Raw genomic sequence first — 55,355 nt, 5'->3', positions numbered from 1 at the left:
GCCCGATCGTGCACTCACGTGATCAGATGACGTGAGATATCACGTCGCCGCGCGGCGGATCCGCGAGGGCTCGCTCTGCGACCGGCGGCTGTGCGTTCGGGAGATGTGCGTTCGGGAGGCGTGCGTTCGGTGGCCGGGCGGCGCGCGATCGCGATGCTGCGGCGCGGTGACCGGCCCCCGACCATCGCAACAAGAAATTCACCGATCGAACGGCGATCGTCTTGACAAAACCCGGCTTCGGCGCGACGATTTGCTCGTCAGCTTCGAGATGGTTCTGGTCGATCCACTGATCCGAGGAGCCGGTCGAAGCCGATGATGAGCCAGGCGGCTGACGCGCTGTTACCCAGCTCGTGAGCACCGGCGCAGAGAGCGGGAGGTGAAATGCCACCGGGCTCGCAAAGCCGCGTTGAACACTGATGGTCTTCGTTGGGATCTCGGTGGAGCGGCTACCCCCACAACGGATCAGGTCGGAAGCGGTCCCCTCGGGCTGCATCAGTGAGGCAAAGCCCACCTAGACCGCTTCCGACTATCGCCTACCCTCGTCGAACATCTCGGATGCCGATCGAACGCTCCTGCCCCGCAGCGAGCGTTTTTTTGTCGTGATCAGATCGTCCGCACCCGCATGCGTTTCGCCCAGGTTCACCCGAACGCCGCGTCTTCGCACGCGGCCGGATGCGCCGGCGACGTGATCAGATCGGCCGGCGACGTGATCAGACCGTCGACGAGCGCGTCGGGTGCGGCTCTCTCTCTCTCGTCCTCGCACACTCTCTCGTCCTCCGCGCCGGCGAGACCCTCGCGGAAATGCTCCGTCCTTTCGGGAGTGGCGCGCCGATCCCGGGCTCGTCCGGGATCCCTGCCTCTGACTCCGTGAGCCACCGACACCGGGAGCATGGTTCCTGGGCTCGCGAACCTGCCGGTCGCGCGTCCGAGGCGGCGAGCCGTGCAGAGCCTCGCCATCGATGCGCGGCACGAGGGGCGCACGACGGGCGTCGCGGCCACCACCTCGTCCGACCGCCCCTGGATCCCGGGTCACGGCGCGGCGCGCCGCGCCCGGGACACGCGGCCTCCGGGCTGTATCGGCCAGGTCGGAACCTCGAGCACGGATCCGGGCCGCTGCGTGCGGTTGCGCCGCCCGGGCGGCCGCCATTGTGGCGCGTTCTTCACGCGGCTCGCGCTGCGGCACGGTCGTCCGACTGTCGCCGCCGTGCTCGACAGGAGGGCGCGTTCCATCCTATTCGTGTCGTGCATCGATCACGCCGCGGGCACGCCTCGTGCATCACGATACGCGATCCCGGACGCGATACCGGACACGATTCGAACCGCCCGCGGGCGCCACCGGCCACAGAGGGTCCGAGCCGCCATGAAATCGATTCTCGTCCCCACCGAGCCCAACGATGCGATGTGGTCGACCCTGTCGACAGCGCTGACGGCCGCCAAGACCTTCGGCAGCCGGCTCGAGGGCTTCGCGGTGCGGGTCTCGGTGCCGACCGTCGTCGCCATGGACGTCGCCCCCTCGGCCTCGCTCGCCTTCTTCGAGGAGGAGAACGCCGAGGCCGCCCGCCAGTCGCGCGACCTGTTCGCCAAGTTCATGGCCGACCACGCCGTGCCGGCGGCGGCGCCGGCCGGCCAGCCGCGGGCGCCGCAGACGGCGCCGAGCTGGGCCTGGCTCGACGATGCGCCGGAGGGCGACAATTTCGTCGGCCATTACGGCCGCATCTTCGACCTGATCGTGATGGGCCGGCCGAGCACCGACCCGCAGGGTCCGCACATGAGCACGTTCGAGGCCGGGCTGTTCGAGAGCGGGCGGCCGATCCTGCTGGCGCCGCCCAAGCCGTCGGCGACGGTCGGCCGCCACGTGCTGATCGCCTGGAACTGCTCGACCGAGCAGGCCCGCGCCACCGCCTTCGCGATGCCGTTCCTGGGCCGCGCCGACCAGGTGACCATCCTCACCGTCGAAGGTGCCGTGGTGCCGGGGCCGTCGGCCGAGCAGCTCGCCGCCAATCTCGCGCTGCACGGCATCAAGGCGTCGCTCGCCTCGATCAAGGGCGGCGACAACCGCACCGCCGGGCCGATCATCCTCGACCACGCCCAGCGGGCCGGCTGCGACCTCATCGTCAAGGGCGCCTACACTCAGAGCCGCCTGCGCCAGATGATCTTCGGCGGCACCACCCGGCATATCCTCACCTATGCCGACATCCCGGTGCTGACCGCCCACTGAGCGCGGCGTCCGAACCAGACGCGCCGACGGGCTCACCGCCAGCGGCGATGCAGCCACAGCCACTGCTCGGGATGCTCGCGCACCCATGCCTCGATCAGGTCGGTGACCTGCTGCATGGCGCCCTCGACGTCGATCTTGCCCTCGCCGTCGCGCGGCAGATCGAGCGGGCCGACCAGCTCGAAACCGAAGCGCTCGTCCGGTAGCCGGATGGCGCGCGCGCCGTAGACCGGGCAGTCGAACAGCCGGGCGAAGCGCGCCAGCATCGGGTTCACCTTGCAGGTCCGGTCGAAGAAGGTGACGTCGATGCCGCGCGCATAGTGCTGGTCGACCAGCATGCCGGTGAAGCGGCCCTGGCGCAGCGACTCGCGGATGCGCAGCGGCGTGTCGGGGCCGGCCGCGATCACGGTCATGCCACCGGCCTCGCGGGCCCGGACCATCTCGGCGACGAAGGGACCGATGCGCGGCGCCCGGAACACCACCGAGATCGCCCGGTCGATCGTCCGGGCCCCGAGCGGGACGATCTCCCAGTTGGCGAGATGGCCGGTGAAGAACAGCACCGGCCCGGTGGTCTCGCGCAATCGCATCAAGGCGGCATGCGAGGCGGCGTCGAGCTCGATCCGCCCGCCCGGCCGCGGGTCGCGCCAGTCGTAGTCCCACAGCCGGTGCAGATGGGCGTACTCGACGAACAGGCGGCCGAAATTGTCCCACATGCCGGCGAGCGTCTTTTCACGCTCGGCTTCGGTCATCTGCGGAAACACCATGGCGAGCTGCTCGTCGGCGACCCGGTGGCCCTTCAGGCGCGGGCCGATCCTGCGCATCAGCCAGCCGGCGGCGGCCGCCGTGCGGCGAAGATCGAGGCGACCGACGAGCCGCAGGACAGCGACCCCGAGCCGGCCGACGCCGGTGTCGACGCGGGCGAGCAGGCTCTTGTGCTCGCGCATCGGCAGGCCGGGGCGCGCCGCGGCGAGCCGCTCGGAGAGCGCGGCGACGAAAGGCAGATAGTCGGCCGAGCGATCCTCGACGGACAGGAGGCCGGTGCGGTGGGCGGCCGAGAGCTTCACGGCGCCGCTGCGCCGATAGAGCACGCAGGCCCAGTAGGACGCGGCCGAGCCCGGAATGCGCTCCTGGTAGATCTTGGTGGCGACGACGTCGGCGAAGGCGAGCCGCCCCGGCCGGCCACGATCGTCCCAGGCGAGCCCCTCGGGCTCCAGGCGAAACGTCTTCTCGGACGTGAAGGGATGCGCGCGGTAGGCGTAGGTCCGGTCGGTCATGCGGATCGGGGAATGGGACGCCGCCTCTTCTACGGCGCCCGCCCCGCCTCCGCCAGCGCGTCGGCGAGCAGCCGCCGGCAGGCCTCGAGCTCGCCCAGCACGGCGCCGAGCCTTTCGCGGTCGGCGGCCGAGAGGCCGGGGGGCGGCAGCGCCGCGGCGCGGACGACCGCCGGGGTGTCCGACACCTCCTCGGGCTCCGGCGTGATCGGGCGAAGCGTCTCGCGCAGGCTCGCCGCCGCGCCGGGTGGCGGAACGGGTGGCGCGACGTGCGGGGCGGCCGACGGCTGGGCGAACGGTGGCGCAAATGCCGAGGCGGGCGGCACCGGCGCCCCTTCGCCGCGCGCCAGCGGCACGTGATTGGTGCGTTGCAGGGGCCGGCTCGCCGGACCCGGCGGCGGGCCGAAGGACGGCTCGCGCCGGCCGTAGGGATCGGTGTCGAGATCCGGCTCCGGCGTCTCGGTGTCGTCGCGCGACGCCGCCGATTCGGCCGACTCGTCCGCCTCGGCCGGGTCGAGCGCCACGGCCACGGCGTCCTCGTGCTCGCTGCCCTCGGCGTCCGTCCCGTCCAGCTCCGGCACGCGCTCGGGCTGCGGCGCGCCCTCCTGCCAGACGGTCTGGACGAAGCGCCCGCCCTGCTCGCGCAGGATGCGCTGGACACCGCGGATCGTGTAGCCCTCGCCGTAGAGCAGATGGCGAATGCCGCGCAGGAGATCGACGTCGTCGGGACGATAATAGCGCCGCCCGCCGCCCCGCTTCATCGGGCGGACCTGCGGGAAGCGGCTCTCCCAGAACCGCAGCACGTGCTGCGGCAGCGCGAGCTCCTCGGCGACCTCGCTGATGGTGCGGAACGCTTCCGGCGCCTTGTTCACGCCAGCCCCCCCACCCCGGCCGCGGTCACGGCTCCGCCGCGCCGTCGGCGTTGATGCGCTGCTTGAGGATCGCGGACGGCTTGAACACCATCACGCGACGCGGCGAGATCGGCACTTCCTTGCCGGTCTTCGGGTTGCGTCCGATCCGCTGCCCCTTCTTGCGCACCACGAAGGAGCCGAAGGAGGAGAGCTTCACGGTCTCGCCCCGCTCCAGGCAGTCGGTGATCTCCTTGAGAACCAGTTCGACCAGAGCGGCCGATTCGGTGCGAGAAAGTCCCAACCTTTGATAAACGGCCTCGCAGAGGTCCGCCCGCGTTACAGTCTTTGCGCTCATCGTGGCCCCAGCGCCTACCCATAGACTTTTATATGTTACTGAATTTACAACGATATGAGCTTCGGCCGCCGGGGTCAACACGCCCGTGCGGCGGCGCATGAGATTTGAATGGGATTTTGTTCGGGCCGCATCGAAAGGCGCATCGAGAACCGGCGTCGGACCCGCGGCGACGATCGCGGCCGCAGCCGTGTCGCACCTGCCGGACCGGTCGCCCGGCCGCCCCGCCGCCTACCAGCGGATCAGTGCGGCGCCCCAGGTGAAGCCGCCGCCCATCGCCTCGATCATCACGAGGTCGCCTTGCTTGATGCGGCCGTCGTGGACGGCGGTGTCGAGCGCCAGCGGGATCGACGCCGCCGAGGTGTTGCCGTGCTGCGCGACGGTCGAGATCACCTTCTCGCTCGGCACGCCGAGCTTGTGGGCGCAGCCGTCGATGATGCGCTGGTTGGCCTGGTGCGGCACGAACCAGTCGACCTCCTGGGCGGTCGTTCCGGTGGCGGCGAGGACGTCCGTGATGGCGCCCGTCATCATGCCGACGGCGTGCCGGAACACCTCCTTGCCTTCCATCCGCAGGAAGCCGGCCGTGCCGGTCGTGGAGGGACCGCCGTCGACGTAGAGCTTGTCCTTGTGGCGGCCGTCGGAGCGCAGCTTGGCGCCCAGCACGCCGCGGTCGGCCTTGCCGCCGGCCAGCTCCTGCGCCTCCAGGACGACGGCACCGGCGCCGTCGCCGAAGATCACGCAGGTGGTGCGATCCTTCCAGTCGAGGATGCGCGAGAAGGTCTCCGAGCCGATCACCAGGGCGCGCTTGAAGTCGCCGGCGCGCAGCATCGAATCGGCCGTGGCGACGGCGAAGACGAACCCCGAGCAGACCGCCTGCATGTCGAAGGCGGCGCCGCCCGTGATGCCGAGCCGCGCCTGCACGGCGACGGCGCTGGCCGGGAACGTGTTGTCGGGCGTCGCGGTGGCGAGCACGATCAGGTCGATGTCCTGCGGATCCATCCCGGCGGCCGCGAGCGCCCGCTCGGCCGCCTTCACGGCGAGGTCGGAGGTGTGCTCGCCGGCGGCGGCGATGTGGCGCTGGCGGATGCCGGTGCGCTGGACGATCCAGTCGTCGCTGGTGTCGACCATGCCGGCGAGATCGTGATTGGTGAGCATCCGGGCCGGAAGATAACTGCCGCAGCCGCGGACGACCGAACGGATGACTGTCACGACGCTACCTCTCCGGCGACCGCGGCGGGCGCCGTCTGCCCGAGGGTTCGGCCGATCTTCGCGAGGAGCTCGTAGCGGGCCATGTCGTAGCCGAGATCGACGGCCGCCGCGAACCCTTCCGCGTCGGTGCCGCCGTGGCTCTTGATCACCACGCCGTTGAGTCCGAGGAAGACACCGCCGTTGACCTTGCGCGGGTCCATCTTGTCCTTGAGGGTCTTGAAGGCCTGCCGCGCGAACAGGTAGCCGATCCTGGCGGCCAGCGTGCGGCTCATCGCGCTTCGCAGATACGCGGCGAGCTGTTTAGCCGTCCCTTCGGCGGTCTTCAAGGCGATGTTGCCGGTGAAGCCTTCGGTCACCACCACGTCCACCGTGCCGGCGCCGATGTCGTCGCCCTCGACGAAGCCCTTGAAGTCGATCTGTCCGTAGGCGCCGTTGCGCAGGAGCTGGGCGGCGGCGCGGATCTCCTCCAGGCCCTTGACCTCCTCGACGCCCACGTTGAGGAGACCGACACTCGGCCGCTCGAGGTCGAACACCACGCTCGCCATCGCGCCGCCCATCACGGCGAGCTGGGCGAGATGCGCCGCGTCCGCCCCGATCGAGGCGCCGACGTCGAGCACGATCGATTCGCCGCGCAGCGTCGGCCACAGGCAGGCGAGCGCCGGCCGCGACACGCCCGGCATCATGCGCAGGTGGAACTTGGCCATCGCCATCAGGGCGCCGGTGTTGCCGGCCGACACCACGACGTCGGCGTCGCCCTTCTTCACGGCGTCGATGGCGAGCCACATGGACGAGCGCCAGCGGCCGTGGCGCAACGCTTGGCTCGGCTTCTCGTCCATCTTGATCGCGACGTCGGTGTGGATCAGCCGCGAGGCGGCCTTCAGGGCCGGCCGCGCGTCGAGCAGCGGACCGACCACCGCGTCGTCGCCGTAGAGGATGAAGCTGGTGTCGGGATGCCGGGTCAGGGCGATGTCGGCGCCGGCGATCGCCACCGCGGCCCCGTGGTCCCCTCCCATGGCGTCCAGCGCGATGCGAACCTTCTCGGACATGAATCGACGTTGCCGGCGGTGCGCAACCGCACCGGTGACCGGCCGACACGGACCAGTCGCTGGGTTGAAGAGGCGGCGACAATACCGCGTTCGCTTCGCCTGACAATGGCTGAAATCACCGATACGGAGTTGCCGTTCGGCTCATCCACCGCCATCGCTGCCGCCGCCCGCCCCGCCCCTCTCCTTGAGGGCGGCGAGCGCCGCGAAGGGTCCGGGATCACGCGGCCCGGTCTCGACGGTGTCGAAGGTCGCGCCCGGCTTGCGCGGATAGGGATCGATGCCGAGCAGGACGAACTCGGTGGCGATCGCCCCGAGGTCGACGGTGCCGTCGACCAGGCGCTCGGGCGGATCCTCGGCCTCCGGATCGCGCGGTGGCCCGGGCTCCTCCTCCGGCGCGTCCGGGGTGAACAGGAGATCGACCTCCTCCTCGATCGCGCTCTCCATCGGCTCCAGGGTGACGACGCAGATCTGCCCCGCCGTCGCCGAGACGGAGCCGCCGACATGCAGGCCGGGCCCGCGCCGGGTCACCTCGAAGCGCGCCTCGAGCCGCGGCAGGCCGGTGAGCCCGCCGCGCCGGGCGATCGCCTCGCGCACCGCCGGGTCGGCCGTCAGCGACACGACGAGACCGTGCTCCGGCACGTCGTCGAGGCGCACCGGCGCGCTCCAGGGACGATCGGGATTCGGCATGGCGACACTCCTTCACGCGACGAGGCCGGTCCGTGCGAGCGGTCCGGGATGGTTCGGGGCGGCGCAGGCGGCGGTGACCGCGCCCGGCGCGCGGCCTCGTCTTACGCCGGGGCGGCGGCCCCGTCACCCGGCTGCACGGCGCGCGCCCGGCCCGGTCCCCGCCACGTCCGTCGCCCCGTGACAGATATGGGCAGGATGCGGCCGGCGCGCCACGATCGCGCCATAGAGGGCGACAATGGTGCGGCCGAACACTGGGGACAGGGCGGCCAGGGATCTCGGGGCGGTCCCGGCCGGCGTCGGCGGGCGGGTCGCGACCAGACGGGTCGTGACCGGGCGGGCCGGCCGGCCGCCGCCGATCGGGGGTACGACGTGCGTCAGACGAACTGCGACAGTCCGGAGTGCAAGGGTCGCCGGACCCGGCGCGCGGCCATCGCGAGCGCCGCCGTGCTGGCGCTCGGGCTGCTGCTCGGCGGCTGCATCACCCAGACCTATCAGCGCGGCTACATCGTGCCGGAGGGCGCGCTGGAGCAGATTCCGCTCGGCGCCTCGCAGGAGCAGGTGCTGATCGTGCTCGGCACGCCCTCGACCGTCGCCACCGTCTCGGGCGAGGTCTTCTACTACATCTCGCAGCGCGCCGAGCAGACCTCCTTCCTGCCCCAGAACGAGGTCGACCGCCGCGTCGTCGCCGTCTATTTCGACAAGAGCCGCAAGGTCGAGCGCCTCGCCAATTACGGCATCAAGGACGGCCGCGTGTTCGACTTCGTCAGCCGCACCACGCCGACCGCCGGCCAGGAGCTCAATTACCTGAGCTACGCCCTCAAGGCGATGAAGTGGTGGTGAGCCGGGGCTGACGGCGGCGTCGGATCACACGGACGGCGGGCGGGCGAGCGACGCCTGCCCACCCGCGACCCGCCTGATCGGCGCGATCACCCTGCTCTCCGGCGCCACCACCTTGCGGCCCAGCGGCCCGTCCGACCTCACACGGCCGGCCGAACCACGTCCTCGTGCGCCAGCTCCCAGCGATCGGGCGAGCGCCAGAGGCGCGAGCGCAGCAGCTCGCGCTCGAAGATGAACTCCTTGGGCAGGCGGTCGAAGAACTTGTCGAACTGCTCCTCGTGGGCGTGCGCCTCCTTGGCGCCCTCCTCGCGGCCGACCGCCATCAGCGCGTAGAAGGTGTCGGCCGGGTAGTCGAGACCCGTCCATTCCAGATCCTCGTGCCGCGGCATCCAGCCGATCGGGCTCTCGACCGCGTAGCCGCGGCCGTGCAGGCGGTCGACGATCCACTTCAGGACGCGCATGTTCTCGCCGAAGCCGGGCCACAGGAACTTGCCGTTCTCGTCCTTGCGGAACCAGTTGACCCGGAAGATGCGCGGCGGGTTCGGCACCTTGCGGCCGACATTGAGCCAGTGGCCGAAATAGTCGGCCATGTTGTATCCGCAGAACGGCAGCATCGCCATCGGATCGCGCCGCATCGCCGCCTGGCCGATCGCCGCGGCGGTGCCCTCCGAGCCCATGGTGGCGGCCAGATAGACGCCGTGGCTCCAGTTGAACGCCTGGAACACCAGCGGCATCTCCTTGCTCATCCGGCCGCCGAAGACGAAGCCGCTGATCGGCACGCCGGCCGGATCCTCCCAGGCCGGATCGATCGACGGGCACTGGCCGGCCGGCGCCGTGAAGCGCGCGTTCGGATGCGCGGCGGGGCGGCCGCAGCCCGGCGTCCAGTCCTCTCCCTTCCAGTCGATCAGATGGGCCGGGGGCTCGTCGGTCATACCCTCCCACCAGACGTCGCCGTCGTCGGTCAGCGCGCAATTGGTGAAGATCGTGTTCTTCTCGATCGTCTTCATCGCGTTCGGGTTGGACTTGGTGTTGGTGCCCGGCGCGACGCCGAAGAAGCCCGATTCCGGATTGATGGCCCGCAGCGTGCCGTCCGGGCCCTTCTTGATCCAGGCGATGTCGTCACCCACCGTCAGAACCTTCCAGCCGTCGAAGGCCGCCGGCGGCACCAGCATGGCGAGGTTGGTCTTGCCGCAGGCGCTCGGGAACGCGGCGCCCAGATAGGTCTTCTCGCCGCTCGGCGCCTCGATGCCCATGATCAGCATGTGCTCGGCGAGCCAGCCCTCGTCACGCGCCATCACCGAGGCGATGCGCAGCGCCAGACACTTCTTCCCGAGCAGCGCGTTGCCGCCGTAACCCGAGCCGTAGGACCAGATCTCGTAGCTCTCCGGGAAGTGCACGATGTACTTGCGATTGATGTCGCCGTCGCACGGCCACGGCACGTCCCGCTGGCCGGGGGCGAGCGGCGCGCCGACCGAGTGCATGCACGGGATGAAGGTGCCGTCGGAGCCGAGCGCGTCGAGCACCGGCCGGCCCACGCGCGTCATGATCCGCATGTTGACCACCACATAGGGACTGTCGGTGATCTCGACGCCGATCTTGGCGATCGGCGAGCCGATCGGCCCCATGCTGAACGGGATGACGTACATCGTGCGGCCGGCCATGCAGCCGTCGAACAGCCCGCGCAGGGTCGCCCGCATCTCGGCCGGCGGCCTCCAGTTGTTGGTCGGCCCGGCGTCGTCACGATTGATCGAGCAGATGAAGGTGCGGTCCTCGACCCGGCCGACGTCGGACGGGTGCGACCGGGCCAGGAACGAGTTCGGACGCTTGGCGGGGTCGAGACGGATGAAGGTGCCGGCCGCGACCATCAGGTCGCACAACCGGTCGTATTCCTCCTGCGTGCCGTCGACCCAGACGACCTGATCGGGCGTGCACAAGGCCGCCATCTCGTCGACCCAGGTGCGCAGCTTGGAATTGGCTGTCGGGCTGGTCACGACGGCATCCATCAGTATCTCCCTGCGTGCTCCCGGCAGATCGTCCCGCCGGTCGAGCAACCGACGGCATCGTGTCGCCACGGAACGGCCGTTTCCTTGATTTTTGTCTAGGACTGGACGATTTCGATTACTACGATACATCGCATTCTGAATGACACGACAGATACATATGACACGTTACTTATCGTATACATTCATTCACCCAAAACAGAAACAGTACATTTTCCGTGCCTCGCCAGACGATCCGCGTCGGCGCGCATGAATTTGTCCGCGTCGCAACCGTAGGCTTGCTTACTGTATGCTTGTCGACCGACTGCGTGAGATCGCGGCGACTGCCGGGTCGGGCCTTGCCGGCCGGTGCCGCCGCGCTGTACTCAGGAGCCGTCCGATGATCATTCAAGAAGACGACAAGGGCCTCGGCTTCCTGCTCGGCGACGCCGCACGGTTGCTCCGTAAGGTGATCGATCGCCGCCTGCAGCCGTTCGGCCTGACGCGCGCCCAATGGGCCGTGCTCGCGATGCTGGTCCGGCGGGACGGCCTGTCGCAGTCGGAGCTCGCCGACGCGCTGGAGATCGAGAAGTCGACGGTCGGGCGGCTGATCGACCACGTCGCGGCGAGCGGCCTGGTCGAGCGCCGGCCGATGGCGAGTGACCGGCGGCTCTGGCGGGTGCATCTGACCGAGCGGGCGCGACCGCTGATCGCGCAGGTGACCGAGGTGATCCTCGCGACCCGGACCGAGATGTTGAACGGCCTCACGCCCGACCAGCAACACCGGCTGAGCGACGGGCTCGCCGCCGTCAAGGCGAATCTCTCGGCCGCGCTCGAGACGGAGCCGCAGAACCGACCCGCGCCGCTGAGCGAGATCCTCTAGACGCCGGCCCGTTCGGACGCCGCGTCCCGGAGGTCGGCGTACTGGGCACGGCCGTACCCCATCGACCAGTTCTCCGGCAGCACCTCCACCAGATTGATGAACACGTCCTCGGGCCGAAGTCCGGGGCTCTGGCCGAGGCGCTCGACGATGCGGCGGAACAGAGCGCGCTTCTGGGCGAGCGAGCGCGTGTTGCTGACGGTGAGCTGGATCAGCACCAGGTCGTCGCTGCGGGGAACGCCCAGGTAGTGGGCGCCATAGACGAAGTCGTCGTCGTCGTGCTCGCTGATCACCATGAAGCGATCGTCCTCCGGCACGTCGAAGGTTTCGCGCATCGCCTCGTAGAGGCCCTCCAGGATGGCGCGGCGATAGGCGGCGGTCTTGCCCCGGCGCAGGGACACGCGGGTGAGCGGCATCGGTGATCTCCCTCCGGTTGATGCGGATGCATCCGAACGCTAGCGCCGCCCTTTTCATTTCTGTACTGCATGATACGCTGTTTCTATGATTTCCGAACGCAATGGTTCCGCGCGCGTGATCCCATGACCCTCGATGTCGACGCGGTCCGGGCCTTCGTGCTGGCGGCGGAGCTGAAGAGCTTCACCCGCGCCGCCGAGGCGCTGGACACCACCCAGTCCGCCGTCAGCCTGAAGATCCGCCGGCTGGAGGCACGGCTCGGCCGTCGCCTGCTGGAGCGCACGCCACGGCTGGTGCGGCTGTCGGCTGACGGGCAGGCCTTCCTGGAGCCGGCCCGCGGCCTGGTCGCGGCCCATGCGGGCGCGATCGCCGCCTTCGTGCCGGTGCACCGGCGCCTCGTCGTCGGCATCAGCCATCACGTGATCGGCCCGACGCTGCCGGCCCTGCTCCGGCGGATGAGCGCGGCGGCGCCGGACCTCGTGCTCGAGCTGCGGGTCGCCTCCTCGGGCGAGGCGCTGGTCGCGCTCGACGCCGGCGCCCTCGACGCCGCCGTGGTGCTGCAGCACGACGACGGCCGCCGCGGCGGCGAGGTTCTGCTCACCGACGCCTATGGCTGGATGGGATCGCCGGACTTCGTGCACCGCGCCGGCGAGCCGCTGCGGCTCGCCGCCCAGGCGGAGCCGTGCAGCGTCCGCGTCGCCGCGATCCACGCGCTCGAGGCGGCCGGCCTTCCCTGGACCGAGGTGTTCGTCGGCGGCGGCGTGGCGACGATCGGCGCGGCGGTCGCGGCCGGGCTCGCGGTGGCGGCACTGGCCCGCCGCGTCGCGCCGCCCGGCACGGTCGATCTCGGCGGACGACTCGGTCTGCCGGCGCTGCCGGACCGCGACGTGGTGCTGCACGCCACCGCCGCCGACCGCGAGGCCCGCGCCGCCCTGAAGCTGCTCGCGGCGGCGTTCCGGGCGACCACGTGAGCGCCGACGGCGCCGCGGCACCGCCGCCGCAGCAGGCGACGCCACGAAAAAAGCCCCGCGGACGTCTCCGCGGGGCTTCGTCGTTCGCGGCCGTGAAGCCGCGGCTCAGTGGGCGAGGATCGCCAGCAGCAGCAGCGCCACGATGTTGGTGATCTTGATCATCGGGTTCACGGCGGGGCCCGCCGTGTCCTTGTAGGGATCGCCGACCGTGTCGCCGGTCACCGAGGCCTTGTGGGCCTCCGAGCCCTTGCCGCCGTAGTGGCCGTCCTCGATGTACTTCTTGGCGTTGTCCCAGGCGCCGCCGCCCGAGGTCATCGAGATGGCGACGAACAGGCCGGTGACGATGACGCCGAGCAGCATGGCGCCGACCGCCGAGAAGGCGGCCGACTTGCCGGCGGCGCCGCCGCCGGCGATCACGTAGATGGCGAAGTAGACGACGATCGGCGACAGCACCGGCAAGAGCGACGGGATCACCATCTCCTTGATGGCGGCCTTGGTCAGCAGGTCGACGGCGCGGCCGTAATCCGGCTTCTCGGTGCCCTGCATGATGCCGGGCCGCTCGTGGAACTGGCGACGCACCTCCTCGACGATCGACGAGGCGGCACGGCCGACCGCCATCATGCCCATGGCGCCGAACAGGTACGGCAGCAGGCCGCCGAACAGCAGGCCGACCACCACGTAGGGGTTGGTCAGCGCGAAGTCGAGCTTGACGCCGGCGAAGTACGCGTGCGCCGAGGCGTTGGCGATGAAGTACTTCAGATCCTCGTTGTAGGCCGCGAACAGCACCAGGGCGCCGAGGCCGGCGGAGCCGATCGCGTAGCCCTTGGTGACCGCCTTCGTCGTGTTGCCGACCGCGTCGAGCGCATCGGTCGACTTGCGCACCTCCTTGGGCAGACCCGCCATCTCGGCGATGCCGCCGGCGTTGTCGGTGACCGGGCCGAAGGCGTCGAGGGCGACCACGAAGCCGGCCAGCGCCAGCATGGTGGTGACACCGACCGCGATGCCGAACAGGCCGGCCAGACCGTAGGTGATCAGGATGCCGGCGATGATCACGATGGTCGGCAGCGCCGTCGACTCGAGCGACACGGCGAGGCCCTGGATGATGTTGGTGCCGTGGCCCGTGACCGACGCCTTGGCGATGGTCTGCACCGGGCGGAAGTCGGTGCCCGTGTAGTATTCGGTGATCCACACGATCAGGCCGGTCACGGCGAGGCCGACGACGCCGCACACATAGAGGGCCCAGCCCGAGTAGCCGACACCGGCCAGCGGGCCGAAGCCGATCAGCGCGTAGACGACGCCGGCGATGCCGATCAGCGACAGGAGCGCGGTGGCGACGAAGCCGCGATAGAGCGCGCCCATGATCGACTCGTTCGCCGGCAGCTTCACGAAGAAGGTGCCGATGATCGAGGTGATGATGCACAGGCCGCCGATGCCGAGCGGCAGCGTCATCATCGGCATCAGGAGGTCGGTGCCGCGGAAGAAGATCGCCGCCAGAACCATGGTGGCGACCGTGGTCACCGCATAGGTCTCGAACAGGTCGGCCGCCATGCCGGCGCAGTCGCCGACATTGTCGCCGACGTTGTCGGCGATCGTCGCCGGGTTGCGCGGATCGTCCTCCGGGATCCCGGCCTCGACCTTGCCCACCATGTCGCCGCCGACGTCGGCACCCTTGGTGAAGATGCCGCCGCCGAGACGGGCGAAGATGGAGATCAGCGAGGCGCCGAAGCCGAGCGCCACGAGCGCGTCGATCACGACGCGCGAGTCGGCCGACATCTTCAGGGTGCCGACCAGGAAGCCGAAATAGACCGTGACGCCGAGCAGCGCCAGGCCGGCGACCAGCAGCCCCGTGATGGCGCCGGCCTTGAAGGCCATGTCGAGACCGCCGGCGAGCGAGGCGATCGCCGCCTGGGCGGTGCGGACATTGGCGCGCACCGAGACGTTCATGCCGATGAAGCCGGCGGCGCCCGACAGCACCGCGCCGATGGCGAAGCCGACGGCCACCAGCCAGCCGAGGAAGACGCCGAGCAGAAGGAAAATAACGACGCCGACAATGCCGATGTAAGTGTACTGGCGCTTGAGATAGGCCTGCGCGCCCTCGCGCACGGCGGCTGAAATCTCCTGCATCCGCGCGGATCCGGCGTCCGACGCCATGACCGAGCGCACGGCCCATACGGCGTAGACGATCGATAACGCCCCGCACAGGACGATGACCCACAAAGCTGTCATTGAAGACCCTCGATTGTGTCGCTGGCAGAAGTGCCCCGGGCGGGGCGCATGTCACGGCCGGATCCCCACCAGGCCGGCCGTCAGCAATTCCGCGCGGCGGACATTGCCAAAAAGCCTATTGCGACGCAATCGAAACCACGGCGTCTCGGGCGAAGGTCGAAGGCCGGCCCTCACGCCTCCGGGATGTTCCGGAGGCGCGCGGCGAGCGCCACCCAGCCGAGCAGCGCGACCGCCACCAGGACGCCGCCGAGCACCACCTCGGCGACCAGCGGCCAGCCGTCCCGGGCCAGCATCTGGCCCGACGCGAAGGATCCGAGCGCCATCGTGCCGAATATGAGAAAATCGTTGACGGCCTGGACCTTGTTGCGCTCGGACGCGGTGTGGCAGGCGGTCACCAGCGCGGTCGCTCCGACGAAGGCGAAGTTCCAGCCGACCCCGAGCAGGATCAGCGCCCCCCAGAAATGGGCGAGCGACGTGCCGGCCCAGCCGACCACGGCGGAGGCCGCCGTCAGGGCGAGGCCGGCGCCGATCACCCGGCCGGTGCCGTAGCGCACGATCAGCGAGCCGGTGACGAAACTCGGCGCGTACATGGCCATCACGTGCCACTGCAGCCCGAGCGCCGCGTCGGTGACCGAATGGTTGCACGCGATCATGGCGACCGGCGCGGCCGTCATCATCAGGTTCATGGTGGCGTAGCTGGCCAGCGCGCAGATCACCGCCGTGATCAGCCGCGGCTGGCGGAAGATCACGGCGAGCGGCCGCGGCGGCGCCGCCGCCCGCACCGCGCCGGAGCGCTGGTCCGGGAAGCGCACCAGGAGGAGCACCAGGGCCGCCACGACGGCGACGGCCGCCTGGGCCAGATAGCTCGCCGCGAACACGTATTGGGGCAGCAGATCCTTGGTCGCGATGATCAGCTGCGGACCGAACACGCCGGCCATCACGCCGCCGGCCAGCACCCAGGACACCGCCTTCGGCTTGAAGGCGTCGCTCGCCGTGTCGGCGGCGGCGAACCGATAGGTGAGATGAGCCGCGGCGTAGAGCCCGCCGCACAGCGTCCCGGCGCAGAACAAGGGAAAGCTCGCGAGTATCACCCCGGCCGCACAGATCAGGCCGGCGAGCAGGCCGATCAGCGTGCCGAGCTCGAAGGTGACGAGGCGGCCGTAGCGCTTGGCGATCGCGCCGACCGGCAGCGTCCCCATCCACTGCCCGACCACGAAGGTCGACACCGGCACGGTGGCGAGTGCCGGATCCGGCGCCAGCATGGTGCCGACCAGGCCGGCGGTACCGAACACCACGGCCGTGTTGCCGCCGGCGAGCGCCTGCGCGACGGCGAGCACGAGGGCGTTGCGGCGGGCCAGCCGGTCGTCGATCCCGGCAGGCGCTTCGGCGAGGGCGGTCATGACGGACTCCGAAGGCAGGGCGCCGGAGAGTTCCCGCCTTCCGCCCGGACAGCAAGAATTTTCTCTGCGCAGGAGCCCTTCGGCGACGGCACGCCCGGGGGGCGTCGGAATCGACGCGCAAAACTGCGTATAGAACGCAGATGCGCTTGATATTTGCGCGCGATGCGCAATTATTGACCCGTTGCCTTGCGCCCCTCCCCGTCCCGGCCGCACCCTTTCATCAACGCGCCGGGCCCCGTTCGTCAATTCTGCGCGTTTCGATCACAGAGAGGTCTTCTCGTGAACCAGATTCCGATCAAGCGCGCCGTCGAGCGCGTCCCCGGCGGCATGATGGTCGTCCCGCTGATGCTCGGCGCGATCATCGCGACGCTCGCTCCCGGCACGCCGAAGTTCTTCGGCTCCTTCACGGGCGCCCTGTTCACCGGCGCTCTCACCATCCTGGCGGTCTTCTACGTGTGCATGGGCGCCAGCATCGACTTCAAGGCGACGCCCTACATCGTCAAGAAGGGCGGCACCCTGTTCGCCGTGAAGATCGGCATGGGCGTGCTCGCCGGCGTCGTGCTCGGGCGGCTGCTCGGCGAGGCGCCGATCGACGGTGGCCTGTTCGCCGGCCTCTCGACGCTCGCCGTGGTGGCGGCGTTCAACGACACCAACGGCGGGCTCTACATGGCCCTGATGGGCCAGTACGGGAAGCCGCGCGACGTCGGCGCCTACACGATCATGTCGCTCGAGTCGGGGCCGTTCCTGACCATGGTGACGCTCGGCGTCGCCGGCCTGTCGGCGTTCCCCTGGCAGACCCTGGTCGGCGGCATCCTGCCGCTCGTCGTCGGCATGATCCTCGGCAATCTCGACCGCGAGCTGCGCGACTTCCTCGCCCGCGCCGTGCCGGTGATGATCCCGTTCTTCGCTTTCGCGCTCGGCGCCGGGCTCGATCTGACCAAGGTCTGGCAAGCCGGGCTGCTCGGCGTCGGCCTCGGCGTCGCCGTCGTGGTGCTGACCGGCATCCCGCTGTTCTTCGCCGACCGGCTGACCGGCGGAACCGGTGTCGCGGGCGTGGCCGCCGCCTCGACGGCCGGCAATGCCGCGGCCGTGCCGGCCATCATCGCGGCGTCGAACCCGGTCTACACCGAGGCCGCCAAGCACGCGACCATCCTGGTCGCCGCGGCCGTGGTGGTGACGGCCATCCTGGTGCCGCTGGTGACGGCCTGGACGGCCCGCCTGGTGGGCGCGCCCGCCGACCTCCCCGACGAGCCGGTCGAAGCCGAGGCCGTCCCGTCCGAGGCGAAGGGAGCGTGAGATGGCGGCCGTCGCCCCGCGCCACGCGCCGCGTGCCTGGCTCATCGTCGCCGACGACCTCACCGGCGCCGCCGACACCGGCATCGCCTTCGCCCGACGCGGTCTCGCCACCGTGGTGACCTGGCGTGACGGGGACACTTGGGGCGACGCCACCGCCGGGCACGGCATCGGCGACGTGCCGGTGATCGCCGTCGACACCGACAGCCGCCGGCTGCCGGCGGCGGCCGCCGCGGCCCGCCAGTCGGCCGCGCTCGCCGCGCACCGGACGCAGGGCCGCATCGTCTACAAGAAGATCGACTCGACGCTGCGCGGGCAGCCCGCCGCCGAGACGGCGGCGCTGCTCGCCGATCTGCGCCGCCACGATCATCGCACCATCGCGTTCGTGGCGCCGGCCTTCCCGGCGACCGGCCGCACCACCGAGGCCGGGCGGGTGCTGGTGAACGGGCAGCGGCTCGAGGACACGCCGATCTTCGCCCGCGACCACAGCTACGACACGGGCGCACTGCCCGAGGTGCTGAAGACCGCCGGCCTCGAATCCGGCGTCGTGCCGCTCGATCAGCTGCGCCGCGGCGCCGGCGTGGTGCGCGGCATCGTCGAGAACGCCATGGCGGAGGGCTGCGACGCGGTCGTCTGCGACGCCGCGACGCCCGAGGATCTGCTGGTCGCCGCCGAGGCCGTGCTGCCGCTCGCCGACAGGATGCTGTTCGTCGGCACCGGCGGGCTCGCCTCGGCGCTCGCCCGGCGGGTCGCTCCCGCCGAGCCGCCGCCGCCCGCCCTGCCCCCGGTGACCGGCCCGGTGCTGGTGCTGGTCGGCAGCGTCGCCGAGGCGTCACGGGCCGCCGCCGACGCGCTCGCCGCCTCCGGCCGGGTCACCCCTGTTCAAGTACCCGAGGCGGTGCTGCGCGCCGCGCCCGGCGCCGACACGGCCGGCCGCGAGCTGACCGCCAAGATCGGCGCCGCGCTCGGCGACGGCCATGTCCTGGTCGTTACCGAGTTCGGCCCCGGCAGCGACCTCGCCGCCGGCGGCGCCGTCGCGGCGCGGCTCGCCGACCTGGTCGGCCCGGCCACCGCCCATCTCGGCGGTCTTGTCGCCACCGGCGGCGACACGGTCTGCGCCCTGCTCGGCCGCATCGGCGTCACCGGCATCCGCCTCGTCGACGAGGTCGAGCCCGGCGTGCCGCTCGGCGTCACGGTCGGCGCGCTCGCGCTGCCGATCGCCACCAAGGCGGGCGGCTTCGGCACCGACGCCACCCTGCTCCACTGCCTCGACCGCCTCACCACCACCTCCCCCGCCTCCGAGAAAGCCTGATCGATGCCCGGACCCGTCATTGCCGTCACCATGGGCGACCCTTCCGGGATCGGTCCGGAGATCGTCGTCAAGGCGCTGGCCCACGCCGACGTCTACGCGATGTGCCGGCCCGTGGTGATCGGCGACGCCGTCCGGCTCGCCGAGGCGGCCGAGATCGTCGGCCGGTCGCCGACGATCCACGTGATCGACAAGCCCGCCGATGCGATCGGCACGGTCGGCACCATCGACTGCATCGACCTGAAGGCGGTGCCGCCCGGCCATCCGTTCGGCCAGATGCTCGCCGCCTCGGGCGAGGCGGCCTATCGCTACATCGCCAAGGCGGCCGAGCTGTGCCGGACCGGCGAGACCGACGCGATCTGCACGGCGCCACTCAACAAGGAGGCCCTGCACGCCGCCGGCCACTCGTTCCCGGGCCACACCGAGCTGCTTGCGCATCTCACCGGCACGCCCGAGGTGTCGATGATGCTGGTCGGCCCGAAGCTGCGGGTGATCCACGTCACCACCCATATCGGCCTCACCGACGCGGTGGCGAAGATCGAGCCCGGCCTGGTCGAGCGGGTGATCGCCCGCGGCCGCGCGACGCTCGTCGCCGCCGGCATGGCGAATCCGCGAATCGGCGTCTGCGCCATCAACCCGCACGCCGGCGAGAACGGCCTGTTCGGGCACGGCGAGGAGGAGGCGAAGATCATCCCGGCGATCGAGGCCTGCCGGGCCCGCGGCTGGTCGGTCGAGGGGCCGCTGCCGGGCGACACGCTGTTCTTTCGCGCCTATCGGGGCGATTTCGACCTCGTCGTCGCCATGTATCACGACCAGGGCCACATCCCGATCAAGGTGATGGGGCTCGAGGCGGGGGTGAACATCACGGTCGGCTTGCCTGTGATCCGCACTTCGGTGGATCATGGTACCGCATTCGACATCGCCGGCCGCGGCATCGCGGACGAGGGCAGCATGATCGAGGCGCTGCGGCAGGCCGCCGAGCTGGCGGTCCGCCGTTAGCGGACGGGGCGGGGCATGCGCGTCACGCTCGGCCCGATGTGCATTTGTGGATGTCGCTTTCGCGGCCCGTCGGGACTTTAATGACACGGAGGAGCCGTCTGGTCCGGACACGGGCCATCCGCCCTCCGTGGCCGGACTGCAGGGACGGACTCGCGCCCCCGAATTTTCGGACACGTCGGAGAGACAGTTCAAAGGTGTCATGCGGCGACGACGCGAACGCGAGCAGCAGATCCTCGACCTGATCCGGTCCGGCGAGGAGAATGTCGAGGAGCTGGCGCGCCGACTCGACGTGTCGCTGTCGACCATCCGGCGCGACCTGCAGCGGCTCTCCGGCACTGGCGCCGTCACCCGCACCTATGGCGGCGCCATCCTGTCGCGGCCGGCGCCCGAGACGACGCTGTCGAGCCGCGAGCACATCAACCTGCAGGCCAAGCAGGCGATCGCCGCGGCGGCCGCCGCGCTCGTCGAGGACGGCGAGCGCGTGCTGCTCGACGTCGGCTCGACCGTCGAGGCGCTCGGGCTGCGGCTGAAGGAGCGCACCCTCTCGATCGTCACCAACAATCTGGCGCTGGTGCCGGTGTTCTCCCAGTCGGAGACCATCACGCTGACCGTGCTGGGCGGGACCGTGCGATCGATCAGCATGGGCACGTTCGGGCCGCTCGCCGAGCTCGCGGTGCGCCGGCTCACCGCCGACAAGCTGTTCCTCGGCGCCGACGGCGTGGTGGCGGGCCGCGGCCTGTGCGAGGCGACGCAGGAGCAGGTCGCCCTCAAGGAGGCGATGGTCGCCCAGGCGAGCGCCGTGTTCCTGCTCGCCGACGCCTCCAAGCTCGGCAACGCCCACCAGCCCGCCTGGCTGCCGCTGATGCGGCCGTGGACGCTGGTCACCGACGCCGGGGCGACCGAAGCGCAGCTCGCGCCGTTCCGCGCCCTGCCCGGCGTCACGGTGGTGATCGCGCCCGTCGCCGCGCCGAGCCGCCGTCCCGCCGCGGAAGACCTCGAGGACGCGCTGGACTGAGACTCATTTCGGCGAATCCCTTCGCCGTCATTCCGGGGCGCGGCGAAGCCGCGAACCCGGAATCCAACGGCAAGCTCGGGATCGCGGACTGGATTCCGGGTTCGGCCCGGAGCCTGTGCTCGGGCGGCGCGACGCGCCGACCCGAGTGCGCCGCCCCGGACCGATCCCGACTTGATCGATCGAATGCGGATGCTTCGGTGCCGCCCCTCCCCGCTCAATGCGGCGGCTGCGGCTCGATCAGCCGGCGGCGGCGACGCTTGCGCATGGCGACGATGTTGAACGCCTCGACGGCGCCCGCGAAGGCCATCGCGAAGTAGATGTAGCCGCGCGGGATGTGCACCTCGAAGCCGTCGGCGACCAGCGCGACGCCGATCAGCACCAGGAAGGCGAGCGCCAGCATCTTGGTGGTCGGATGCGCGGCGACGAAGCGCGCCACCGGGCCGGACGCGATGAACATCACGGTCACGGCGATCAGCACGGCCGCGACCATGATGCGGATGTCCTGCGCCATGCCGATCGCCGTGACGATCGAGTCGATCGAGAAGACGAGATCGATGACGATGATCTGCAGGATCACCAGACCGAACGCCGCCTTGATCACCGGGCCGGCGCCGGGCTCGTCCTCCTCCTCGGCCGCCTCGATCTCGGCGTGCATCTCGTGCGTCGCCTTGGCGATCAGGAACAGGCCGCCGACGATCAGGATGATGTCGTGCCAGGAGAACGACCGGCCGAGCGCCGAGAACAGCGGCGCCGAGAGGCTCATCAGCCAGGTCAGGGTGAACAGCAGCAGGATGCGGAACACCAGCGCCAGCCCGAGCCCGAGTTTTCGCGCCTTGTCGGCGATCGTGGGATCGAGGCGCGAGACCAGGATCGAGATGAAGACGACGTTGTCGATGCCGAGGACGATCTCGAGCGCGCTCAGGGTGACGAGGGCGGCCCAGGCGTGCGGGTCGGTCAGAAGATCGAGCATGGTCGGCGCGGCTCTCTCGGATCGGCCGGCGGCGCGTGCGGACCGGCGGCGGGGGTGTGCGGCAAGATGCGCAGGTGCTCGGGGTTATCCGGGGAGGTTCGGCCGGGCGCAAGGGTTCCGCCCCGCGGCGTCAAGCCGCGTCAGCCTGCCGCAGCCGTCCCCGACGATCCTGGTTAGCCCGCCCGGGCGAGAGGCCAGTGCGCCAGCACGGCGTCGCCGATCATCCACGCGCCGATGGCGAGGAACACGACGCCGATCGCCTTGGAGAAGCGGGTCGTCACGGCGATCTTCTCGGCCCCCATCACGAGGCCGAGCAGCGCCATCCAGACCACGTTCATCACCCCGACCGCGAACATCACCAGCATCATGGCCCAGCAGCAGCCGAGGCAGAACAGGCCCTGGCGGACGCCGAGCCGGAACACGGCGGCCGTGGCGCTCGACCAGCGCAGCAGGAAGAACGGGAACGGCCGCTGGCAGCGCGTCACGCAGGCGAACTTCAGCGGCGAGAACTGGTAGACGCCGGCGCCGATGAACACCGCGCCGGAGAACAGCGGGCTCGCCGAGGCCATGGCCGGGTCGAGCAACGCGGCGCTCGTGAGCGCCGCCTGGAGGGCGGCGGCGACCAGCGCGAAGAGAAGCCACACCCCGGCATAGCCGGCGATCAGGGCGACCGGCGAGGCGACCGGCTCGCCGCGGCGCTCCGCCTGGGCGGCGATCTCGGCATAGGCGAGGATCATCGGGCCGGCGGTCGGCAGCATCATGGCGAGCGCCATGGCGGCCCACATGCCGGCGAGCGTCGCGATCCCGGCGAGTCCGAAGCCGGCCTGGTGGCCGAAGCTCGGGCTGCAGATCGCGTCGGCCAGCGCCTTGGCGAAGCCGTCGAGCGGCACGCCGCCGGTCACGAGGTCGAACAGGCCCATGCCGGGGCCCATCGCGGCGGCCGAGCCGACCATGCCGCCGCCGGGCGTGCCGGCGCTGGCCATGCCGGCCACCATCAGGCCGAGATAGACCCAGCCGAGCCCGGCCAGCACGACCAGGCAGGCGAGCGCGACGACGATCGGTCGCGCCAGGAGCGGCACGCCGGACGGCCGGCCGCTCGGCGGGTCGGCGAGACGGGAGGGATCGGCCGTGTCGGTCATGCTCGGGCTCGTTCGGCCGACCGGTCGGCGGAGGGCCGACGGACCGGCGACTGGGGGGCACCACACATCGTCCATAGCGCATCCGTTCGACGGGCGCATGCGGGCGGCTGCGGACTCGTCCGCTCCCGGCGCAGGGCACCGGACGGACGCTCGCGGTCACGGAACCGACGCCGCGAAGGCCCGGGCGACGAGGCTCTGATACCGCTCGCGGTGGCGCAGCAGGTGGAAGCTCCGCACCGGCAACGTGAAGGGCGCCTGCACGAGCTGGCCGGACCGCAGGCCGGGCGCCGCGACCAGGGCGGAGATCACCGTGACGCCACCGCCGGCCTCGACGGCCGCCCGCACCGCCTCGTTCGACGGCAGCTCCAGCACCACCCGCAGCCGCCCCGGATCCTCTCCGGCCGCCCGCAGCGCATCCTCGAACTCCGAGCGGGTGCCCGAGCCCGGCTCGCGCAGCACGAACTCCGCCTCCAGGAGATCGCTCGGCGCGACCGCGCCGCGGTCGGCGAACGGATGGCCGGGCGGCACCACGAGGATCAGCCGGTCGCCCGGAAACGCCCGCTCGGCGAGCGTCGGCAGATCGACGGCGCCCTCGACCAGGCCGAGATCGGCGTCCCCCTCGGCCACCGCCTTCGCGACCTGCGCCGTGTTGCCGACGATCAGCCGCACGGCGATCTGCGGGTGGACGCGGCGGAACGCCACCAGCCGCTCCGGCAGCCAGTAGCCGGCGATGGTCTGGCTCGCCGCGACCGTGAGGCTGCCGCGGGCGAGCCCGGCGGTCTCGGCGAGCGCCAGCTCGGCCGCAGCGGCGCGCGCCAGCACGGCCTTCGCCTCGGGCAGGAAGGCGCGGCCGGCGTCGGTGAGCGCGATGCGGCGGCCGACCCGGTGGAACAGCACGGTCGCGTGGCGCGCCTCGAGCGCGGCGATCGCGGCGCTGACGGCCGACTGGACGAGGCCGAGCGCCTCGGCGGCGCGCGTCATGTGCTGGCGCTCGGCGACGGCGACGAAGATGCGGAGCTGCTCCAGCGTCACCGCCGCCCCCCAAAGGAAGCGGCGACCCGTGTGACACGCCGCCTCAGCCGAAGATCTCGACCAGGCCGAGGCTGAACAGCGCGATGAACAGCGTGGCGGCGGCGCCGAGCGCCAGCGGCCGCAAGCCCTTGGCGGCGAGCTTCCGCACGTCCGTCTCCAGGCCCATGGCGGCGAGCGCCACGGTCAGCAGCACCGTGGTGGCGAGCACGATCCAGCTCCGCGTCACCGGATCGATCACGATCACGCTGTTCACCCCGCACAGGCCCAAGAAACCGAACACGAACCACGGCACCGGCGGTTTTGCCCGCGCCGTCCCGGCGCCCGCCCCACCCGCCTCCGTCGTCCCGCCACGGCGCGCGATCCAGAGGCCGAGCAGCAGCACCACGGGCGCCAGCATCATGACCCGCGACAGCTTGGCGATGGTGCCGACATGGCCGGCCTCGCCGCCCGCCTGGAAGGCCGCCGCCAGCACCTGGGCGATCTCGTGGATCGAGGCGCCGGCCCACAGGCCGTAGGCGCGCGGCCCGAGATGCAGCACCTCCGGCAGCAGCGGGTACAGCACCATCGCGAGCGAGCCGAACAGCGTCACGCAGGCGACCGCATAGGCGACGTCCTCGTCCGGGGCGCGGGCGGCCGTGTTGGCCGCCACCACGGCCGAGGCGCCGCAGATCGAGGTGCCGGCGGCGACCAGCCGGGCGAGCCCGGGCTCGACCCCGAGCCGTCGCCCGAGCCACAGCGTGAACAGGAAGGTGGCGGCGAGCGTCGCGGCCAGGATGGCGACGCTCGACCAGCCGAGCTCGACGATGTCGGCCACGGTGAGCTGCAGCCCGAGCAGCACGATCGCGGCCCGCAGCACCGGGCGCATGGCGAAGCCGAGCCCCGGCTGCGCCGCGGCCGGCGTGCCGACGAGGTTGCGGACCGCGATGCCGACGACGATCGCCAGGATCATCGGGCTGAGCACCGCGACGCCCGGCACCTGCCGCAGCGCCAGGGCGAGCGCCGCCACCGCACCGGCCAAGGCGAGACCGGGCCACAGCGCGCGGAGCGGGGATTTTCGGGGCGGCGCCGGGCATTCGGCTTCCTGGTCGATGGCGGGTGCGGTCTGGACAACGGGCGGCATCGGGCTCTCCTGGATGGATCGGCACCAGAAAAGCCGAATGCAACTTGATCAATCCAACGACTTATTCTGTTCGAAACGATCTGTAAATCAGATCGATAGCTCCCGCGACGCTGCCGCCGCTTCGCAGCGGCCCGCCGGATCGACTAAGACGGGCGCGGGTCGCGGCGCGATCGCGGCCGGCGTGCGAAAGGGCTTTCGGAGATGACGGGCGGCAACGGCGCGATGACGAAGACCTCCGACGTCGTGGTGGTCGGCGGCGGACCGGCCGGGCTGATGGCGGCCGTGGCGATCGCCTCGACCGGCGCCGGCACGATTCTGGTCGCCGGCAAGCCGGTCGTTCGCGACAACCGGACGACCGCCCTGCTCGCCGGATCGGTCGACGCCCTGACGGCGCTCGGCGTCTGGGAGGGCTGCCGCGCGCAGGCGGCGCCGCTGCGGGCGATGCGGATCGTCGACGACACCGGCCGCCTGTGGCGCGCTCCCGAGGTGCGGTTCGACGCCCACGAGATCGGCCTCGACGCGTTCGGGTGGAACATCGCCAACCGCGACCTCGTCGCCGCCCTGGAGGCGCGCGCCGCCGCCTTCGCCAACCTCACCATCATCCGAGACGACGCGACCGCCGTGACGATCGGCGACGACACCGTGACCGTCGCGGTGGCGGACGGACGGATCGTCACGGCGCGCCTCGCGGTCGGAGCGGACGGGCGCAAATCGCCGGTGCGCGACGCGGCCGGGATCGCCACACGGGGCTGGCGCTATCCTCAGACGGCGCTCACCTTCAATCTCAGCGCATCCCGCGATCACCGCGATATCTCGACAGAATTCCACTCGCCTGCGGGACCGTTCACGCTCGTGCCGCTGCCCGGCCGGCGGGTCAGCGTGGTGTGCGTCGTGACGCCGGCCGAGGCCGAGCGCCTGCAGGCGCTCGACGGCCCGGCGCTCGACGCCGAGATGGAGCGGCGGTCGCATTCGATCCTCGGCACGGTCGCGGTCGAGCCCGGCCGCGGCGCCTTCCCGCTCGCCGCCGAGACGGCGACGGCGCTCGGCGCCCACCGGGTCGTGCTGGTCGGGGAGGCCGGCCATGTGGTGCCACCGATCGGCGCCCAGGGCCTCAATCTCGGCGTTCGCGATGCGGCCACGATCGCCGAGCTGGTCGCCGACGCCCGCCGCGACGGCCGCGATCCGGGCGACATCGAGGTGACGGCCGGGTACGACCGGCGCCGGCGCGGCGACGTCACCAGCCGGACGCTCGCCGTCGACCTTCTCAACCGCAGCCTGCTGAGCGACCTCCTCCCCGTGCAGGGGGTGCGCGGCGCCGGCCTGTGGATGCTCTCCCGGCTCGGGCCCCTGCGCCGCCTCGTCATGCGCGAGGGCGTCGCCCCCCGCCTCGCCGAGCCGAAGCTCCTGCGGGGCGAGACGCTGGGGTGATGCGCGACCCTCGCCCGCCCCGTCATGCCCGGACTCGTCCCGGCCATCCACGATCTTCCGAGCTGCCTCGCCGTGAGGACGTGGATGCCCGCGACGAGCGCGGGCATGACGGCGGAGTGCGAGGTTTCGGCCCCTACCCCAAAAAATTCAGCGGCAGCCGGTGGGTCTTGATCAGCCACAGCACGGTCGTGACGGTGAACACCGAGACGACGATGCCGACCATGATCAGGCTCGACGCCTCGGCCACCCAGGTGTCGTACTGACGCGCCAGCACGAAGATCGACAGCGCGGTCGGCAGCGCGGCGAGCAGCACGGCGGTCGCGACCCAGGTCTCGCCGAACGGCCCGAGCAGCGACAGGAGCGTCAGCGCCACCACCGGGTGGACGAGGAGCTTCACGGCGATGGCGATCGGCATCTCGGCCGAGAGCCGGTCGACCGGGCGCATCGCCACCGTGACGCCGAGCGCGAACAGGGCGCAGGGCGCCGCCGCGTTCTGAAGAAATTGCAGGAGCCGGTCGAGCGCCACGGGCGGGCGGACCTCGAGCGCCGCCGAGGCGACGCCGAGCACGCTCGCCACGATGAACGGGTGGAGCGCGATCCGTCGCACCACGAGCCGAAGCGTCGCGAACGCCCCGGCTCCACCGCCGCGGGCGAGCGCCATCAGGAACGGGGCGAGCGAGAAGACGAGCAGCGTGTCGAAGCAGAACACCAGCGCGACGGGCGCCGCCGCCTCGGTGCCGAGCGCCGACACGGCGAGCCCCGGCCCCATATAGCCGACGTTCCCGAACGAACCGGCGAGCCCGATGATGGTCGCCTCGGCGAGCCGCCCGCGCCGCAGCGCCAAGGCGATGCCGAAACTGATCAGGAACGCGGTGAAGGTGGCGAGCGTCGTCGCCACGATGAACCAGACCTGGCCGAGCTCGCCGGCCGGGGTCTGCGAGAGGACTCGATAGAACAGCGCCGGCAGTGCCACCCAGATGACGAAGAAGTCCATCCAGGCGAGGCCGGAATCGGGGATGCGGGCGAACCGGCCGCAGGCCATGCCGAGAAAGATCAGGCCGAAGAACGGCAGCGCGAGATTGAGGACGTCGATCATGCGGCGGTCACGGGCGGGCGGCGGTGAACGAACGAGCCTTCGGGTCGGCGCGCGGTGATCGTCCCGACGAAGGTCGCAGGATGCCGGTCGCGCCGCCCGGCTTGGCGGCGGCCGCTCGTTCCACTAGGCTCGTCGGGCGAGAACGCGATCCTACTTAGAGCATTTCCCGACGGCCAGCGCAGCGCCACGCCGCGCAGGCAGCCCATGCAGAACGTCGCGGCGTTTCCCGATTCCGGTGTGCGCGCGCGCCGTCGAACGGTCCCGACAACGGCGGAACAGGGTCGATGAAGCTTCCACGCAATTTCTACAAGCCGCTCGCCATCGGCGCGCCCGCGCCCTGCCGCGAGCTCCCGGTCCGGCTCGAGCGGATGATCCATTTCGTGCCGCCCCACATCGAGAAGCTGCGCGCGAAAGTCCGCGAGCTGACCGGCCAGGTCGACGTCGTGCTCGGCAATCTCGAGGACGCCATCCCGGCCGACTGCAAGGAGGAGGCCCGCCGCGGCTTCATCGAGATGGCGCGGCAGACCGACTTCGGCGCGACCGGCCTGTGGGTGCGCATCAACGCGCTGAACTCGCCCTGGGTGCTCGACGACCTGTTGGAGATCGTCGAGGCGGTCGGCTACAAGCTCGACGTGGTGATGATCCCCAAGGTCGAGGGGCCGTGGGACATCCACTATCTCGACCAGTTGCTGGCGCAGCTGGAGGCGCGCTACGGCCTGCGCAAGCCGATCTTCATCCACGCCATCCTGGAGACGCCGGAGGGCGTGAACAACGTCGAAGCGATCGCGACCGCCTCGCCGCGCATGCACGGCATGAGCCTCGGCCCGGCCGACCTCGCCGCCTCGCGCGCCATGAAGACGACTCGGGTCGGCGGCGGCCATCCCGAGTACAAGGTGCTGGCCGACGCGACGGCGGCGGGCGGCCCGCGCACCGGCTTCCAGCAGGATCTGTGGCACTACACGCTCGCCCGCATGGTCGACGCCTGCGCGGCGGCCGGCATCAAGGCGTTCTACGGCCCGTTCGGCGACTTCTCCGACCCGGAGGCGTGCGAGGCGCAGTTCCGCAACGCCTTCCTGCTCGGCTGCGCCGGCGCCTGGTCGCTGCATCCGAGCCAGATCGACATCGCGAAAAGGGTGTTCTCGCCCGATCCGGCCGAGGTGACGCTCGCCAACAAGATCCTCGAGGCGATGCCGGACGGCAGCGGCGCCGTGATGATCGACGGCAAGATGCAGGACGACGCGACCTGGAAGCAGGCCAAGGTGGTGCACGACCTCGCCCGCCTGGTCGCCGCCAAGGATCCCGAGATGGCCGCCCGCTACGGGCTGTGACGGCGCGGTTCCGGGTGCCGCGCACCGGCCGGCGGCCCCGCCGGTCGGCGCCGGTGGCCCCGGGGTGGGCTTCCGGGACGAAGTCCAGGGCTGCGACCCGGGAAGGGCCGAGACCCTGTTCCGCGGCTCGTCAATGCGCTATTTTCCGGATCATGAGGAAGGCGCGCGTCGGCAAGTACACGATCGGCCAGGTTGTACGGCACCGGATCTATCCGTTCCGGGGCGTGATCTTCGACGTCGACCCGGTCTTCGCCAACACCGAGGAGTGGTACGAGGCGATTCCCGAGGAGGTCCGGCCCTCCAAGGACCAGCCGTTCTACCACCTCTTCGCCGAGAACGCCGAGACCGAGTACATCGCCTACGTGTCGGAGCAGAACCTCCTGCCCGACGACTCCGGCGAGCCGGTCCGCCACCCGCAGGTCTCCGAGGTGTTCGAACGCGACGAGGACGGCTCCTACCGCCGCCGGTTCGAAGTGCTGAACTGAATCGTCGAACCGATCCGCGCCACGATCATCGTCCCTCATTCCGGGGCGCTCGGCCGAACGCCGCGCCTCGAAGGATGGGGTCGAGGCGCTGCGGTCCAGGTGGCCACATGGTTCGAGACGGCCGCTTCGCGGCCTCCTCACCATGAGGGTCTCCTCACCACGACGATTGCGGCGGCTCTCGGATCGTCGACGGCCACCAACAAAAAAAGCGCGCCCATCGGCGCGCTTTTTCGTGTTCGTCGAACCGAAGTCTCAGCGGCCGGGCTGGGCGCCGGCGGCCGGGGCGCCACCCTGGCCTTCGAGCTTCTTGCGTGCCTCCTCGGCCCGCTTCTGGAGCTCGTCCTGCAGCTTCTTCTGCTGCTCCTCGAACACCTTCGGGTCGGTGGGCGGGCCTTCGTTGGCCTTCTTGAAGTCGGTCAGCGGCAGCGGGAACGAGATCGCCGCGCCGGCCAGGTTGATGGCCTGGATGGTCAGCATCTGGCCACCCTTGAGCTTGGTGATCATGTCGGGCGTCGCCTCGTAGTCGGCCATGCAGCCGTTGGCGAAGCAGGTGAAGAACGGGCCGGTCATCGGCTGCTGCTGGTCGATGATCACCCGGGTGCCGTACTGGAGCTGCAGCGGCGACGGCAGGGTGATGCGGAACAGCTTCTTGGGCTCGCCCTCCGGCTCGATCAGGGCGGCGGCGATCACCGGCTGGCCGGCCTCGGTGCGGGCGTCCTTGCCGGTGAAACAGACCTGCTTGGCGTTGGCGTCCTGGCCCTTGCCGCAGAACTTCGCCCACGGCGAATAGATGAGCTGCGGCCCCTGCTGCTGGCCCTGTTGGCCCTGCTGGGCCTGCTGCGGCGCCGCCGGAGCGGCCGGCGCCTGGGCGGGCGCGGCCGGTTTCTGCTGGGCGGCCGCCGGCGGTCGGGCGGGCTGCGCCGGCTGGGCGGGGCGCGCCGGCTGGGCCGGCGCCGGGCGCGCCGGCTGGGCGGGCTGGGCGGGCTGGGCGGGCTGCTGGGCGTGCGCGGCCGGAACGGCCAGCGCCGAGATCGACACGAACGCCGCCATTGCCTTCGAAAGCGATCGCCGCACCGGACGAGCCGGTGCAATTGGGCTCAGACGGGTCATGAAAATCCTCTTTGAGTTGCCGTGTCGCTGCGGCGGCCTGGTCGTCGATGCACCGGCGGGCGACGCGTCCCCTGGCGAGGGCTGTAACACCGTCTAAATGCGGCAGTAAAGTGGCCCGGTCGACGACCTTAACGCGCGCGCGGCAAGGGTTTTCGGTTTTCGCCGCGAGCGCGGGGAACGGCCCGGCGCGGGGGTGCCTCGATGACGCCCGACGGTAGCAGATCCCGGACCCGCGTCCACGCTCGCGTCCGTGCTAGCCTCCCACTGATGCGACGAAGACGAATCGCCTGCCGCCCGTCCGCCGCCGGCCCGGCCCGCCGTCACCCGACGGACCGGCGTCTCGGATCGGTCGCGATCGCGGCCGTCCGGCTCGCGGCGCTCGTGCCCAGCCCCCTCCTGCTCGCCGCCTGCCTGCTCGCCGCCTGCCTGCCGACCGGCCCGGTCGCCGCCGGCGAGCCCACCCGCGCCGAGCCGACCCACGCCATCGCCATGCACGGCGCCCCGGCCCTGCCGCCGGACTTTTCGCATTTCGCCTATGTGAATCCCGACGCGCCGAAGGGCGGCCGGCTGACCATGGGGCTGCTCGGCACCTTCGACAGCCTCAACCCGTTCATCGTCCGCGGCATCCCCGTGCAGGCGGTGCGCGGCCACGTCTACGAGAGCCTGCTCACCCGCGGCTACGACGAGCCGTTCACGCTCTACGGCCTGCTGGCGAGCCGGGTCGAGACCGACCCGGACCGCAGCGTCGTCACCTTCACGATCGACCCGGACGCGACATTCTCCGACGGCGTGCCCGTGACGGCCGACGACGTGATCTTCTCCTGGGCGCTGCTGCGCGACCACGGCCGGCCGAACTACCGCACCTATTACGCCAAGGTGGCGAAGGCCGAGGCGCTCGGTCCCCGGAAGGTGCGCTTCGACCTGGCCGGCGCGAACGATCGCGAGCTGCCGCTGATCCTCGGTCTGATGCCGGTGCTGCCGCGCCACGCGACCGACCCGGCGCATTTCGAGGAGACGACGCTGAAGCCCCCGCTCGGCAGCGGCCCCTACGTGGTCGAGAGCGTCGACGCCGGCAAGAGCGTCACGCTCACCCGAAACCCGCGCTGGTGGGGCCGCGACCGCGCCGTCAATCGCGGCCTGTGGAATTTCGACACGATCCGGTTCGACTGGTACCGCGACGACAACGCCTGGTTCGAGGCGTTCCGCAAGGGCCTCTACGACATCCGGGTCGAGACCGATCCGGGCCGCTGGGAGACCGCCTACGGCTTCCCGGCGGCGCGCGACGGCCGCGTGGTCAAGGAGGAGTTCCCGACCGGGCTGCCGCGCGGCATGGCGGCCTTCGTGTTCAACACCCGCCGGCCGGTGTTCGCCGACCTCGCGGTGCGCGAGGCGATCGTCCGCTTGTTCGACTTCGAGTGGATCAACCACAACCTGTTCTTCGATCGCTATCGCCGCACCGGCAGCTTCTTCGAGGGCAGCGAGCTGTCGCATCGCGGTCGCCCGGCCGACGCGACCGAGCGCGCCCTGCTCGCGCCCTTTCCCGACGCGGTGCGGCCCGACGTGATGGCGGGCACCGATGCGCCGCCCGTGTCGGACGGCTCGGGACGCGACCGCGCGGCCCTGAAGGCCGCCCTCGATCGCCTCGCCGAAGCCGGCTATGCGCTCGACGGCGGCGTGCTGCGCCACCGCGCGACCGGCCAGCCGCTGACCTTCGAGATCCTGGTCACCACCAAGGATCACGAGCGCCTGGCGCTGGCCTTCGCCCGCTCGCTGGAGCGGGCCGGCATCGTGCCCGCGATCCGGGTGGTCGACGCCGTGCAGTTCGAGCAGCGCCGCATCCAGTTCGACTTCGACATGATCCCCAACCGCTGGGACCAGTCGCTGTCGCCCGGCAACGAGCAGGCCTTCTACTGGGGATCGGCCTCAGCCGGCGAGCCCGGCAGCCGCAACTACATGGGGGTGCGCTCGCCGGCCGTCGACGCGACGATCGCGGCGCTGCTGCGCGCCCGCTCGCGCGAGGACTTCGTCTCGGCCGTGCGGGCGCTGGACCGGGTGCTGATCTCCGGCCACTACGTCGTCCCTTTGTATCACCTGCCGACCCAATGGGTCGCCCGATGGAGCGATGTCCGGCCCCCCGCCGCGACCTCGCTGTATGGCTGGCTGCCGGAAACATGGTGGCGCGCGGGCGGCCGCTAGCTAATCTCGTCGTCGGATCGCTCGGACGATTCGCGGGGCCGCGGACACGGCCGCGGGCTCGTGATCAGATCTTCTGGGACGCGACGATGATTCTCGGCGACACCTCTCCGGACGAGCTTCTGCAGGCGCAGCACGCCGGCCGGGTCACCTTCGACGACCTGATCGCCCGCGCCATCGCCCGCGCCCCCGACGCCGTCGCGCTCGTCGACGCCCCGCACCGCCCGACGGCCTGCGGCGGCCGGCCGCTGAGCCTGACCTGGGTCGAGGTCGACCGCATCGTGTCGAACATCGCGCAGCGGCTGCGCGCTCTCGGCCTGCCGACCGACGCCGTGGTGGCGCTGCAGGGGCCCGGCACGGCCGAGCAGATCCTCGCGCTCCTCGGAATCGTGCGGGCCGGCATGATCGCGGCGCCGCTGCCGCTCTTGTGGCGGCGCGCCGAGCTGCGCGAGGCGCTCTCCCGGGTCGGCGCCAAGGCGATCGTCGCCGCCGGCCGGGTCGGCGAGATGCGGCTCGTCGACCTCGCCATGACGGCGGCGGCGGACTGCTTCACGGTGCGCTGCGTCGCCGGCTTCGGACCGGATCTGCCGGACGGCATGGTGCCGCTCGATCCGCTGCTGACCGAGCCCTCCCGGGGTTCGGTGCCGCCGGTCGACCGGCCCGTGAACCCGGCCGCGCATGTGGCGGTCGTCACCTTCGACACGGATCTGGGCGGTCCCGTCGCGGTCGGCCGCAACCAGGTCGAGCTTTTGGCCGCCGGGCTCTCGATCGCCCTCGAATGCCGGATGGAGCACGCCACCACGGTGGTCTCGACCCTGCAGCCGTCGTCGCTCGCCGGGCTCTCGACCGGCCTGGTGCCGTGGCTGTTGCTCGGCGGCACGCTCGCGCTGCACCCGCCGTTCGACGCCGGCGTGCTCGGCGATCAGCTCGACGCGCTCGACGCCCGCGTGCTCGCCGTGCCCGGCCCGCTCGCCCAGCGCCTCGCCGAGGCCGGCGTGCTCGGCCGCGCCGCGAAGCTCGCGAGCGTCATCGCCGTGTGGCGGACGCCGGAGCGACTCGCCGCGGCGGCCGACTGGACGATCCGGGATTGCGCGCTGGTCGATCTCCAGGTGTTCGGCGAGACCGGGCTGATCGCCGCCCGCCGCGGCACCGACGGCCGCCCTGCCGCGATCACGGCCGGCGCCGTGACGGCGCCCCGCACCACGCCGGGCGCGACCTTGGTCGCCGAGATCGCCCGCTCCGACCTCGGCACGCTGAAGATCCGCGGCTCCATGGTGCCGCGCTACCCGTTTCCCCCGGGGGCCGAGCGCGGCACCGCGCCGTTCCTGCAGGTCGGCCCGGACCTCTATGTCGACACCCGCCAGCCCTGCCGTGTCGAGAAGGCGACCAACGTCCTCACCGTCACGGCGCCCCCGTCCGGCTTCGTCTCGATCGGCGGCTACCGGGTGGCGCTCGCCGAGATCGAGCGCGTCACCGACGAGATCGCGCCCGGCACGACGCTGCTGGCCCTGCCCGACATTCTGATGGGCCAGCGCCTGTTCGGCCATGCCGGTCACGGCGAGGAGACCCGCGCCGCGTTGATCGAGCGCGGCGTCTCGCCGCTCGTCGTCGCCGCCTTTCGGGACCGCCGCGCCGCCGCGGAGTCGGCGGCGGCGTGATCACGTCGGCGGCCTCTCGTGCGGCCGCCGAGACGCCGCGCTCAGTCACGGAAGCGTTGACGCGACGTTAACGGCGTTCGCATAGGCTGCGCGGTGCCCCGCTCGAGGAGTGCCGATGTCGCTGCAAGGCCCCGTGATCGTGATCGCCGAGGACGCCGATCCGGTTCTCGTGCGCGCGCTCGAATCCGCCGGCGCCGCGCCGGTGGTCACGGCGCCGTGGGCGAAGGCCGCCACGGCGATCGCCAAGCAGGTGCCAGCCGGCCTGGTGATGCCGCAGGCCGCCGACGCGCCGACCGCAAAAGTGCTCGACAAGGTCGGGCAAGCGCTCGCCGAGCACGCGGTGTTCACGCCGGTGCTGGCCGCCCCCGTCGAGGGCCTTCGTGATCATCTCCGCGACGCGCTGCCGATCGCCGCCGACGCCTCGTGCGAGCGCATCGTGGCGCGGCTCGCCTCGGCGCAGCGGGTGCGCACTCTGCACGCCACCGTCGTGCGCCGCGCGACGCTCGTCGCCGCGCCGGACGTCGCCGCGCCGGACGTCGACCCCGACACACCCGACGGGCCCGACACCGATCCGCTCGACGACGCCACCGTGCTGGTGTGCGGCCGTGGCCGCACCTATCCGGGGCTCGGCACCGCGGTCGGCGAGCGGCTCGGACTGATCGGCGCGCTCGGCATCGAGACCGCCGCCCGCTACCTCAACGCCCGCGACGTCGACGGCATCGTGATCGGCGACGGCTTCGGCCCGCGCACGCTCGAAGCCTTCCTCACCGCGCTCGCCGAGGATCCGCGCTTCCGCGACCTCCCGGTCGCGCTCTTGCCCGAGTGTCCTGCGACCTTCGACGCGGTGCGGCTGCCCAACATGGAAAACCTCGCGGGCGAGCCGGCCGCGGTCGTCGACGCGCTGGTGCCGCTGGTGCGGCTGCACGCGCTCGAAGCACGCCTGAAGCGCCAGCTCGCTTCGCTCGACGCACAGGGGCTCGTCGATCCGACCACCGGCCTGTTCACCATCGCGGGCTTCCTGCGCGATCTCGCCCGCGCCGTCGACGAGGCCAAGACGCGCGGCCAGGCACTGTCCATCGCCCGCTTCTCGTTCCCGCCGACGCTCGACCAGCGCGCGAGCCTCGACGCCGCGCGGCTCACCGTGCGGGTCGTCCGGAACGTCGACTTCGCCTGCCGGGCGAGCGACGGCTCGATCCTGGTGACGTTCCAGGCGACGCCGCTGGAGAAGGCCCACGCGGTCGCGCGCCGCATCGCCAGCGTGCTGCGCCACACCATGCTGGCGCCCGCCGACGACCCGACCGGCCGCATCGACGCCTCCGTGACGCTCGCCATGCTCAAGCCGACCGACACGGTCGAGACCCTGCTCGCCCGCGTCTCCGAACCGGCCCCCGTGGCGGCGGAGTGACGCTCGGACGCGCTGCGGCGCGGCTCACCAGACCGGCACGCCGATCCGCCGCAGCACCAGACCGAACAACCACGCCCACGCGACGCCGAACAGGGCTCCGGCCGCCACCGCGATGACGACGCCGACCGGACCGGTCGGTGGGCTCGCCCACAACATCCAGGCGGTCCACACGACCGCGACCAGCACGGCGGCGGTGCGGCGCGACACGCGGGACCGGGGCTTCCGACGGTCCGGCGCGACGGGGGATGGCGCGACGGAGTTCTGCATGGCGGTTCCTCCTGATGCGCCGATCCTGCGCCGAGCGGGGCCGACGGTTCGGTGATCCGGATCACACGGAGCCGGACGGATCGGGCTTGTCGGGCGGCGGCGCGGCCCTATTCTCGCGGGCGACCCGCGCCTTTTTCTTCGGTGGAGCCCCGATGACCGACACCGCCCCCGACGTTCCCGGGCTGACCAGAATGCCGATCGACGTCGTCTCCGACGTGGTCTGCCCGTGGTGCTTCATCGGCAAGCGGCGCTTGGAGCGCGCCCTCGGCGCGGTTCCCGACATCCCGGTGACGGTGCGCTGGCGCGCCTACTTCCTGAATCCGTGGGTGCCGCGCGGGGGGATTTCCCGGCGCGCCTATCTCGAGAAAAAGTTCGGCTCGGTCGAGCGCTACATGGCGAACGCGCCCCGCATGGTCGCCGCCGCCGAGGCCGAAGGCCTCGTTTACGCGATCGACAAGATGACCTGGCAGCCCAACACCATCGACTGCCACCGCCTGATCCACTGGGCGGGCGAGCGGCAGCCGGACCTCGCCGGCGCCATGAAGCAGCGGCTGATGGCGCTGTACTTCTCCGAAGCGGCCAATCTCTCGGAGCGTGACGTTCTGGCTCAGGCCGCCGCCGACGTCGGCCTCGACCCCGACGTGATCACGTCCCGACTCGCGACCGACCAGGACGAGGCCATCGTCACCGAGGAGGCCGAGGCCGCACAGCGCGCCGGCGTCGATGGCGTTCCGTGCTTCGTCTTCGGCGGCGTGCTCGCCGTGTCCGGCGCGCAGTCGTCCGAGTACCTTTCGGAGGCGATCGGCCGGGCGTTCGATGCCTTTCAGCAGAAGGTGGCCGCGGGCGAGATCGCGGAGCCGGAGCGGCGCCCGTATTGAGGCCTGCGGATCCCGGCCTGCGGAACCCGGCCCGCGGCGTGCCGCGGCGCCGCGGCGACAGGCGGTTGGCCTCACGCCAGGTTCCGCTCGTCCCGCGAAGGCGGGAACCCCAAGGCGACACGGCACGCCGCCCGGGAATTGCGGCTGACGCCCGAATGAGCGGAGGGTGAGGCGGTTTCGATGGAAACCGCCCCGGTCACGTCCCCTCTGTCACTTCGTCTTGGCGCAGACGAGCTTCGCCTCGGACGGCACGGCGTCGCCCGTCCAGGTCGCGGCGACCAGCGTGCGCTCGCCCGGGTTCGGCACGGCGGTGAGGAGCACCTCGTCGGCCTCGCAGCTCGCCTGGCACGGCGCCTGGCCCTGGCAGGCCTTGCTGACGACGCGCAGCATCGAAGCCGCGGTCGCAGCCGCCGCCATCCCGGCCGGACCCGCGGCGCCGGCCTCGCCCTTGTCGCCTTTGTCGCCCTTGTCGCCCTTCGGACCGGCCGGCCCCACCGGCCCCTGCTGTCCGGTCGGCCCCGCCGGGCCGGCGGCCCCGACCGCGCCCGGTGCGCCGGCGTCGCCCTTGTCGCCCTTGTCACCCTTGGGGCCGGCCTGGCCGCAATTGGCGATGACGATCTCGCGGGTGTCGGGTTCGGACTTCACCGTCACGGTGCAGTCGCCCGGATGATAGGCGGCCCGCCAGGTGAACCGCCGATCCTTGCCGGAGACGACCTCGAACTTGCCGTCGAACGTGACCTTCTCGTTCGGGCGCGTCACCCGGCCGATCACGACGATCTCGCCCGCCTCGATGCGGGCTCCGGAAATCTCGATCGCGGCTTCGGCCGACCCGACGGCGAGCAGAGTCGCCATCACCCCCAAGGTGAGCGTTCGCATGTCCTGACGTGACCTTCCTGCTGGCTGGCTGGCGAACGGGCCCGATGCGGCCCGGTAAGACGGAGCTTACCCCGGACGGAGCGCGAACGTCAGTCGCCGTCTGCTCCGCACCCGAGATCCGACCGGGCCGGGCGGCCCGGTGTCGTCGTCGGACGGACGAGTCGTCCGTCGTTCGGTCTATGGACGATTCGTCTTTCGGTGACGCGGGGCGAGCCCCCCGCGTCGTCTGGCGGGCCGCCGGTCACCCGGCGGCGGACGATCTCAGGAGGACGCGCCCGACTTGCCGGCGGCGGCGCCCTTGGTGGCGTCGGTGACGGCCTTGATCGCCGTCTCGCTCAGATCCTTCACCTGCTCGGTCATCGCCTGCATCTGGGTCTGCAGGAACTCGGTCTGAAGCTTGAGGATCTCCTGCGGATCCTTGGCGGACATCAGGTTCTGGGCGAAGTCGAAGGCCGTCGCCACGTTGCGCTCGGCGTAGCTCAGCACCTTGTTGCTCAGCTCGGAGCCGCCCAGCATCGGCACGCCGGGCATCCCGCGCTGGAAGAACTGCAGGTAGCCGTTAATGGCAGAGCGGACTTGTTCCATGCTCTGCTCGGTCATCTTCCGGAGGTCAGCGGGCATTTCGAAGGGCGACCCGGTCTTCATGACGATCTCCTGGATACACGCTGCCAGCGAAGCGGCGGGCGCGGTGCCTATGAACAAATGTGAGCGAACCCGCGCATGATAGGCATGCGAAACGCGGCTGGTCAAAAGTTATTGCAGCGCACCAAAACACGCGTGTGACACCGGCTGGGCTAGCCGGCTTCGCTTTTGCCCACTCCGTCGTCAGTCCCACTGCTCCTTCGGCTGGCGCAACAGGGCGACCAGCACCGCCAGCGCCCGGTCGAAATCGGCCATGTCCATGCGCTCGTCAGGGTTATGGCTGCCGTTGCGGTTGCGGATGAACAGCATGCCGGACGGGATGCCGGCCTGGGCGAAGGTCGCGGCGTCGTGGCCGGCGCCGCTCGCCATCTCGATCGCGTCGACGCCCGCCGCCGCGGCGGCGGCCCGCAGGCGACCGAGCAGCGCCGGCGCCATCACGGCCGGGGTGCTGCCGGAGAGCGGCCCGAGATCGAGCCGCACGTCGCGCCGCGTCGCGATGTCGAGGCCGATCTCGACCAGGCGCCGGCGGACCTCCTCGAGCGTCGCCTCGCTCCGGCTGCGCACGTCGATGCACAGCCGCGCCTCGCCGGCGACCGCCGAGAAGGAGTGCCGGGCCGGATCGGTGCCGATGATGCCGAACGTCACGGCGAGGTCGTGCCCGTCGCGCTCCATCCGCTCCCACAGGCTCTGCATCGCCGTCACCAGCTCGGCGGCGGCGACCACGGCGTCGCGGCGCAGCGTCCGCGGGGTCGCGCCGGAATGCGCATAGGCGCCGTGGAAGGCCGCCTCGCGGAACCGGAAGCTGCCGCGGATGCCGGTGACGAGCCCGACCGGCCGTGCTGCCGCCACCAGCACGGGCCCCTGCTCGATATGCGGCTCGAGATACGCGATGGCGCGCGCCCGGTCGATGCGGGTGGCGCCGCGCCGCACCGCCTCCGGATCGAAGCCGAGGTCGCGCATGTGGTCGGCGAGCGAGCGGCCGGTGTCGCTGCGCGTGACGGTGTCGAGCACGTCGGGCGGCAGCACGCCGAGCGCCGTCTTCGAGCCGATGTAGCTGTGCGGGAACCAGCAGCTCTCCTCGGCCCGCAGGCAGAGGACACAGAGATCGTGGGCCGGCACGACGCCGAGCCGGGCCAGCGCCGCGGCCGCGGCGAGGCCGAGGATCACGCCGGCGGCGCCGTCGAAATTCCCCCCGTGCGGCACCGAGTCGAGATGCGAGCCGACATGGATCGTGCGGCTGCGATCGACGCCCGGGAAGGTCAGGAACTGATTGCCGGCCGCGTCGAACGCGGCCTCGCCGCCGAGATCGGCCGCGGCGTCCGCCATCACGGCGAAGGCGGCGCACTCGCCCTCGCCGTAGGCGATGCGGGTGACGCCCGGCGGATCGGCGGTCTTTTCGGCGAGCGCGTCGAACAGCCGGGCGGCGAGCGCCGCGCCGTCGGCGAGAGCCTCGGCGAGGCGATCATCGGCCGTGACCTGCATGGTCGCCCCTCGTCGCCGCGCCACGCCGCTATCAGCCGCGGCCGGCGGCCTTCATCAGCTTCGGCACCACGGCGCGGGCCGCGTTGAGCACCATGGCGGCATCGTTCTGATACGGGATCCAGGTGCAGCCCTTGGCGACCCAGCCCTCGGCCATCTCGGGCGTCTGGGCCGACAGCCCGTAGGGCACGCCGTTCGCCTTGCAGATCGAGAAGACCTTCTCGTAGGCGGCGTGAAGAATCGGGTTCTGCATCTCGGCCGGGATGCCGAGATCCTGCGAGAGGTCGTCGGGGCCGATCATCACGCAGTCGACCGCGCCGGTCTTCAGGATGGCGTCGAGATTGGCGATCGCCTTCTGCGACTCCACCATCACGACCAGCATGGTCTCGCTGTTGAGATGGGCGAGCATCTCTCTGGGATCGCCGGCGAAGTAATCGGTGTGCGGTCCACGCAGGTTCATCGGCCGGTTGCCGATCGGCCAGTAGCGGGTCGCCTTGACGATCTCCATGAACTGCTCGGCGGTCTCCACCGAGGGCAGCAGCAGGCCCTGTGCGCCGGCGTCGAGCGGCCGCGTCAGGTCGTGCGGCTTGAGCGTGCCGGGCGGCCGGACGATCGGCGTGATTCCGCACTCGCGCGCATACATGGCGAGCGTGCCCACCGTCTCCATGGTGAAGTCGGTGTGCTCCATCTCGATGATGACGAAGTCGAAGCCCGAGGAGGCGAGGATCTTCACGACGCGCGGGTGCGGGCACAGCGTGATCCAGGTGCCGAAGGCGGGCTTGCCCTCGCGTTGCAGGGCCTTGACCGTGTTGCTCTTGATCATGGGACGGGACTTTCCGGAACGGGGTGACGCGATCGATCAGACCCGCGCGGGGGCGCGACGGCGCGCCCACATGTCGGGGTCGACCAGATGCGCGGGGCGGCGGCCGGCGAGCACGTCGACGACCTGGCGGGCGGTCTCCACGGCGGTGCGCTCCAGCGCCTCCTCGGTGGCGCCGCCGATGTGGGGCGACAGCAGGATGCCGTCGCAGCCCGTGTAGGGATGACCGGCCGGCAGCGGCTCGGTCTCGAACACGTCCATGGCAGCGCCGCGCAGATGGCCGCTCTCGACCGCCTCGATCAGCGCGTCGGCGACGACCAGGGCGCCGCGCGCCGTGTTGACCAGAGCCGCGCCCTTCTTCATCGCGAACAGCCGCTCGCGGTCGAACATGCCGCGCGTCTGGGCGGTCAGCCGCTGGTGCAGCGAGACGATGTCGGCCTGCGCCAGCGCCGCCGCGAGATCGCCGACCGGCACGGCGCCGGCCGCGTGGATCGCCGCGTCCTCGGCGCTCGGCGAGTAGACCAGCACCCGCATGCCGAAGGCGAGCCGCGCGATCTCGGCGGTGCGCCGGCCGATCTTGCCGAAGCCGAAGATCAGCAGCGTCTTGCCGGAGAGCTCGTGGAAATCGCGGGCGTAGCGATAGTCGAAGTCGCCGGCGCGCACCGCGCGGTCGCATTCGCGCACGCGCTTCATGATCGCCATCATCTGGGAGATCGCATGCTCGGCGACCGACTGCACGTTGGCGGTCGGCGTGTAGACGATCGGCAGGCCGATATTCCGCGCATAGGCGACGTCGACCGGATCGTAGCCGGTGCCGTGATTGCCGAGCACGCGCAGCCGCGGGGCAGCCGCCATGGCGGCGCCGTCGAAGCCGGCGTTGCGGGTGATGGCCGCGACCGCCTCGGTCACCTCGCGGGCGACCACGTCCATGGTCGCGGCGCTCGCCTGGCGGACCGTCAACCCGGCCTCCTCCAGAATCCTGATCCCGCCCGGATGGATCGGCTGGACCAGCAGGCAGAGACCGCTCACGCCGCGCTCTCCCGCGCGGGCGCCGTCGTCGCCCGCGCGTCGAAGGCGGCCTTGGCCTCCAGGGCGGTGACGAACGCCGCGCCGTTGTTGGGCACCCAGGCGAGGAACTGCTTGAACCGCTCGATCCACTCGGGCTTCCCGACCGAGCCGGTGTGGAACAGCGAGTGGACGATCTGCTGCTCGCCGCTGCGCTGCGCGCGCTCACGGATCACGTCGAAGACGCGCTGCAGGTTCGACAGCTCCGACTGCTCCACGTGGAGGAGATTCGCGTAGGCGGCGCCCCCGCCGTCGGCACCGATCGGGATCTCGAACACCTGCGAGCGCGCCTGGCCTTCGGCCGGCAGGCGCGGGTTCACGGGCAGATAGTGGCCGGTGGTCTGCGCATGCACCCAGATCGCCTCGCGGTCCGGATGGTTGCCGCCCGGCGAGCAGGAGCAGTCGATGAACACGCCGGTCTGCGGCAGCAGCTCGTTCATGAACGGGGTGTAGGCGTAGTGGCCGCCCCGATAGGCGACCGGCTTGATCCCGGCGTTCTCCAGCCGTCGCTTGCAGTCGAGATAGACCGCCGTGACGTGATCGCGTTCCGCGTAGCGGGTGCCCTGCCCCTTGATCTCCTCGTGCAGATGGATCGACAATTCGGCGCCGGCGGCGACCGCCTCGCGATACACGTCGAGCATGGCACCGTCGTAGTAGCCGGTGCGGCAGTAGGTTCCGGAGTGCGGCGACAGGATGAACTTGCCGCCGGTCATGTCTTTCAGCATGCGGCAGAGGCCGCGGGTTTCGCCGACGCTCTGCTCGACCTTGGGCGGATCGACGCGGAAGTCCCGGCCGGGATCGAAGGGCGCATAGACCAGCCAGTTCACGTCGATGAGGGGGACGAGGAGAACGTCGGGCTGCGCGCTTGCTGATGCCATGATCGGATTCCGGAACCTCTGAACAGGGGTGCGTCCGCCGGTCGCGCCGACGCCGTCACGAAAAATATGCGACGGCTCGGATTGCGTCTTCAAATCGAATGATCTAAACGATTATTCGATGAACCGGAATAATGTCACCATCCGGCAACTGCGCGCCTTCGTCCTGGTGGCGGACAAGGGCAGCTTCGTCGCGGCCGCGGAAACGCTCGCGCTGTCGCAACCCGCGCTCAGCCATTCGATCCAGCAGCTCGAGGAGCAGATCGGCAGCGCGCTGTTCCATCGCACGACGCGCAGCGTGAAGCTCACCGGGCTGGGCATGGGGTTCCTGCCGACCGCCCGCCATCTGCTGCGCCAGATCGACACGTCGATCGCCGACATCCAGGAGGCCGCCGCCCGCAAGCGCGGCCGTGTCGTCGTCGCCTGCCTGCCCTCGATCGCCTTCCGCTTGATGCCGGCCGTCATCGCCGGCGAAGCGTCGCGGCTCGGGCTGCGGGTCGTCGTCAAGGACGTCAACCTCACCGCGATCACGACGGCCGTGCTGGACGGCCAGGCCGATCTCGGCATCGGCAGCTTCGAGACGGCGGCGCCCTCGCTCGACGGCGTGGTGATCGGCCGCGACCGCTTCTACGGCGCCTTCCCGAAGACCCATCCGCTCGCCCAGAAGCCCGAGGTGACGTGGGCCGACCTGCAGGGCCATCCGTTCATCGCGATGACGCTCGAGCACGGCATCCGCAACCTGATCGACAATGCGATCGCGCCCTACAATGTGCGCCTGTCGATCGCCTCGGAGGTGTCGAATCTCGTCACCATCTACGGCCTGCTCGAGCAGGGCGTCGGCATCACGGCGCTGCCCGGGCTGGCCTTGCCGCCGGGCGAGCATCCGCTGCTGGTCTATCGGCCGCTCAGGGATCCGGTGCTCGAGCGCACCATCCGGGTGGTCTGGCGCCACGGCATCGGCCTGTCGCCGGCGGCCCGCACCATCGTCAAGGCGATCACCGAATTGATCTCCGACGGCAAGGTGCTCGATCAGGACGGCGGCATGACGGTCGCGGCACCCTTGTCGTTCGCCGACGATCCCGGCGCATCCAGGATCCGCGGCACGGGGCGGCCGCCGGCCGCCGGCCGCGGCACGGTGCGTGACGCCGGCGGGGCGCCGCGGCGCGCCGCGGGGGCGATCACAGAGGTATGATCCGACGGGCATGATTTTCGCATGGTTCCGGTCGTAGTGTCGCCGTTCGGCCCACGGCCGAGTCGACGACCGACCGTTCATCCGGAGACCCCCGCTCCATGCCGCTCTCGCTCGTGACCTCGCCCCATTGCTGCTCGGGGAGCCGCAGCGCCGACGATGCGCCCGCCGCAGCGACCGACACCCGGCCGATCGCCCTCCCGTCCACGGAGCGCCCGTTCAGCATCACGGCGGGCCTCGCCCCGGTGCTGCAGCGGACCTTCACGGCCCGCTGCACGGCCAATCCGGATTGCGTGATCGCCGACCGCTGCGCAGCGACGCCGGCGATGCAGAAGGCCTGTGCGGCGGCGTTCCAGACCTGGGTCCGGCGCGGCCTCGCCGCCGAGCATGCGGCCCGCGTGCCGGCCGGCGCCGTCGGGACGCCCTGAACGGCCCGCCGCGCCGGGCCGCGTCCCGCGCCCTTCGGATTGATCGCCGCCGCCCGCGGTCGTAGGGTCCGGCCGCCGCCGCCCGACGGCGCCTCCCCTCACGTCGCGCCGACGAGCGGCCGCGACGGCCCGCAACGACCACGAGAGACATCAGACATCATGGCGTCGATCACGCTCCGGCGTCCGGACGATTGGCACGTTCATTTCCGCGACGGCGCGGTGCTGCGCACCGTCGTGCCGTTCACGGCGCGCCGCTTCGGCCGCGCCATCGTGATGCCGAACCTCACCCCGCCCGTCACCACGGCCGCCATGGCGGCGGCCTATCGCGAGCGCGTGGTGGCGGCGATTCCGGCGGGCGTCGCGTTCACGCCGCTGATGACCTGCTATCTCACCGACGCGACCGACCCGGCCGATCTGATCGCCGGCTTCCGCGACGGCGTGTTCACGGCCGCGAAGCTCTATCCGGCGCACGCCACCACCAATTCCAGCCACGGCGTCACCGACGTCGCGCGCATTCATCCGGTCCTGGCCGCGATGGAGAAGGCCGGCATGCCGCTTCTGGTGCACGGCGAGGTCAACGACCAGGCGGTCGACATCTTCGATCGCGAGGCGGTGTTCATCGCGCGCGTGCTCGACCCGACCCGCAAGCGCTTCCCCGCCCTCAAGGTCGTGATGGAGCACGTCACCACCAAGGAGGCGGTCGACTACGTGCGTTCCGGTGGACCGCTGATCGGCGCGACCGTCACGCCGCAGCATCTGATGATCAACCGCAACGCCATCTTTCGCGGGGGAATCAGGCCGCACTACTATTGCCTGCCGGTCGCCAAGCGCGAGGTGCACCGGCTCGCGGTGCGGGCGGCGGCGACGAGCGGCGACCCGTCCTTCTTCCTCGGCACCGACACGGCGCCGCATCTGCGTCACCTGAAGGAGGCGGAGTGCGGCTGCGCCGGCCTGTTCAACGCGCCGGCCGCGATCGAGTGCTACGCCACCGTGTTCGCGCAGGAGAACGCCCTCGACAAGCTCGAGGCCTTCGCCTCGCTCAACGGCCCGGCCTTCTACGGCCTGCCGGCGAACGAGGCGCGCATCACCCTCACCGACACCCCGCCGGCGGCGCCCGCCGAGGTGCCGGTGCCGGGCGAAGGCAGCCTCCGCGCCTTCGGCGCCGACGAGGGGCTCGGCTGGAGCGTGGTGGACGAGGCGGCTTGAACGGGCCTGGGCGGCCGTGACGACAGGCCGGCCTGGCCAGCAGCGCACTCGGGTCCGAGACCTCCAGCGACACGGGGGTCGGCCGGAACTCGATCGACGCAGAGCAACTCGGACGCGGTGAAAACGTTTTCACCGCTCGGCGCCTCGGAGCCGACTCGTCGCCAGGCCCGCGACCCACACGATGAAAACGTTTACATCAACCTCTGTCGCGGCTGGCACATCTCATCTGGTTCGGGCGTGAGACGCATTTTGCCGGGGCGTGTCGCGGCTCGCAAGGCAACGTGTCTCGGCTCCCACGGCGATCGCTTATGCTGCGCGGGCGGCCTGCAGCCCGCCCCGCGCGCGCCCTCGGTCGATCGTTTGGTGAAAACGTTTTCACCGATGTTGCACGGCAGGCGGACCGGCGCGGCGCGGCCACCCGAGCGCTATCAGCGCCCGCGCCGGCGCGGCTCGGGCTTCTGCTCGGCGGCGGGCTTCGGATCCGTCGGCTTGGCGTCGGTCGGCTTGCCGTCGGTCGTGGGGCCGTCCGGGACGACCTCCCAGGTGCCGACGCCGACCCGGTCCTTGGCCTCGATGACGCCGTCGCCGCGCACGCAGCGGTAGCTCGCCGCGAAATTGAGCGTGCCGTTGGCCAGGAAGGTGCGGCTGTCGGAGGCGACGCAGTTGCGGCCCGGGATCGAGCCCTCCGACTGCACGACGCTGCCGCGGCGGACGCCGGTCGCCCGCCCCTGGTCGATCTCGATGCGGACCAGCTCCTTGTCGAAGCGCCACAGGCTGACGAACCGCGCCTTCGGCTCGTCGCGGAACCACGCCGTCACCTTCAGGGTCGCCTTGGCCGGCGGCACCGCGACGGCCCACTGCGACTCGAGCGTCATGTCGTGGCGGTCGAGCACCGCGTCGAGCGACTGAAGCACCGCCGCGCCCGCCGCCCCCTGCCCGACCAGATCCCTGCGGATGGCGTCGATCCCGGCGAGCCAAGAGGTCCGGAACGTGGCGTCGTAGGCGTAGCGGGCGCGCAGCCGCCACGGCTCGCGCAGCGTCTCCCGTGTCGCCGCTGCGTCGGCGGCGCGCGCCATCGCCTGCGCGGCGGCGCCGTCCCCGGTCGCGGCCGTGTCGAGCCACCCGGCCAGCGCGTCGACCGCCGCGGTGCGGGCGCGGATCTGCGCGTGAATGCCGGACAGCGTCTTGAGCTGCCCCGGTGTCGGCCGCCGGCCTGTGGCGAGGAAGACGTCGCGGAAAATGTCCTCCACGGGCACGTCCCCGGGCAGGCGGTGCCACTCGTCCTCCGCCTCGTCCCAGACCAGGGCGACGTCGAAGACCTTCTCGGCCGGGGCGACCTTGGGCCGATACAGTTCGGGCGGCGACGACGGCACGTAGACGGAGGCGTCCGCCAGCGTCTCGCCGTGCTGAGCGATCAGGGCGCGATACCGAGGATCGACCTTGCCGCCACGGGCCTCGCCGCCGAGCCGGTCGCGCTCGCGCGCCGCGGCGACGCGCTCGCCGAGCGCACCGGCGGCGGCCGCGACCGCCCCCACGGCCTGGCGATAGGCGGCGAGCGCCGTGCGCACGTCGGCGCCGGCGCCACTGCCGACCGTCGCAGCGAGCGCGTCCACATCGGCGAGACGGACCGTGGTCGCGAGGCCGGCGAGCTCGTGACCGAGATCGCGCCAGGACGACGCCAAGGCGGCGAGCGCCGTGAAGCGCGCGAGCGCCTCGCGATGCCGTTCGAGCGGCCCGCGGGCGCGCGCGAAGCCGGGATCGCGGCCGGCCGCGCCGTTCCGTCCGGCGAGCGCGTCGAGGGCCGTCTCCAGCGGCTGCAGGGTTTGGCGGGCGTGCGCCGCGGCGGCCGTGACGGTGGCGAAGTCGGCCGCGATGGTGGCGTCCGGGGACGCGGGCGCGACGGGCGCAGGGGCGATGGGCGCAGAGGGGGCGGGCGCAGGGGCGGCGGCGCCGGTGTCGACCGGAGCCGTCTGGGCGAGGGCCGACGCGGCGAGCCCGACTTGCAGCGCGAGCCCGACTTGCAGCGCGAGCCCGACTTGCAGCGCGAGCCCGGCCAGCAGGCCGGCCCCCCGGGCGCGCCGCCCGACGCGCTTCCGGATCACCCGGTCGTCGCCACGCTTCACGCTCAGTCTCTCCCGTCCTCCCGCTGCGACCGGCCCGCGGCCGGACCGAAGCCCGGCCAGAACGGCGGCCAAACGAAGGGGCAAGCCTCGATCACCTCGCGGCCGATGTCCAGCCAGACCCCGACGACGTCGTGCTGGAGATCGAGCGCCTGGTTCACGAGGTCCGAGACGATGCGCTCGGCGAGCAGGAAGCCGTTGTCGCCGTGCGGCTGCGACGCCAGCGTCGAGGCCGCCAGCGTGGAGACGGCGAGCGGCGCGGCGAGCGGCGCCGTGTTGCGCAGCGTCCGCGCGACCACCACCAGGGTGTAGTCGCGCGCGTCGAGCGGCAGCATGCCGGGCCCGAAGGCCCAGGCGCAGACACGGTCGCCGACCCGACCGAGGCTGCGCAGCTGGCCCTGCAGCCGCACCCCGTGGTCGTAGCCGAACCGCTCGGCCGCGGCGGCGAGCCGCCGGGCAACGCGCTCGTTGTGCTGCGCCAGCCGGCCGGCATCGACCATGGTGCGAGAAAACAGGCGATCGGGGCTCAGCCCGATCGCGGCGAGATCCGGCACCGAGCCCGGCATGCCCGCGCCCGGAACACGCGCGCCCGGCACGCCCGAGCCCGGAACGCCCGCGCCCGGCACGGCCGACTCCGGCACGGGCGGCCGACGCTCGCCGCCCGGCACACGCCGCATCTCGGCGCGCCCGGCCTGCTTGGTGACGCGGTCCACGGACCTGTTCCTTCCGGTTACGAGACACTCGCCTGCACCGCGCCGACCGGCCGTCGATCTCCGGCCGGTCGGCGGGCGCGGTTCACTCCGCCGCCTTGGCGAATCCGGGAACCGAGCAGGCGGACCGTCCGGTCCGGCACCAATGGATGTAGAGCTGAGCGAGCGCGCAGGAGACCAGGCGGGCGCGGTCGTTGTCGGCTCGGCTGGTCAGGATGATCGGCACCCGCGCCCCGACGACGAGGCCGGCCGACTCGGCCCGCCCCACGAAGGTCAGCTCCTTGGCCAGCATGTTGCCGGCCTCGAGATTGGGGACGATCAGCACCTCGGCGCGGCCGGCGACCAGCGACGTGATGCCCTTGGTCTTGGCCGCGCCGACGTCCATGGCGAGCGGCCCGTCGACGATGCCGCCCTTGATCTGGCCGCGCTCGGCCATCTTGGAGAGCGCCGCGGCGTCGAGCGTCGAGGGGATGTTGGGGTTGACGGTCTCGACCGCCGACAGCACGCCGACCCGCGGCGTCTCGATGCCGCAGGCGCGGGCGAGGTCGATGCCGTTCTGGACGATGTCGACCTTGGTAGTGAGGTCCGGCGCGATGTTGACGGCGCAGTCGGTGATGAACAGCAGGTGGTCGAGCGTCGGCACGTCGAGCACGAAGGCGTGGCTGAGCCGGCGCACGCCGCGCAGGCCGCCGTCGCGCTTGATCACCGCGTTGAGCAGCGCCTCCGCCTTGACGTTGCCCTTCATGATGGCGGCGGCCTTGCCGGTGTTGACGAGGCCGACCGCGCGCTTCGACGCCTCGCGGTCGTCCGCCACGTCGATCAGCTCGAAGCGGCCGATGTCGACGCCGAGATCCTTGGCCGCGGCGCGGATGCGGCCGCCGTCGCCGATCAGGATCGGGACGATCAGCCCCTCCTCGGCCGACAGCACGGCACCGCCGAGCGCGTGGCGGTCGTCCGGCCCGAGCACCGCGGTCGGCAGCGGCGGCAGGCGCTTGGCCACCGCGATCAGCGGGGCGAAGTGCTCGTGGTCGTCGAGGATGAGCTGCGGCAGCTCGTTGGCCTCGGTGACGATGGTCTCGAGCGGCACCTCGACCTCGGCGACGCCCTGCACGACCAGGCGGCCGTCCGCCTCGCGGATCGTCGTCTCGAACAGCGCGACGGGCTTCTCGCGCTTCTCGATGCACTTGACCTCGACGGTCAGCCGGGTGCCGACCCGCACCCGGTCGACGAAGTTGAAGCTCTGCGCCCGGTAGAGCGTGCCGGCGCCGGGCAGCAGCGTGCCGAGCACGGCCGAGACCAGCGAGCCGACCCAGATCGACGGGGCGACCGGCTCGCCGCCCATGGCGCTCTCCATCGCGGACGGCAGCGGCAGCGGATTGAGGTTCCCCGAGACATGCGCGAACAGCGTCAGATCCTGCATGGTGCAGGTTCGCTCCAGCGAAGCCGACGCCCCCGGCTGGAGCTCGTCCCACGTCGTATTGCGCACGCTCGTTCCTTTCATGACCGCTCTCTCCCTAGGATGGTTGTCCGGCGGTCTTGAAGCGCACGCGCTCGCCGCCCGTCGTCAGTCTACCCGTCGCCGTTGTGGAAATCTTGCTCCAAGTCAAAGTCATCGGCCCGCCGTTGGGCGCCAAATGCCACGGTCCGACGCGACCGGTCGTCACCCCGCTGCCCCCCGACAGGATGCCCCGAGACAGGATCTGGACCCGTGAAAGCCGCCGACATCATGACCAGGACCGTCCTCACGGTCGCCCCCGACGCGCCCGCGCGCGTCATCGCCAAGCTGTTGCACCGCAACGGAATCAGCGCCGTTCCGGTGGTCGACGAGGCGGGTGCCCTGATCGGCATGGTGAGCGAGGGCGACCTCATCCCCCGCGACCAGCGCGACCGCGAGGCGCGCCGCGACTGGTGGCTGCACATGCTCTCGGAGGGCGAGGCGCTCAGCGCCGAGTTCATCGCCGACCTCGAGGACGACAAGCGCACCGCCCGCGACGTGATGACGGCGCCGGTCGTCACCGTGCCGGAGGACGCCGACATCGTCGAGGTCGCCGGCGTGCTGGCACAGAACCGTATCAAACGGGCGCCCGTGACGGCGAACGGCCGCATGGTCGGCATCGTCAGCCGCGCCGATCTCGTTCGGGCGATCGCCGGCAACAATCACGGCACGGCGCCGCCCGCCTCCGAGCGCACGCCCGACAGTCTCACCGCCGCCGAAGAGCACCTCACCGCCTTGCAGGTCCGCATGCAGCAGAAGCTCGGGGCCCAACAGCCCGTCAACTCGCCCGACAAGTCGCCCCCCCATCGGCCCACCACCACGGCCGCGCCCGGACCGAAGGCCGCCGAGGAGCTCTCGGCTGCCGGCTTCCGCGGGCTCGTCGAGCGCCACGAGAAGGACGAGGACGCGTTGCGCGCCGACATCCACCGGCAGGCCGAGGAGAAGCGCCATCACGAGGTGAACGAGATGCTCGCCGCCGAGCTCTCCGAGGCGATGTGGAACCGGATGATGCACGAGGCGAAGATTGCCGCCGAGAAGGGCGAGACCGAGCACATGCTGCTGCGCTTCCCCTGCGACTTGTGCACCGACCACGGCCGCGCCGTGAACGTGCCCGACCCCGAATGGCCGGCGACGCTGCGCGGCCTGCCGGCCCGCGTCTTCCTGCGCTGGCAGGAGGAGCTGCGCCCCAAGGGCTTCGGCCTGACCGCCCGGGTCGTCGACTTTCCCGGCGGCATCCCGGGCGACATCGGCCTGTTCCTGAGCTGGGGGAAATAGACGGGTCAAGGCGTCGTTCCGAATCCGAACGCCTCACGCTGATCGAGCGCCGCGACGGCGGAGCCCCCCGGGGGGCTCCGAAGTCGCGACCGAAGCGACGTCGGACCGGTGGCGGCCGGGTCGTCCGCCGTCGCCCGCGCGGACGACGACGATCGCGCGGCTGTGCCGCCCGGCCCTACTCGATCGCCTTGACGGTCTCGATGCGCTCCGGGTCGTAGCCGTGCGCCGCGAAGGCCTCGACGATCTCGCGGCCATGGGCGCGGTCGCGCGCCTCCACGGTGACGTCGACCTTGGCGCCCTTGGCCGGCACGTCGAGGAACAGGCGGTGGTGGACCACCTCGAGAATGTTGGCGCCGTGCTCGCCGAGCAGCGTCGCGATCGCGCCGAGCACCCCCGGGCGGTCCGGAATCGTCAGCCGGATCGAGACGATGCGGGACTGGCGCTCGAGCTCGCGCACCATGATCGAGGCGAGGATGCGCGGGTCGATGTTGCCGCCGCACAGCACGAGCCCGACTCGCTTGCCGCGGAACCGCTCGGGCCGCGCCAGCATGGCGGCGAGCCCGGCCGCGCCGGCCCCCTCGGCCATGGTCTTCTGCAGGGTGAGATAGGCGTTGACGGCCTGCTCGAGCTGCGCCTCGTCGACCAGCACGATGTCGGAGACGAGCGCCTCGATGATCGGCCGGGTGAGGCGGCCGACATTCTTCACCGCGATGCCCTCGGCCAGCGTCGGCCCGCCGACCGGCCGCGTCTCGCCGCTGATCGCGTTGCGCATCGCCGGATAGAGCGTCGCCTCGACCCCGACGACCTCGATGTCCGGCTTCATGCCGCGCGCCGCCACGGCGTTGCCGGAGATCAGCCCGCCGCCGCCGATCGGGATCACCAGCGTGTCGAGATCCGGCACCGCCTCGAGCATCTCGAGCGCGATCGTCCCCTGCCCGGCGACGATGTCGGGGTCGTCGTAGGGGTGGACGAGGGTGAGCCCCTGCTCGGCGATGATCGCCTCGGCGCGGCGCTGCGAGTCGGCCAGCGTCTCGCCGTCCAGCACCACGGTGGCGCCGAACGCCTTGGTCGAGGCGACCTTCACGAAGGGCGTCGTCTCCGGCATCACGATGGTGGCCGGCACGCCGAGCCGCTGGGCGTGATACGCGACCGCCTGGGCGTGGTTGCCGGCCGACATAGCGATCACGCCGCGCTCGCGCGCCGCGTCGTCGAGCCGCGCGAGCTTCACATAGGCGCCGCGATCCTTGAACGAGTTGGTGACCTGCAGGTTCTCGTACTTCACGAACACCTCGGCGCCGGTCAGGGCCGAGAGCCGCGGCGCCGGCAGCATCGGGGTGGCGATCACCTGCCCGTTCAAGAGCGTTCGAGCGGCTTCCACGTCGGCGAGCGTGACGGTGGCGGTGGCGGTCACGGTGGCGGTCATGGCTGCGTCCTCACGATCCGGCGATCGGCTGCGGCGGCGCCGCGCGCCCCACTTGCGGCGCTCGTCGGGCACGGCCATCTGGAGGAGCGCCGACCCTGCACGGCGCGGAAATCGTTCCCGACCAGGATCCTGACGAGGAGCCCCATGGCGTACTCCGAGCTGACCCGTTCCGAGCCGCCGCTGCTCGACCCGTTCCGGGATCCCGAACGATTCGAGGGCGTGCTTACGCGCCGCGTCATCGCGTTCATGATCGACGTCGTCATCCTGTTCGTTCCGGTGGCCGTGGCCACGATCGCCGTGTTCCTCCTCGGGATCGTGACGCTCGGCCTGGGGTGGGCGCTGTTCTGGCTGGCCGGTCCGGCGACCGTGATCTGGGCGCTTCTATACTACGGAACCACGCTGGGCGGACCCGAAACGGCCACCTGGGGCATGCGCATGGTCGACCTGCAGATGCGGCAGGGCGACGGGGCGCCGTCGACCTTCCTGCTCGGGGCCGTGCATGCCGTGGTGTTCTGGGTGTCGATCTCGGTCCTCTCGCCGCTCGTCCTGCTGGTGTGTTTTTTCAATCACCGCCGGCGGCTTCTCCATGATATCCTGCTCGGTACGGTGGTGATCAACAACGGGCCACGGGCCGCACGCCTGCGGGCGGCCGGGCTCGGTTACTGAGCGGGTCCGGGTCACACCCGACGAAATCCGGGTCACACCCGACGAAATTGGTGTCGAACCGGGCTGGCGACCGAGCGGGACTGGTTACTGAAGGCGATGATGGTCTGCGGGGTGGGCTTCGGCGCCCGGGTTGCAGAGGCGAGCGCCGGTCGAGAATCGTCGGATCCGGGTCGAGCGGAGCGGCCGGCATCGGCTCGCCTGCCTGCCGGCGCCCTGCCTGCCGGCGCGAGGTTCGCCGCGTGACCCAGCATTCTCGCGACACGCCGCAATTCTACCTCACGGCGCCGTCGCCCTGCCCGTATCTGCCGGGCCGCGAGGAACGCAAGGTCTTCACCCACCTGGTCGGCGAGCGCGCCAGCGACCTCAACAACCTGCTCACCCACGGCGGCTTCCGCCGCAGCCAGTCGATCGCCTACCGGCCGGCCTGCGAGGGCTGCCGCGGCTGCGTCTCCGTGCGCGTGCTGGTCGACGACTTCCGACCGACCCGCAACCTGCGACGGGTGCTGGAGCGCAACCGCGATCTCGCCGGCGAGATGCGGGTCGCGGTGCCGACCTCGGAGCAGTACGGCGTCTTCCGCGCCTATCTGGACGCCCGCCACCAGGACGGCGGCATGGCCGACATGACGGTGCTCGACTACGCCATGATGATCGAGGACAGCCATGTCGACACCCGCCTCGTCGAGTATCGGCGGCGCGGCGGCGACATCGGCTTCGGCCGCCGCGGCGAGCTTCTGGCGGTCAGCCTCACCGACGTCCTCAAGGACGGGCTGTCGATGGTCTACTCGTTCTTCGAGCCGGAGGAGAGCAGCCGCTCGCTCGGCACGCTGATGATCCTCGACCACATCGCCCGTGCCCGCGCCATGGGCCTCGCCTACGTGTATCTCGGCTACTGGGTGAACGGCTCGCGCAAGATGGACTACAAGGCCCGCTTCCTGCCCCAGGAGCGCCTCGGCCCGGAAGGCTGGGACCGCATCGACGGGTGAGCGATGCCGTCGTTCCGGGGCGCGACCCGGTGGCCCGAGCCCGGAATCTGACGGAAAGCGCCGTGTCTGGCTGGATACCGGGTTCGGCACGGAGCCTGTGCTCGGGCGGCGCGAAGCACCGACCCGAGTGCGCCGCCCCGGAACGACCCTCCCCCCTGCACCGAACACACCGCCCGCTACCGCAGGCCGTAGCCGCTGCGCATGCCGCCGCCGCTCGGGCCGGTCTGTCCGGACGGGCCGTGCGAGTGGCCGCCCGGGCTCACATGGCTCGGGCCGGACGAAGGCGGTCGGCGGATCATCGAGCCGATCCCGATGCCGATCCCGATGCCGATCGCAGCCGGGGGCGGGCCGGCCGACGGCGGGGGCGGCGACGGGCCGGAGTCGCGGATCGCCGTGCGCTTCGGCGTCTTCTTGCTCGGCTTCTCGGTCTTCTCGGCCTTACGCCGCGTCGGCTGGACGACAGGGGCCGGCACCGGCGGGCAGACCGGCGCGACGGCGACCGGCGTCGCGATGGCGATCTGGCGGTTGCCGGCCCGCGACAGCAGGCGCTGCGCCGTCAGCATCAGGTCGGAGCCCGGATGCTGCGCCAGGAACAGTTCGTAGGACGCCGTCGTGTTCACGGTGACGGCCGTGTACCAGGCGATCATCACCTTGCGGCGCTCGACGATGTCGCGCACCCGCGTCTGGTACGGGGTCGCCGAGAACAGCTGCAGATAGGCCTGGTAGGCCTCGACCGTGTCCTCGGCGATCACCCGCTCGTAGGCGTCGGGCTGGCGCAGCGGCTTGAGCTCGGTGCGCCAAGATTCGACCGTGCGGAGGCTCACGCGCCCGCCGGTGGTCGCGACGGCCACCTTGGTGCCGGTCGCAGCGGTCGTGCCGCCCTTGGCCCGGGTGTCGGTGGCCGCGACCACCGGGGGCACGGCCGGGGGCGACGTCGCGACGCCGGGGAAGAACGTGAAGTCGGCGGTGAGCGACGAGCTCTCCCACGGCGTCTGCCGGCCCGACGTCTCCTGGTGCACCGCATAGCGCACCCGCTTGAA

Annotated in this window: 49 protein-coding genes (1 of these 49 only partly in view); 21 read left to right on the top strand and 28 right to left on the bottom strand. The window is 71.4% G+C overall.

Features of this window, described 5'->3' with window-relative positions; translation table 11 throughout:
• Window positions 1–1,360 precede the first annotated feature (1,360 nt).
• Window positions 1,361–2,218, top strand: coding sequence for a universal stress protein (locus tag ACFSOX_RS02550; RefSeq protein WP_378476218.1), 858 nt, complete (start codon window positions 1,361–1,363; stop codon window positions 2,216–2,218).
• Between the two features lie 32 nt (window positions 2,219–2,250).
• On the opposite strand, the gene ACFSOX_RS02545 is transcribed toward ACFSOX_RS02550, so the two are convergent.
• The 6 genes from ACFSOX_RS02545 to ACFSOX_RS02520 all read right to left on the bottom strand — a co-directional run bounded on the left by ACFSOX_RS02545 (window position 2,251) and on the right by ACFSOX_RS02520 (window position 7,631).
• Entirely contained in the window at window positions 2,251–3,489 is a 1,239-nt protein-coding gene (locus ACFSOX_RS02545) for a lipid A biosynthesis lauroyl acyltransferase (RefSeq protein WP_378476217.1), read from the bottom strand.
• A 29-nt stretch (window positions 3,490–3,518) separates the two neighbouring features.
• Complete coding sequence (locus tag ACFSOX_RS02540; RefSeq protein ID WP_378476216.1) at window positions 3,519–4,358, bottom strand: MerR family transcriptional regulator; 840 nt, start codon at window positions 4,356–4,358, stop codon at window positions 3,519–3,521.
• Window positions 4,359–4,383: 25 nt separating this feature from the next.
• Window positions 4,384–4,692, bottom strand: coding sequence for an integration host factor subunit alpha (locus tag ACFSOX_RS02535; protein ID WP_378476215.1), 309 nt, complete (start codon window positions 4,690–4,692; stop codon window positions 4,384–4,386).
• A 228-nt stretch (window positions 4,693–4,920) separates the two neighbouring features.
• Window positions 4,921–5,898, bottom strand: coding sequence for a beta-ketoacyl-ACP synthase III (locus ACFSOX_RS02530; RefSeq protein ID WP_378476214.1), 978 nt, complete (start codon window positions 5,896–5,898; stop codon window positions 4,921–4,923).
• Complete coding sequence (gene plsX / locus ACFSOX_RS02525; RefSeq protein WP_378476213.1) at window positions 5,895–6,944, bottom strand: phosphate acyltransferase PlsX; 1,050 nt, start codon at window positions 6,942–6,944, stop codon at window positions 5,895–5,897. Before plsX ends, ACFSOX_RS02530 begins: the two co-directional genes overlap by 4 nt.
• Before the next feature lie 141 nt (window positions 6,945–7,085).
• A complete protein-coding gene (locus ACFSOX_RS02520) occupies window positions 7,086–7,631 on the bottom strand; it encodes a YceD family protein (protein WP_378476212.1) in 546 nt (181 codons plus the stop codon).
• A 369-nt stretch (window positions 7,632–8,000) separates the two neighbouring features.
• Between ACFSOX_RS02520 and ACFSOX_RS02515 the strand changes: the two genes are divergently transcribed.
• On the top strand, window positions 8,001–8,471 hold the full coding sequence (locus tag ACFSOX_RS02515) for an outer membrane protein assembly factor BamE (protein ID WP_378476211.1): 471 nt from the start codon (window positions 8,001–8,003) through the stop codon (window positions 8,469–8,471).
• A 137-nt stretch (window positions 8,472–8,608) separates the two neighbouring features.
• On the opposite strand, the gene ACFSOX_RS02510 is transcribed toward ACFSOX_RS02515, so the two are convergent.
• On the bottom strand, window positions 8,609–10,471 hold the full coding sequence (locus ACFSOX_RS02510; RefSeq protein WP_378476210.1) for a phosphoenolpyruvate carboxykinase (GTP): 1,863 nt from the start codon (window positions 10,469–10,471) through the stop codon (window positions 8,609–8,611).
• 376 nt (window positions 10,472–10,847) lie between these two features.
• On the opposite strand from ACFSOX_RS02510, the gene ACFSOX_RS02505 reads away from it, so the two are divergent.
• Window positions 10,848–11,330, top strand: coding sequence for a MarR family winged helix-turn-helix transcriptional regulator (locus tag ACFSOX_RS02505; RefSeq protein WP_378476209.1), 483 nt, complete (start codon window positions 10,848–10,850; stop codon window positions 11,328–11,330).
• Here ACFSOX_RS02505 and ACFSOX_RS02500 read toward each other — a convergent pair.
• Window positions 11,327–11,743: a tautomerase family protein gene (locus ACFSOX_RS02500; RefSeq protein WP_378476208.1), complete on the bottom strand. Its 417-nt coding sequence runs from the start codon at window positions 11,741–11,743 to the stop codon at window positions 11,327–11,329. The two genes, ACFSOX_RS02505 and ACFSOX_RS02500, sit on opposite strands and share 4 nt — an antisense overlap.
• A gap of 123 nt (window positions 11,744–11,866) precedes the next feature.
• On the opposite strand from ACFSOX_RS02500, the gene ACFSOX_RS02495 reads away from it, so the two are divergent.
• Entirely contained in the window at window positions 11,867–12,712 is an 846-nt protein-coding gene (locus ACFSOX_RS02495) for a LysR family transcriptional regulator (RefSeq protein WP_378476207.1), read from the top strand.
• A gap of 105 nt (window positions 12,713–12,817) precedes the next feature.
• On the opposite strand, the gene ACFSOX_RS02490 is transcribed toward ACFSOX_RS02495, so the two are convergent.
• Together ACFSOX_RS02490 and ACFSOX_RS02485 are read right to left on the bottom strand one after the other, a co-directional pair.
• Window positions 12,818–14,938 carry a sodium-translocating pyrophosphatase gene (locus ACFSOX_RS02490; RefSeq protein ID WP_378476206.1) on the bottom strand — a complete coding sequence of 707 codons (2,121 nt, stop codon included), beginning with the start codon at window positions 14,936–14,938 and terminating at the stop codon, window positions 12,818–12,820.
• A gap of 170 nt (window positions 14,939–15,108) precedes the next feature.
• Window positions 15,109–16,338, bottom strand: coding sequence for an MFS transporter (locus ACFSOX_RS02485; protein ID WP_378476205.1), 1,230 nt, complete (start codon window positions 16,336–16,338; stop codon window positions 15,109–15,111).
• A 279-nt stretch (window positions 16,339–16,617) separates the two neighbouring features.
• On the opposite strand from ACFSOX_RS02485, the gene ACFSOX_RS02480 reads away from it, so the two are divergent.
• The 4 genes from ACFSOX_RS02480 (at window position 16,618) to ACFSOX_RS02465 (ending at window position 20,954) form a co-directional block, all read left to right on the top strand.
• A complete protein-coding gene (locus tag ACFSOX_RS02480) occupies window positions 16,618–17,634 on the top strand; it encodes a 2-keto-3-deoxygluconate permease (RefSeq protein ID WP_378476204.1) in 1,017 nt (338 codons plus the stop codon).
• A gap of 1 nt (window position 17,635) precedes the next feature.
• Window positions 17,636–18,943 carry a four-carbon acid sugar kinase family protein gene (locus ACFSOX_RS02475; RefSeq protein WP_378476203.1) on the top strand — a complete coding sequence of 436 codons (1,308 nt, stop codon included), beginning with the start codon at window positions 17,636–17,638 and terminating at the stop codon, window positions 18,941–18,943.
• A gap of 3 nt (window positions 18,944–18,946) precedes the next feature.
• Entirely contained in the window at window positions 18,947–19,939 is a 993-nt protein-coding gene (gene pdxA / locus ACFSOX_RS02470) for a 4-hydroxythreonine-4-phosphate dehydrogenase PdxA (RefSeq protein WP_378476202.1), read from the top strand.
• Between the two features lie 199 nt (window positions 19,940–20,138).
• On the top strand, window positions 20,139–20,954 hold the full coding sequence (locus ACFSOX_RS02465) for a DeoR/GlpR family DNA-binding transcription regulator (RefSeq protein ID WP_378476201.1): 816 nt from the start codon (window positions 20,139–20,141) through the stop codon (window positions 20,952–20,954).
• Between the two features lie 214 nt (window positions 20,955–21,168).
• On the opposite strand, the gene ACFSOX_RS02460 is transcribed toward ACFSOX_RS02465, so the two are convergent.
• The 4 genes from ACFSOX_RS02460 to ACFSOX_RS02445 form a co-directional block, all read right to left on the bottom strand.
• A complete protein-coding gene (locus tag ACFSOX_RS02460; RefSeq protein ID WP_378476200.1) occupies window positions 21,169–21,924 on the bottom strand; it encodes a TerC family protein in 756 nt (251 codons plus the stop codon).
• A gap of 173 nt (window positions 21,925–22,097) precedes the next feature.
• Entirely contained in the window at window positions 22,098–23,063 is a 966-nt protein-coding gene (locus ACFSOX_RS02455; RefSeq protein WP_378476199.1) for a DUF2182 domain-containing protein, read from the bottom strand.
• A gap of 156 nt (window positions 23,064–23,219) precedes the next feature.
• A complete protein-coding gene (locus ACFSOX_RS02450; protein ID WP_378476198.1) occupies window positions 23,220–24,095 on the bottom strand; it encodes a LysR family transcriptional regulator in 876 nt (291 codons plus the stop codon).
• A gap of 43 nt (window positions 24,096–24,138) precedes the next feature.
• Window positions 24,139–25,215 carry a YeiH family protein gene (locus tag ACFSOX_RS02445; protein ID WP_378476197.1) on the bottom strand — a complete coding sequence of 359 codons (1,077 nt, stop codon included), beginning with the start codon at window positions 25,213–25,215 and terminating at the stop codon, window positions 24,139–24,141.
• Between the two features lie 222 nt (window positions 25,216–25,437).
• Here ACFSOX_RS02445 and ACFSOX_RS02440 point away from each other — a divergent pair, with 222 nt between their 5' ends.
• Window positions 25,438–26,643 (top strand): UbiH/UbiF family hydroxylase, encoded by a 1,206-nt coding sequence (locus ACFSOX_RS02440; protein ID WP_378476196.1) that lies wholly within the window; start codon window positions 25,438–25,440, stop codon window positions 26,641–26,643.
• Window positions 26,644–26,776: 133 nt separating this feature from the next.
• On the opposite strand, the gene ACFSOX_RS02435 is transcribed toward ACFSOX_RS02440, so the two are convergent.
• A complete protein-coding gene (locus ACFSOX_RS02435; protein WP_378476195.1) occupies window positions 26,777–27,739 on the bottom strand; it encodes an AEC family transporter in 963 nt (320 codons plus the stop codon).
• 284 nt (window positions 27,740–28,023) lie between these two features.
• Between ACFSOX_RS02435 and ACFSOX_RS02430 the strand changes: the two genes are divergently transcribed.
• On the top strand, window positions 28,024–29,067 hold the full coding sequence (locus tag ACFSOX_RS02430; protein ID WP_378476194.1) for an HpcH/HpaI aldolase/citrate lyase family protein: 1,044 nt from the start codon (window positions 28,024–28,026) through the stop codon (window positions 29,065–29,067).
• A gap of 152 nt (window positions 29,068–29,219) precedes the next feature.
• Entirely contained in the window at window positions 29,220–29,552 is a 333-nt protein-coding gene (gene hspQ / locus ACFSOX_RS02425; RefSeq protein WP_378476193.1) for a heat shock protein HspQ, read from the top strand.
• Between the two features lie 252 nt (window positions 29,553–29,804).
• Here hspQ and ACFSOX_RS02420 read toward each other — a convergent pair whose 3' ends face one another.
• Entirely contained in the window at window positions 29,805–30,602 is a 798-nt protein-coding gene (locus ACFSOX_RS02420) for an invasion associated locus B family protein (RefSeq protein WP_378476192.1), read from the bottom strand.
• A 549-nt stretch (window positions 30,603–31,151) separates the two neighbouring features.
• Here ACFSOX_RS02420 and ACFSOX_RS02415 point away from each other — a divergent pair.
• The 3 genes from ACFSOX_RS02415 to ACFSOX_RS02405 all read left to right on the top strand — a co-directional run bounded on the left by ACFSOX_RS02415 (window position 31,152) and on the right by ACFSOX_RS02405 (window position 35,918).
• Window positions 31,152–32,858, top strand: a complete 1,707-nt coding sequence (locus tag ACFSOX_RS02415; protein ID WP_378476424.1) for an extracellular solute-binding protein — start codon at window positions 31,152–31,154, stop codon at window positions 32,856–32,858.
• An 86-nt stretch (window positions 32,859–32,944) separates the two neighbouring features.
• Window positions 32,945–34,513, top strand: coding sequence for an AMP-binding protein (locus tag ACFSOX_RS02410; protein WP_378476191.1), 1,569 nt, complete (start codon window positions 32,945–32,947; stop codon window positions 34,511–34,513).
• Between the two features lie 115 nt (window positions 34,514–34,628).
• Window positions 34,629–35,918, top strand: coding sequence for a GGDEF domain-containing protein (locus tag ACFSOX_RS02405; protein WP_378476190.1), 1,290 nt, complete (start codon window positions 34,629–34,631; stop codon window positions 35,916–35,918).
• A 24-nt stretch (window positions 35,919–35,942) separates the two neighbouring features.
• Here ACFSOX_RS02405 and ACFSOX_RS02400 read toward each other — a convergent pair whose 3' ends face one another.
• A complete protein-coding gene (locus ACFSOX_RS02400) occupies window positions 35,943–36,185 on the bottom strand; it encodes a hypothetical protein (RefSeq protein ID WP_378476189.1) in 243 nt (80 codons plus the stop codon).
• A gap of 152 nt (window positions 36,186–36,337) precedes the next feature.
• Here ACFSOX_RS02400 and ACFSOX_RS02395 point away from each other — a divergent pair, with 152 nt between their 5' ends.
• The gene (locus tag ACFSOX_RS02395) at window positions 36,338–37,063 is read left to right on the top strand and encodes a DsbA family oxidoreductase (RefSeq protein WP_378476188.1); all 726 of its coding nucleotides are present in this window, start codon (window positions 36,338–36,340) and stop codon (window positions 37,061–37,063) included.
• A 210-nt stretch (window positions 37,064–37,273) separates the two neighbouring features.
• Here the strand turns inward: ACFSOX_RS02395 and ACFSOX_RS02390 are convergent, their stop codons facing one another.
• The 6 genes from ACFSOX_RS02390 to ACFSOX_RS02365 all read right to left on the bottom strand — a co-directional run bounded on the left by ACFSOX_RS02390 (window position 37,274) and on the right by ACFSOX_RS02365 (window position 42,823).
• On the bottom strand, window positions 37,274–37,939 hold the full coding sequence (locus tag ACFSOX_RS02390) for a collagen-like protein (protein ID WP_378476187.1): 666 nt from the start codon (window positions 37,937–37,939) through the stop codon (window positions 37,274–37,276).
• 261 nt (window positions 37,940–38,200) lie between these two features.
• On the bottom strand, window positions 38,201–38,524 hold the full coding sequence (phaP, locus tag ACFSOX_RS02385; RefSeq protein WP_378476186.1) for a TIGR01841 family phasin: 324 nt from the start codon (window positions 38,522–38,524) through the stop codon (window positions 38,201–38,203).
• Window positions 38,525–38,764: 240 nt separating this feature from the next.
• Window positions 38,765–40,063, bottom strand: a complete 1,299-nt coding sequence (locus ACFSOX_RS02380) for a hydantoinase/carbamoylase family amidase (protein WP_378476185.1) — start codon at window positions 40,061–40,063, stop codon at window positions 38,765–38,767.
• A 31-nt stretch (window positions 40,064–40,094) separates the two neighbouring features.
• Window positions 40,095–40,883 carry an HpcH/HpaI aldolase family protein gene (locus ACFSOX_RS02375; protein WP_378476184.1) on the bottom strand — a complete coding sequence of 263 codons (789 nt, stop codon included), beginning with the start codon at window positions 40,881–40,883 and terminating at the stop codon, window positions 40,095–40,097.
• 36 nt (window positions 40,884–40,919) lie between these two features.
• Complete coding sequence (locus tag ACFSOX_RS02370) at window positions 40,920–41,909, bottom strand: hydroxyacid dehydrogenase (protein WP_378476183.1); 990 nt, start codon at window positions 41,907–41,909, stop codon at window positions 40,920–40,922.
• Window positions 41,906–42,823, bottom strand: a complete 918-nt coding sequence (locus tag ACFSOX_RS02365; protein ID WP_378476182.1) for a polysaccharide deacetylase family protein — start codon at window positions 42,821–42,823, stop codon at window positions 41,906–41,908. The genes ACFSOX_RS02370 and ACFSOX_RS02365 overlap by 4 nt, the downstream gene beginning before the upstream one ends.
• A gap of 118 nt (window positions 42,824–42,941) precedes the next feature.
• On the opposite strand from ACFSOX_RS02365, the gene ACFSOX_RS02360 reads away from it, so the two are divergent.
• The 3 genes from ACFSOX_RS02360 (at window position 42,942) to pyrC (ending at window position 45,643) form a co-directional block, all read left to right on the top strand.
• Window positions 42,942–44,012: a LysR family transcriptional regulator gene (locus ACFSOX_RS02360; RefSeq protein WP_378476181.1), complete on the top strand. Its 1,071-nt coding sequence runs from the start codon at window positions 42,942–42,944 to the stop codon at window positions 44,010–44,012.
• A gap of 98 nt (window positions 44,013–44,110) precedes the next feature.
• On the top strand, window positions 44,111–44,437 hold the full coding sequence (locus tag ACFSOX_RS02355) for a hypothetical protein (protein WP_378476180.1): 327 nt from the start codon (window positions 44,111–44,113) through the stop codon (window positions 44,435–44,437).
• 159 nt (window positions 44,438–44,596) lie between these two features.
• Window positions 44,597–45,643, top strand: a complete 1,047-nt coding sequence (gene pyrC / locus ACFSOX_RS02350; protein ID WP_378476179.1) for a dihydroorotase — start codon at window positions 44,597–44,599, stop codon at window positions 45,641–45,643.
• A gap of 428 nt (window positions 45,644–46,071) precedes the next feature.
• Here the strand turns inward: pyrC and ACFSOX_RS02345 are convergent, their stop codons facing one another.
• The 3 genes from ACFSOX_RS02345 to ACFSOX_RS02335 all read right to left on the bottom strand — a co-directional run bounded on the left by ACFSOX_RS02345 (window position 46,072) and on the right by ACFSOX_RS02335 (window position 49,974).
• A complete protein-coding gene (locus ACFSOX_RS02345; RefSeq protein ID WP_378476178.1) occupies window positions 46,072–47,766 on the bottom strand; it encodes a hypothetical protein in 1,695 nt (564 codons plus the stop codon).
• A gap of 2 nt (window positions 47,767–47,768) precedes the next feature.
• The gene (locus ACFSOX_RS02340) at window positions 47,769–48,476 is read right to left on the bottom strand and encodes a hypothetical protein (RefSeq protein WP_378476177.1); all 708 of its coding nucleotides are present in this window, start codon (window positions 48,474–48,476) and stop codon (window positions 47,769–47,771) included.
• Window positions 48,477–48,558: 82 nt separating this feature from the next.
• On the bottom strand, window positions 48,559–49,974 hold the full coding sequence (locus ACFSOX_RS02335; RefSeq protein ID WP_378476176.1) for a bifunctional enoyl-CoA hydratase/phosphate acetyltransferase: 1,416 nt from the start codon (window positions 49,972–49,974) through the stop codon (window positions 48,559–48,561).
• Between the two features lie 207 nt (window positions 49,975–50,181).
• Here ACFSOX_RS02335 and ACFSOX_RS02330 point away from each other — a divergent pair, with 207 nt between their 5' ends.
• On the top strand, window positions 50,182–51,243 hold the full coding sequence (locus tag ACFSOX_RS02330; RefSeq protein WP_378476175.1) for a CBS domain-containing protein: 1,062 nt from the start codon (window positions 50,182–50,184) through the stop codon (window positions 51,241–51,243).
• A 175-nt stretch (window positions 51,244–51,418) separates the two neighbouring features.
• On the opposite strand, the gene ACFSOX_RS02325 is transcribed toward ACFSOX_RS02330, so the two are convergent.
• Window positions 51,419–52,666, bottom strand: a complete 1,248-nt coding sequence (locus tag ACFSOX_RS02325; RefSeq protein ID WP_378476174.1) for a threonine ammonia-lyase — start codon at window positions 52,664–52,666, stop codon at window positions 51,419–51,421.
• 144 nt (window positions 52,667–52,810) lie between these two features.
• On the opposite strand from ACFSOX_RS02325, the gene ACFSOX_RS02320 reads away from it, so the two are divergent.
• Both ACFSOX_RS02320 and ACFSOX_RS02315 read left to right on the top strand, forming a co-directional pair.
• Window positions 52,811–53,332 carry an RDD family protein gene (locus tag ACFSOX_RS02320; protein WP_378476173.1) on the top strand — a complete coding sequence of 174 codons (522 nt, stop codon included), beginning with the start codon at window positions 52,811–52,813 and terminating at the stop codon, window positions 53,330–53,332.
• Window positions 53,333–53,571: 239 nt separating this feature from the next.
• Window positions 53,572–54,315, top strand: a complete 744-nt coding sequence (locus ACFSOX_RS02315; RefSeq protein ID WP_378476172.1) for an arginyltransferase — start codon at window positions 53,572–53,574, stop codon at window positions 54,313–54,315.
• Between the two features lie 176 nt (window positions 54,316–54,491).
• Here ACFSOX_RS02315 and ACFSOX_RS02310 read toward each other — a convergent pair whose 3' ends face one another.
• Window positions 54,492–55,355, bottom strand: partial view of a caspase family protein gene (locus ACFSOX_RS02310; protein WP_378476171.1) — the 3' portion only. It continues 654 nt past the right edge of the window; only the last 864 of its 1,518 coding nucleotides appear in the window; the start codon falls outside the window, past its right edge; the stop codon is at window positions 54,492–54,494.

Source organism: Rhodoplanes azumiensis (assembly GCF_042682915.1).
In the GTDB taxonomy this organism is placed as follows: domain Bacteria; phylum Pseudomonadota; class Alphaproteobacteria; order Rhizobiales; family Xanthobacteraceae; genus Rhodoplanes; species Rhodoplanes azumiensis.
The sequence above is the reverse complement of the archived record's forward strand: the minus strand, read 5'-3'. Positions and strand labels throughout refer to the sequence as shown.

What these genes read in the sequence shown, in the direction of transcription:
- ACFSOX_RS02550 (WP_378476218.1), top strand. Translation starts at nt 1,361, where the DNA reads ATGAAATCGATTCTCGTCCCCACCGAGCCCAACGATGCGATGTGGTCG.
- ACFSOX_RS02545 (WP_378476217.1), bottom strand. Translation starts at nt 3,489, where the DNA reads ATGACCGACCGGACCTACGCCTACCGCGCGCATCCCTTCACGTCCGAG.
- ACFSOX_RS02535 (WP_378476215.1), bottom strand. Translation starts at nt 4,692, where the DNA reads ATGAGCGCAAAGACTGTAACGCGGGCGGACCTCTGCGAGGCCGTTTAT.
- plsX (WP_378476213.1), bottom strand. Translation starts at nt 6,944, where the DNA reads ATGTCCGAGAAGGTTCGCATCGCGCTGGACGCCATGGGAGGGGACCAC.
- ACFSOX_RS02520 (WP_378476212.1), bottom strand. Translation starts at nt 7,631, where the DNA reads ATGCCGAATCCCGATCGTCCCTGGAGCGCGCCGGTGCGCCTCGACGAC.
- ACFSOX_RS02510 (WP_378476210.1), bottom strand. Translation starts at nt 10,471, where the DNA reads ATGGATGCCGTCGTGACCAGCCCGACAGCCAATTCCAAGCTGCGCACC.
- ACFSOX_RS02505 (WP_378476209.1), top strand. Translation starts at nt 10,848, where the DNA reads ATGATCATTCAAGAAGACGACAAGGGCCTCGGCTTCCTGCTCGGCGAC.
- ACFSOX_RS02500 (WP_378476208.1), bottom strand. Translation starts at nt 11,743, where the DNA reads ATGCCGCTCACCCGCGTGTCCCTGCGCCGGGGCAAGACCGCCGCCTAT.
- ACFSOX_RS02495 (WP_378476207.1), top strand. Translation starts at nt 11,867, where the DNA reads ATGACCCTCGATGTCGACGCGGTCCGGGCCTTCGTGCTGGCGGCGGAG.
- ACFSOX_RS02490 (WP_378476206.1), bottom strand. Translation starts at nt 14,938, where the DNA reads ATGACAGCTTTGTGGGTCATCGTCCTGTGCGGGGCGTTATCGATCGTC.
- ACFSOX_RS02485 (WP_378476205.1), bottom strand. Translation starts at nt 16,338, where the DNA reads ATGACCGCCCTCGCCGAAGCGCCTGCCGGGATCGACGACCGGCTGGCC.
- ACFSOX_RS02475 (WP_378476203.1), top strand. Translation starts at nt 17,636, where the DNA reads ATGGCGGCCGTCGCCCCGCGCCACGCGCCGCGTGCCTGGCTCATCGTC.
- pdxA (WP_378476202.1), top strand. Translation starts at nt 18,947, where the DNA reads ATGCCCGGACCCGTCATTGCCGTCACCATGGGCGACCCTTCCGGGATC.
- ACFSOX_RS02465 (WP_378476201.1), top strand. Translation starts at nt 20,139, where the DNA reads ATGCGGCGACGACGCGAACGCGAGCAGCAGATCCTCGACCTGATCCGG.
- ACFSOX_RS02460 (WP_378476200.1), bottom strand. Translation starts at nt 21,924, where the DNA reads ATGCTCGATCTTCTGACCGACCCGCACGCCTGGGCCGCCCTCGTCACC.
- ACFSOX_RS02455 (WP_378476199.1), bottom strand. Translation starts at nt 23,063, where the DNA reads ATGACCGACACGGCCGATCCCTCCCGTCTCGCCGACCCGCCGAGCGGC.
- ACFSOX_RS02445 (WP_378476197.1), bottom strand. Translation starts at nt 25,215, where the DNA reads ATGCCGCCCGTTGTCCAGACCGCACCCGCCATCGACCAGGAAGCCGAA.
- ACFSOX_RS02440 (WP_378476196.1), top strand. Translation starts at nt 25,438, where the DNA reads ATGACGAAGACCTCCGACGTCGTGGTGGTCGGCGGCGGACCGGCCGGG.
- ACFSOX_RS02435 (WP_378476195.1), bottom strand. Translation starts at nt 27,739, where the DNA reads ATGATCGACGTCCTCAATCTCGCGCTGCCGTTCTTCGGCCTGATCTTT.
- ACFSOX_RS02430 (WP_378476194.1), top strand. Translation starts at nt 28,024, where the DNA reads ATGAAGCTTCCACGCAATTTCTACAAGCCGCTCGCCATCGGCGCGCCC.
- hspQ (WP_378476193.1), top strand. Translation starts at nt 29,220, where the DNA reads ATGAGGAAGGCGCGCGTCGGCAAGTACACGATCGGCCAGGTTGTACGG.
- ACFSOX_RS02420 (WP_378476192.1), bottom strand. Translation starts at nt 30,602, where the DNA reads ATGGCGGCGTTCGTGTCGATCTCGGCGCTGGCCGTTCCGGCCGCGCAC.
- ACFSOX_RS02415 (WP_378476424.1), top strand. Translation starts at nt 31,152, where the DNA reads ATGCACGGCGCCCCGGCCCTGCCGCCGGACTTTTCGCATTTCGCCTAT.
- ACFSOX_RS02410 (WP_378476191.1), top strand. Translation starts at nt 32,945, where the DNA reads ATGATTCTCGGCGACACCTCTCCGGACGAGCTTCTGCAGGCGCAGCAC.
- ACFSOX_RS02405 (WP_378476190.1), top strand. Translation starts at nt 34,629, where the DNA reads ATGTCGCTGCAAGGCCCCGTGATCGTGATCGCCGAGGACGCCGATCCG.
- ACFSOX_RS02400 (WP_378476189.1), bottom strand. Translation starts at nt 36,185, where the DNA reads ATGCAGAACTCCGTCGCGCCATCCCCCGTCGCGCCGGACCGTCGGAAG.
- ACFSOX_RS02395 (WP_378476188.1), top strand. Translation starts at nt 36,338, where the DNA reads ATGACCGACACCGCCCCCGACGTTCCCGGGCTGACCAGAATGCCGATC.
- ACFSOX_RS02390 (WP_378476187.1), bottom strand. Translation starts at nt 37,939, where the DNA reads ATGCGAACGCTCACCTTGGGGGTGATGGCGACTCTGCTCGCCGTCGGG.
- phaP (WP_378476186.1), bottom strand. Translation starts at nt 38,524, where the DNA reads ATGGAACAAGTCCGCTCTGCCATTAACGGCTACCTGCAGTTCTTCCAG.
- ACFSOX_RS02380 (WP_378476185.1), bottom strand. Translation starts at nt 40,063, where the DNA reads ATGCAGGTCACGGCCGATGATCGCCTCGCCGAGGCTCTCGCCGACGGC.
- ACFSOX_RS02375 (WP_378476184.1), bottom strand. Translation starts at nt 40,883, where the DNA reads ATGATCAAGAGCAACACGGTCAAGGCCCTGCAACGCGAGGGCAAGCCC.
- ACFSOX_RS02365 (WP_378476182.1), bottom strand. Translation starts at nt 42,823, where the DNA reads ATGGCATCAGCAAGCGCGCAGCCCGACGTTCTCCTCGTCCCCCTCATC.
- ACFSOX_RS02360 (WP_378476181.1), top strand. Translation starts at nt 42,942, where the DNA reads ATGAACCGGAATAATGTCACCATCCGGCAACTGCGCGCCTTCGTCCTG.
- ACFSOX_RS02355 (WP_378476180.1), top strand. Translation starts at nt 44,111, where the DNA reads ATGCCGCTCTCGCTCGTGACCTCGCCCCATTGCTGCTCGGGGAGCCGC.
- pyrC (WP_378476179.1), top strand. Translation starts at nt 44,597, where the DNA reads ATGGCGTCGATCACGCTCCGGCGTCCGGACGATTGGCACGTTCATTTC.
- ACFSOX_RS02335 (WP_378476176.1), bottom strand. Translation starts at nt 49,974, where the DNA reads ATGAAAGGAACGAGCGTGCGCAATACGACGTGGGACGAGCTCCAGCCG.
- ACFSOX_RS02325 (WP_378476174.1), bottom strand. Translation starts at nt 52,666, where the DNA reads ATGACCGCCACCGTGACCGCCACCGCCACCGTCACGCTCGCCGACGTG.
- ACFSOX_RS02320 (WP_378476173.1), top strand. Translation starts at nt 52,811, where the DNA reads ATGGCGTACTCCGAGCTGACCCGTTCCGAGCCGCCGCTGCTCGACCCG.